At 67.7% G+C, this 57,031-nt stretch carries 58 protein-coding genes (1 of these 58 cut by a window edge); 27 read left to right on the forward strand and 31 right to left on the reverse strand.

Features of this window, described 5'->3' with window-relative positions; translation table 11 throughout:
- Window positions 1-56 precede the first annotated feature (56 nt).
- The 6 genes from EB75_RS19460 to EB75_RS19485 all read left to right on the forward strand — a co-directional run bounded on the left by EB75_RS19460 (window position 57) and on the right by EB75_RS19485 (window position 4,859).
- Window positions 57-1,391, forward strand: coding sequence for a helix-turn-helix transcriptional regulator (locus tag EB75_RS19460; protein WP_073696957.1), 1,335 nt, complete (start codon window positions 57-59; stop codon window positions 1,389-1,391).
- 52 nt (window positions 1,392-1,443) lie between these two features.
- Complete coding sequence (locus EB75_RS19465) at window positions 1,444-2,268, forward strand: alpha/beta fold hydrolase (RefSeq protein ID WP_073696958.1); 825 nt, start codon at window positions 1,444-1,446, stop codon at window positions 2,266-2,268.
- Window positions 2,269-2,334: 66 nt separating this feature from the next.
- Window positions 2,335-3,135: an alpha/beta fold hydrolase gene (locus EB75_RS19470; RefSeq protein ID WP_286150252.1), complete on the forward strand. Its 801-nt coding sequence runs from the start codon at window positions 2,335-2,337 to the stop codon at window positions 3,133-3,135.
- A 14-nt stretch (window positions 3,136-3,149) separates the two neighbouring features.
- Window positions 3,150-3,770 carry a cysteine hydrolase family protein gene (locus EB75_RS19475; protein ID WP_073696960.1) on the forward strand — a complete coding sequence of 207 codons (621 nt, stop codon included), beginning with the start codon at window positions 3,150-3,152 and terminating at the stop codon, window positions 3,768-3,770.
- A gap of 25 nt (window positions 3,771-3,795) precedes the next feature.
- Window positions 3,796-4,338 carry a hypothetical protein gene (locus EB75_RS19480; RefSeq protein WP_217267716.1) on the forward strand — a complete coding sequence of 181 codons (543 nt, stop codon included), beginning with the start codon at window positions 3,796-3,798 and terminating at the stop codon, window positions 4,336-4,338.
- Complete coding sequence (locus EB75_RS19485; RefSeq protein WP_073696961.1) at window positions 4,335-4,859, forward strand: hypothetical protein; 525 nt, start codon at window positions 4,335-4,337, stop codon at window positions 4,857-4,859. Before EB75_RS19480 ends, EB75_RS19485 begins: the two co-directional genes overlap by 4 nt.
- Window positions 4,860-4,877: 18 nt before the next feature.
- On the opposite strand, the gene EB75_RS19490 is transcribed toward EB75_RS19485, so the two are convergent.
- The 6 genes from EB75_RS19490 to EB75_RS19510 form a co-directional block, all read right to left on the reverse strand.
- The gene (locus tag EB75_RS19490; protein ID WP_073696962.1) at window positions 4,878-5,990 is read right to left on the reverse strand and encodes a glutamate--cysteine ligase 2; all 1,113 of its coding nucleotides are present in this window, start codon (window positions 5,988-5,990) and stop codon (window positions 4,878-4,880) included.
- 45 nt (window positions 5,991-6,035) lie between these two features.
- The gene (gene eccB, locus EB75_RS19495; protein ID WP_073697055.1) at window positions 6,036-7,385 is read right to left on the reverse strand and encodes a type VII secretion protein EccB; all 1,350 of its coding nucleotides are present in this window, start codon (window positions 7,383-7,385) and stop codon (window positions 6,036-6,038) included.
- 115 nt (window positions 7,386-7,500) lie between these two features.
- Window positions 7,501-9,018 (reverse strand): glycerol kinase GlpK, encoded by a 1,518-nt coding sequence (gene glpK / locus EB75_RS19500; protein WP_073696963.1) that lies wholly within the window; start codon window positions 9,016-9,018, stop codon window positions 7,501-7,503.
- 31 nt (window positions 9,019-9,049) lie between these two features.
- Window positions 9,050-9,223 carry a hypothetical protein gene (locus EB75_RS30020; protein WP_286150253.1) on the reverse strand — a complete coding sequence of 58 codons (174 nt, stop codon included), beginning with the start codon at window positions 9,221-9,223 and terminating at the stop codon, window positions 9,050-9,052.
- Window positions 9,224-9,272: 49 nt separating this feature from the next.
- Entirely contained in the window at window positions 9,273-10,103 is an 831-nt protein-coding gene (locus tag EB75_RS19505) for a polyprenyl synthetase family protein (RefSeq protein WP_286150254.1), read from the reverse strand.
- On the reverse strand, window positions 10,100-10,765 hold the full coding sequence (locus EB75_RS19510; RefSeq protein WP_142239714.1) for a hypothetical protein: 666 nt from the start codon (window positions 10,763-10,765) through the stop codon (window positions 10,100-10,102). Before EB75_RS19510 ends, EB75_RS19505 begins: the two co-directional genes overlap by 4 nt.
- An 83-nt stretch (window positions 10,766-10,848) precedes the next feature.
- On the opposite strand from EB75_RS19510, the gene EB75_RS19515 reads away from it, so the two are divergent.
- Genes EB75_RS19515 through EB75_RS19530 form a run of 4 tightly spaced genes read left to right on the forward strand, consistent with a single transcriptional unit; the run spans window position 10,849 to window position 18,414 of the window.
- Window positions 10,849-12,525: a hypothetical protein gene (locus EB75_RS19515; RefSeq protein WP_073696964.1), complete on the forward strand. Its 1,677-nt coding sequence runs from the start codon at window positions 10,849-10,851 to the stop codon at window positions 12,523-12,525.
- The gene (locus EB75_RS19520) at window positions 12,525-13,103 is read left to right on the forward strand and encodes a hypothetical protein (RefSeq protein ID WP_073696965.1); all 579 of its coding nucleotides are present in this window, start codon (window positions 12,525-12,527) and stop codon (window positions 13,101-13,103) included. The genes EB75_RS19515 and EB75_RS19520 overlap by 1 nt, the downstream gene beginning before the upstream one ends.
- Window positions 13,100-16,327, forward strand: a complete 3,228-nt coding sequence (locus tag EB75_RS19525) for an adenylate/guanylate cyclase domain-containing protein (RefSeq protein WP_286150255.1) — start codon at window positions 13,100-13,102, stop codon at window positions 16,325-16,327. Before EB75_RS19520 ends, EB75_RS19525 begins: the two co-directional genes overlap by 4 nt.
- Complete coding sequence (locus tag EB75_RS19530; RefSeq protein WP_286150256.1) at window positions 16,324-18,414, forward strand: FAD-dependent oxidoreductase; 2,091 nt, start codon at window positions 16,324-16,326, stop codon at window positions 18,412-18,414. Before EB75_RS19525 ends, EB75_RS19530 begins: the two co-directional genes overlap by 4 nt.
- Before the next feature lie 5 nt (window positions 18,415-18,419).
- On the opposite strand, the gene EB75_RS19535 is transcribed toward EB75_RS19530, so the two are convergent.
- A complete protein-coding gene (locus tag EB75_RS19535; RefSeq protein WP_073696966.1) occupies window positions 18,420-18,968 on the reverse strand; it encodes a CGNR zinc finger domain-containing protein in 549 nt (182 codons plus the stop codon).
- 120 nt (window positions 18,969-19,088) lie between these two features.
- Between EB75_RS19535 and EB75_RS19540 the strand changes: the two genes are divergently transcribed.
- The 5 genes from EB75_RS19540 to EB75_RS19560 all read left to right on the forward strand — a co-directional run bounded on the left by EB75_RS19540 (window position 19,089) and on the right by EB75_RS19560 (window position 22,944).
- Window positions 19,089-20,066, forward strand: a complete 978-nt coding sequence (locus EB75_RS19540) for an EamA family transporter (protein WP_073697060.1) — start codon at window positions 19,089-19,091, stop codon at window positions 20,064-20,066.
- Window positions 20,067-20,081: 15 nt separating this feature from the next.
- Window positions 20,082-20,750 carry a cutinase family protein gene (locus EB75_RS19545; RefSeq protein WP_073697059.1) on the forward strand — a complete coding sequence of 223 codons (669 nt, stop codon included), beginning with the start codon at window positions 20,082-20,084 and terminating at the stop codon, window positions 20,748-20,750.
- 110 nt (window positions 20,751-20,860) lie between these two features.
- A complete protein-coding gene (locus EB75_RS19550) occupies window positions 20,861-21,472 on the forward strand; it encodes a cutinase family protein (RefSeq protein ID WP_286150259.1) in 612 nt (203 codons plus the stop codon).
- Window positions 21,473-21,586: 114 nt separating this feature from the next.
- A complete protein-coding gene (locus EB75_RS19555) occupies window positions 21,587-22,192 on the forward strand; it encodes a cutinase family protein (protein WP_286150260.1) in 606 nt (201 codons plus the stop codon).
- A gap of 26 nt (window positions 22,193-22,218) precedes the next feature.
- Entirely contained in the window at window positions 22,219-22,944 is a 726-nt protein-coding gene (locus EB75_RS19560) for a cutinase family protein (RefSeq protein WP_502689387.1), read from the forward strand.
- 9 nt (window positions 22,945-22,953) lie between these two features.
- On the opposite strand, the gene truA is transcribed toward EB75_RS19560, so the two are convergent.
- The 8 genes from truA to infA all read right to left on the reverse strand — a co-directional run bounded on the left by truA (window position 22,954) and on the right by infA (window position 27,575).
- Window positions 22,954-23,847, reverse strand: a complete 894-nt coding sequence (gene truA, locus EB75_RS19565; RefSeq protein ID WP_073696969.1) for a tRNA pseudouridine(38-40) synthase TruA — start codon at window positions 23,845-23,847, stop codon at window positions 22,954-22,956.
- Window positions 23,831-24,412 (reverse strand): 50S ribosomal protein L17, encoded by a 582-nt coding sequence (rplQ, locus tag EB75_RS19570; RefSeq protein WP_073696970.1) that lies wholly within the window; start codon window positions 24,410-24,412, stop codon window positions 23,831-23,833. Before rplQ ends, truA begins: the two co-directional genes overlap by 17 nt.
- Before the next feature lie 62 nt (window positions 24,413-24,474).
- Entirely contained in the window at window positions 24,475-25,527 is a 1,053-nt protein-coding gene (locus EB75_RS19575; protein ID WP_073696971.1) for a DNA-directed RNA polymerase subunit alpha, read from the reverse strand.
- Window positions 25,528-25,618: 91 nt separating this feature from the next.
- The gene (gene rpsD / locus EB75_RS19580; RefSeq protein WP_060998918.1) at window positions 25,619-26,224 is read right to left on the reverse strand and encodes a 30S ribosomal protein S4; all 606 of its coding nucleotides are present in this window, start codon (window positions 26,222-26,224) and stop codon (window positions 25,619-25,621) included.
- Window positions 26,225-26,238: 14 nt separating this feature from the next.
- On the reverse strand, window positions 26,239-26,655 hold the full coding sequence (gene rpsK / locus EB75_RS19585; RefSeq protein WP_073696972.1) for a 30S ribosomal protein S11: 417 nt from the start codon (window positions 26,653-26,655) through the stop codon (window positions 26,239-26,241).
- A gap of 4 nt (window positions 26,656-26,659) precedes the next feature.
- Complete coding sequence (gene rpsM, locus EB75_RS19590) at window positions 26,660-27,034, reverse strand: 30S ribosomal protein S13 (protein ID WP_073696973.1); 375 nt, start codon at window positions 27,032-27,034, stop codon at window positions 26,660-26,662.
- 158 nt (window positions 27,035-27,192) lie between these two features.
- Window positions 27,193-27,306, reverse strand: coding sequence for a 50S ribosomal protein L36 (rpmJ, locus tag EB75_RS19595; RefSeq protein ID WP_003879483.1), 114 nt, complete (start codon window positions 27,304-27,306; stop codon window positions 27,193-27,195).
- A 47-nt stretch (window positions 27,307-27,353) separates the two neighbouring features.
- A complete protein-coding gene (gene infA, locus EB75_RS19600) occupies window positions 27,354-27,575 on the reverse strand; it encodes a translation initiation factor IF-1 (RefSeq protein WP_003886926.1) in 222 nt (73 codons plus the stop codon).
- 279 nt (window positions 27,576-27,854) lie between these two features.
- On the opposite strand from infA, the gene EB75_RS19605 reads away from it, so the two are divergent.
- From EB75_RS19605 to EB75_RS19620, 4 genes are read left to right on the forward strand one after another with little or no spacing between them, the layout of a single operon-like run.
- Window positions 27,855-29,555, forward strand: a complete 1,701-nt coding sequence (locus EB75_RS19605; protein WP_073696974.1) for an NAD(P)/FAD-dependent oxidoreductase — start codon at window positions 27,855-27,857, stop codon at window positions 29,553-29,555.
- Window positions 29,556-29,567: 12 nt separating this feature from the next.
- A complete protein-coding gene (locus EB75_RS19610) occupies window positions 29,568-31,043 on the forward strand; it encodes an ATP-binding protein (protein WP_060998925.1) in 1,476 nt (491 codons plus the stop codon).
- A gap of 57 nt (window positions 31,044-31,100) precedes the next feature.
- A complete protein-coding gene (locus EB75_RS19615) occupies window positions 31,101-31,931 on the forward strand; it encodes an LLM class F420-dependent oxidoreductase (RefSeq protein WP_064858361.1) in 831 nt (276 codons plus the stop codon).
- Window positions 31,932-31,946: 15 nt separating this feature from the next.
- Window positions 31,947-32,795 (forward strand): LLM class F420-dependent oxidoreductase, encoded by an 849-nt coding sequence (locus EB75_RS19620; protein ID WP_073696975.1) that lies wholly within the window; start codon window positions 31,947-31,949, stop codon window positions 32,793-32,795.
- Between the two features lie 8 nt (window positions 32,796-32,803).
- Here the strand turns inward: EB75_RS19620 and EB75_RS19625 are convergent, their stop codons facing one another.
- The 3 genes from EB75_RS19625 to EB75_RS19635 all read right to left on the reverse strand — a co-directional run bounded on the left by EB75_RS19625 (window position 32,804) and on the right by EB75_RS19635 (window position 35,403).
- On the reverse strand, window positions 32,804-33,382 hold the full coding sequence (locus tag EB75_RS19625) for a hypothetical protein (RefSeq protein WP_073696976.1): 579 nt from the start codon (window positions 33,380-33,382) through the stop codon (window positions 32,804-32,806).
- Window positions 33,383-33,503: 121 nt separating this feature from the next.
- Window positions 33,504-34,958, reverse strand: a complete 1,455-nt coding sequence (locus EB75_RS29735; protein WP_073696977.1) for an RNA polymerase sigma factor — start codon at window positions 34,956-34,958, stop codon at window positions 33,504-33,506.
- A gap of 190 nt (window positions 34,959-35,148) precedes the next feature.
- Window positions 35,149-35,403, reverse strand: coding sequence for a hypothetical protein (locus EB75_RS19635; protein ID WP_073696978.1), 255 nt, complete (start codon window positions 35,401-35,403; stop codon window positions 35,149-35,151).
- A gap of 154 nt (window positions 35,404-35,557) precedes the next feature.
- On the opposite strand from EB75_RS19635, the gene EB75_RS19640 reads away from it, so the two are divergent.
- Entirely contained in the window at window positions 35,558-36,271 is a 714-nt protein-coding gene (locus tag EB75_RS19640) for a hypothetical protein (RefSeq protein WP_073696979.1), read from the forward strand.
- 196 nt (window positions 36,272-36,467) lie between these two features.
- On the opposite strand, the gene EB75_RS29740 is transcribed toward EB75_RS19640, so the two are convergent.
- Entirely contained in the window at window positions 36,468-37,838 is a 1,371-nt protein-coding gene (locus tag EB75_RS29740; RefSeq protein ID WP_073696980.1) for an RNA polymerase sigma factor, read from the reverse strand.
- Between the two features lie 19 nt (window positions 37,839-37,857).
- A complete protein-coding gene (locus tag EB75_RS19650) occupies window positions 37,858-38,088 on the reverse strand; it encodes a hypothetical protein (RefSeq protein WP_142239715.1) in 231 nt (76 codons plus the stop codon).
- Between the two features lie 370 nt (window positions 38,089-38,458).
- On the opposite strand from EB75_RS19650, the gene EB75_RS19655 reads away from it, so the two are divergent.
- The 4 genes from EB75_RS19655 (at window position 38,459) to EB75_RS19670 (ending at window position 43,207) form a co-directional block, all read left to right on the forward strand.
- Window positions 38,459-39,979 carry a CoA-acylating methylmalonate-semialdehyde dehydrogenase gene (locus EB75_RS19655; RefSeq protein WP_061004492.1) on the forward strand — a complete coding sequence of 507 codons (1,521 nt, stop codon included), beginning with the start codon at window positions 38,459-38,461 and terminating at the stop codon, window positions 39,977-39,979.
- 15 nt (window positions 39,980-39,994) lie between these two features.
- Window positions 39,995-41,155 (forward strand): acyl-CoA dehydrogenase family protein, encoded by a 1,161-nt coding sequence (locus EB75_RS19660; protein WP_073697062.1) that lies wholly within the window; start codon window positions 39,995-39,997, stop codon window positions 41,153-41,155.
- A 78-nt stretch (window positions 41,156-41,233) separates the two neighbouring features.
- Complete coding sequence (gene mmsB / locus EB75_RS19665; RefSeq protein WP_073696981.1) at window positions 41,234-42,106, forward strand: 3-hydroxyisobutyrate dehydrogenase; 873 nt, start codon at window positions 41,234-41,236, stop codon at window positions 42,104-42,106.
- Window positions 42,107-42,214: 108 nt separating this feature from the next.
- On the forward strand, window positions 42,215-43,207 hold the full coding sequence (locus tag EB75_RS19670; RefSeq protein WP_142239716.1) for a hypothetical protein: 993 nt from the start codon (window positions 42,215-42,217) through the stop codon (window positions 43,205-43,207).
- Window positions 43,208-43,271: 64 nt separating this feature from the next.
- On the opposite strand, the gene EB75_RS19675 is transcribed toward EB75_RS19670, so the two are convergent.
- Window positions 43,272-44,042: an HAD family hydrolase gene (locus EB75_RS19675; protein ID WP_073696983.1), complete on the reverse strand. Its 771-nt coding sequence runs from the start codon at window positions 44,040-44,042 to the stop codon at window positions 43,272-43,274.
- 176 nt (window positions 44,043-44,218) lie between these two features.
- Between EB75_RS19675 and EB75_RS19680 the strand changes: the two genes are divergently transcribed.
- The 3 genes from EB75_RS19680 to EB75_RS19690 all read left to right on the forward strand — a co-directional run bounded on the left by EB75_RS19680 (window position 44,219) and on the right by EB75_RS19690 (window position 48,531).
- On the forward strand, window positions 44,219-44,899 hold the full coding sequence (locus EB75_RS19680) for a response regulator (RefSeq protein WP_020101448.1): 681 nt from the start codon (window positions 44,219-44,221) through the stop codon (window positions 44,897-44,899).
- Window positions 44,896-46,092, forward strand: coding sequence for a GAF domain-containing sensor histidine kinase (locus EB75_RS19685; RefSeq protein WP_061001779.1), 1,197 nt, complete (start codon window positions 44,896-44,898; stop codon window positions 46,090-46,092). Before EB75_RS19680 ends, EB75_RS19685 begins: the two co-directional genes overlap by 4 nt.
- 114 nt (window positions 46,093-46,206) lie before the next feature.
- Window positions 46,207-48,531 (forward strand): putative bifunctional diguanylate cyclase/phosphodiesterase, encoded by a 2,325-nt coding sequence (locus tag EB75_RS19690; RefSeq protein WP_073696984.1) that lies wholly within the window; start codon window positions 46,207-46,209, stop codon window positions 48,529-48,531.
- A 5-nt stretch (window positions 48,532-48,536) separates the two neighbouring features.
- Here EB75_RS19690 and EB75_RS19695 read toward each other — a convergent pair whose 3' ends face one another.
- The 10 genes from EB75_RS19695 to secY form a co-directional block, all read right to left on the reverse strand.
- A complete protein-coding gene (locus EB75_RS19695; RefSeq protein WP_020101445.1) occupies window positions 48,537-49,025 on the reverse strand; it encodes a MarR family winged helix-turn-helix transcriptional regulator in 489 nt (162 codons plus the stop codon).
- Window positions 49,026-49,064: 39 nt separating this feature from the next.
- The gene (locus tag EB75_RS19700; RefSeq protein ID WP_064858370.1) at window positions 49,065-50,108 is read right to left on the reverse strand and encodes a pyridoxal phosphate-dependent aminotransferase; all 1,044 of its coding nucleotides are present in this window, start codon (window positions 50,106-50,108) and stop codon (window positions 49,065-49,067) included.
- Window positions 50,105-51,124, reverse strand: coding sequence for a 3-oxoacyl-ACP synthase III family protein (locus EB75_RS19705; RefSeq protein ID WP_036427217.1), 1,020 nt, complete (start codon window positions 51,122-51,124; stop codon window positions 50,105-50,107). The genes EB75_RS19700 and EB75_RS19705 overlap by 4 nt, the downstream gene beginning before the upstream one ends.
- Window positions 51,125-51,131: 7 nt before the next feature.
- Window positions 51,132-51,779 carry a DUF8713 domain-containing protein gene (locus EB75_RS19710; RefSeq protein WP_020101442.1) on the reverse strand — a complete coding sequence of 216 codons (648 nt, stop codon included), beginning with the start codon at window positions 51,777-51,779 and terminating at the stop codon, window positions 51,132-51,134.
- On the reverse strand, window positions 51,760-53,475 hold the full coding sequence (locus EB75_RS19715; RefSeq protein WP_073696985.1) for a thiamine pyrophosphate-binding protein: 1,716 nt from the start codon (window positions 53,473-53,475) through the stop codon (window positions 51,760-51,762). The genes EB75_RS19710 and EB75_RS19715 overlap by 20 nt, the downstream gene beginning before the upstream one ends.
- Before the next feature lie 73 nt (window positions 53,476-53,548).
- A complete protein-coding gene (locus tag EB75_RS19720) occupies window positions 53,549-54,277 on the reverse strand; it encodes an anti-sigma factor family protein (RefSeq protein WP_142239717.1) in 729 nt (242 codons plus the stop codon).
- On the reverse strand, window positions 54,274-54,798 hold the full coding sequence (locus EB75_RS19725; RefSeq protein WP_073696986.1) for a sigma-70 family RNA polymerase sigma factor: 525 nt from the start codon (window positions 54,796-54,798) through the stop codon (window positions 54,274-54,276). Before EB75_RS19725 ends, EB75_RS19720 begins: the two co-directional genes overlap by 4 nt.
- A 51-nt stretch (window positions 54,799-54,849) precedes the next feature.
- The gene (gene map / locus EB75_RS19730) at window positions 54,850-55,653 is read right to left on the reverse strand and encodes a type I methionyl aminopeptidase (protein ID WP_073696987.1); all 804 of its coding nucleotides are present in this window, start codon (window positions 55,651-55,653) and stop codon (window positions 54,850-54,852) included.
- Window positions 55,654-55,685: 32 nt separating this feature from the next.
- Window positions 55,686-56,231 carry an adenylate kinase gene (locus EB75_RS19735; RefSeq protein ID WP_073696988.1) on the reverse strand — a complete coding sequence of 182 codons (546 nt, stop codon included), beginning with the start codon at window positions 56,229-56,231 and terminating at the stop codon, window positions 55,686-55,688.
- A protein-coding gene (gene secY, locus EB75_RS19740; RefSeq protein WP_073697064.1) for a preprotein translocase subunit SecY crosses the window boundary here: on the reverse strand, window positions 56,228-57,031 show its 3' portion. It continues 519 nt past the right edge of the window; only the last 804 of its 1,323 coding nucleotides appear in the window; its start codon lies beyond the right edge, outside the window; the stop codon is at window positions 56,228-56,230. The genes EB75_RS19735 and secY overlap by 4 nt, the downstream gene beginning before the upstream one ends.

Below are 57,031 nucleotides of genomic sequence, written 5' to 3' on the forward strand. Positions count from 1 at the left end.
CTGGGGAATTACGTGACAGCAACCCCTGGGGAATTACGTGACCGACGACAGCCGACATGCTGCGGGCCGCAGGGGCTTTCCACGGCCGCGCCCCTGATCTCGAACAACGAGCCCTGTTGCGGGCGTTCGAGTGCATCTTCAACGCCGACCTGCTCATGCAGGGTTCGACGCCGACCGAAATTGGGCATCGGATCGACGCTGCCGCGAAGTCGAACACGGGCACGCTCGGGATCGTGTTGCGCGCGATGGCCGCCCATCTGTTGCAGCCGTACTCGGCGGCCGTACCGCTGATGCGAGAGGCGCTGGAGGTGCTGCTCACACTGTCCGACGAGGAACTCCCCCGGTTCGGCCACGTCGGCATCATTCTGGCGACCGCATTGTTCGACGAGCGAGCCGGTGACCGCTACCTGGACCGGCTGGCTCGGATCGCGCGGGATTCCGGCGCCTTGCGGACGTTGGATTCGGTGCTCTGGGTCCAGTCGCTGTTCACCCTTGACCATGGTGATCCGGCGGCGGGCGGGCTGTACATGAAACAGGTTCGCGAGTTGCGCCAGGCGATCGGTTATGACGCCGAGAACGTCGTCAACGTCGCGTACCTGGCCTGGACCGGTGCGCCTCGCAGCCACGTGGAGATGCTCGCCGAAGCCTCCAAAAGCATGGGCTTCGGTGGTGTATATCGTTCGGCAACAACAGCGTTGGGTATTCGCGATATCGCTGAAGGCCATTACCGCGATGCGCGAACTCGGCTGAAACCGATGATCGAGCCGTCATTCTGGCAGGTCACCTACGTCCGGCTGGCGGACTATGTCGAAGCCACAGTTCGTAGCGGACACCTGCCGGAAGCCGAGGCCACCGCCCACACCCTCGCCGACATGGCTTCGGTCAGTGGGACAGCGTGGCTGCGCGGACTCGATCAACGCTGCCGGGCACTGCTCGCCCCCGATGATGCGGCCGAGGCCCACTATCGCGCAGCGATCGAATTACTCAGTGCCGCAAACGTACCTGTGGACCTGGGACGTGCGCACCTGTTGTACGGCGAATGGCTACGCCGATCGAAACGCCGGCGCGACGCGCGGGAACAGCTGCGCGCGGCAATCGACATCTTCGACCGCACGCAGGCAACCGCATTCGCTGAGCGGGCACGTGCCGAGCACGCCGCCACCGGCGAGAAGATGAACAGCCGCCAGGTGGTCGCCGGTGTGGAGATGTCGGCGCAAGAGGCGGCCATAGCCCGCATGGCCGCCGAAGGCAAAACCAACGCCGAGATCGGCGCGGCTCTGTTCATCAGCACCAACACCGTCGACTACCACTTACGCAAGGTGTTCGGGAAATTCGGTATCTCGTCGCGCCGCCAGCTCGCCAAATACCTACGCGCCGACTCGCGGTCGTGACTACGAGCGATACGTGGTTCGGCGCCGGCTACGAGGCCAGCAGACTTCTCTCATGCCGCACATCAGCTGCGAGGACGGTGCGCAGCTCTTCTACAAGGACTGGGGTACGACGGGGACTCCGGTCATTCTCAGTCACGGCTGGCCGCTGAACGCCGACGCCTGGGACGCCGCTGCGCTCTTCCTGGCCAACAACGGGCACCGCGCGATCGCGCATGACCGCCGCGGCCACGGCCGGTCGTCGCAGACCTGGCACGGCAACGAGATGGACACCTATGCCGACGATCTGGCGACGCTGATCGAGGTACTGGAGCTGACCGATATCACGCTCGTCGGTCATTCCACCGGGGGCGGCGAGATCGTGCGTTATATCGGCCGCCACGGCACCGGGCGGGTAGCCAAACTGGTGCTGGTCGCCGCGGTGCCGCCGCTGATGCTGCGCACCGACGACAACCCGGAAGGTTTGCCGATCGCCACCTTCGACGAAATCCGCTCCGGCGAGCTGACCGACCGTTCGCAGCTCTACCGGGACTTGGCCGACGGCCCGTTCTTCGGCAACAACCGCAACAACGATGTGTCCCAAGGGGTTCGCGACGCCTTCTGGTTACAGAGCATGGCCTGTGGACACCGCGCCGCCTACGAGTGCATCGCCGCATTCTCGGCCACCGACTTCCGCGCCGACCTCGCCAAGGTCGATGTGCCGACACTGGTGATCCACGGCGACGACGATCAGATCGTCCCGTTCGAGGTCGGCGGCAAACGGTCAGCGGAATTGATCTCCGGCGCCACATTGAAGGTTTACTCCGAAAGCCCCCACGGCCTGCCCGACACCGACCGGGATCGGTTGCACGCCGATCTACTCGACTTCATCAACTCCTGAACCGATCCGACAGAAAGCGAGCTGACGATGACTGCTGCCAATCCTGCCTGCGACACAATTGTTCTGGTGCACGGCCTTTGGGTCACACCCCGCAGCTGGGAAGGCTGGAAGGCGCACTACGAAGCCAAGGGCTACCGGGTGCTGGCGCCGGCCTACCCTGGCTTCGAGATCGAGGTCGAGGAACTGCGCAAGAACCCCGACATCATCGCCAAGCTGACCGTGCCCGAGACCGTCGACCACTTCGCGAACGTGATCGAAGAACTCGAGGTACCACCCATCATCATGGGGCACTCCTTCGGAGGCACCCTGACCCAACTGTTGCTCGCCCGCGGTCTGGGTGCAGCCGGCGTGGTCATGGACTCCGCACCGACCGAAGGGGTCCGGGTCGCCCCGCTGTCGCAGGCGAGGTCATTGTTCCCCGCGTTGAAGAACCCGGCCAACATCCACAAGGCAGTCGCTTTCACTCCCGAGGAATTCCACTACGCATTCACCAACACCCTGACGCGCGAGGAGTCGGACAAGGTGTGGGAGCGCTATGCGATTGCGGCGCCGGGCAATTGGGTGTGGGTCTACGGCCTGCTCGCCAATTTCACGCCAGGACATCAGGAAACGTGGGTGGACTACCGCGCCGACCGGGCACCCCTGCTGTTCATCGGTGGCGAGAAAGACCACATCATGCCGCCGACGGTGAACAAGTCCAACGCCAAGCACTACGACAAATCGCCGGCCATCACCGAGTACTACGAATTCGCCGGCCGCGACCACTGGACGTGCGGTGCCCCCGGATGGGAAGCCGTCGCCGATTACGCCCTCGACTGGGCGCTGGCCTACGCCGACACCAAACCCCGCGGCCAGCACACCGCGTAGCCGGAGAAACAGACGTGACAGCGACATACGACCTCAGCAGAACAGCTCTGCTGTTGGTGGACCCCTACAACGATTTCCTCTCCGACGGCGGAAAGCTCTCGCCGCTCCTGCAGACCGTCGCCGACGAGGTGGGCCTACTGGACAACTTGCGCAGCGCCCTCACGGCCGCGCGAAATGCCGGAGTACACGTGCTTTTCGTGCCCCACCGGCGATGGGAAGCAACCAACTACATCGGCTGGGACCACCCAAATCCCAACCAGCAAGGCGTCAACCGCCAGCAGATCTTCGCCCGCGGCAGCTGGGGCGGAGAATTTCATCCTGACTTCCAGCCACGCCCGGACGAATGCGTGGTGGCCGAACACTGGGCGCAGAGCGGCTTCGCCAACACCGATCTGGACGCCCAGCTCACCCAACGCGGCATCACTCACGTCGTCCTGGTCGGCGTGGTCGCCAACACCTGCATCGAATCCACGGGACGCTTCGCGATGGAACTGGGTTACCACGTCACCTTGGTGCGCGATGCAACCGCGGCATTCAGCGCCGAAGCCATGCACGCCGCCCACGAGATCAACGGGCCGACGTACGCCCACGCGATCGTCACCACAACCGAGCTCGTCGGCATCCTCAACCACTGACCACCAGACACCGCAGGAGGGCATCGTGGCATCCACGGTTCTCGCAGACTCCACTTCCACGGCCGTCATCGACGCCCCCATCGACGCGATCGACCTCGCGGACTGGCTCTTCAACCTCGAAGACGCCGAATACCAGCGATGTGCACCCGGTGAGCACATCGCCGCGGGTGCCACCACCACCGACGACGGACGCCCCATGTCGATCAACGTCGAACAGGTAGGTACAGCACTGGCCATCCAGCACTACATCGGCGAGATCGTCACGCCATCGCACTGCAAATTGGTCTCGGTGTCGGATTCCTTCACACCCCTCGGCCGCACCACCCTGAACGTCACGTGGGAACTCACCCTGTCCACCGCCGGAGAACAATCACTACTGACCAACAGGGTCCTCATCCTGCCCACCACCGCGTATCTTGAGTTTCTGCAGCACCACGGCATCCCAGCCGACCAGGCCGCTGCCGAAAGTCAGGCATCGATCACCCGGCACAACACCGTGGAGACACCCCTGTTCGCAAAGAGCATCGAACGTAAGACGCTCGCCACGACCCGACGAGACCGCCAATGACCCAACTGATCGACGCGCATGCCGTCACCGACGACGTGCTGGCCCGCTTTGACACGTTCCTGGGGCCCGACGCGCAACGGTACCGCAACCACGTCTACCGCTGCCTCAACTACCAGCGAATACTGTTGCAGTTGACCGTGATTCCCGACGACGTCGCACTGGCCTGGGCCCTGCACGACATCGGCGTCTGGACCGCCGGCTGGGACTACATCGAGCCGTCACTTCAGTATGTCGATGAGTTGGCATCCGTCTATGGCGTCGACAACGTCGGGCGCGCCAGGCAGATGGTCGAGTGGCATCACAAGCTGCGTCCCTGTTCGGACCGGTGGACCGAAACTTTCCGCGTCGCGGACCGCATCGACGTATCGCGTGGACTCATCCGCAGCGGAGTGGCCCGCGCCGAGATAGCCGATGTCGTGCAAGCATTTCCGTATCTCGGCTTTCAGGCACTGCTGCTTCGAACCGCCGCGAGCTGGACCCTGAAGCACCCGCTGCACCCCATGCCGATGCTGCGCTGGTAGCTCGAAACACGGCGGAATTCACGACGATGGATGATCGAACGTCGTTGTCGCTGCGGCCAATTCGGAGATGACATCGGCGACCTCTTTGCGGCGTCGCCACGCCCGACGCTGCCGCATGGCGCCATTGCCCTGCTCGACGACGCGCGCCAACTCGTCGCGAACCATGTCGTAGTCACCCAGCGCGTCCAGAGCCGGACGGAGGCGCTCGATGAGCCCGGCCAGCAGCACCTGTGCCGGCGCCACCGAACAGCCGTCCGCCAAGTCGATCGCCATGCCGTCGAGCCCGTCGCGCGCCGATTTCCAGTGCGCGGCCCGCAGCGTCCAATCTGCAAGCTGTGGCACCGGTTCCCCATGTCGCCGCGCGTCCAGGGCCATCATCACCGCAGCCCGGATGAGCGTGGCGAGCAAGACCGTTTCGGCGACTGTCGCGGGCACGTCGGCCACCCGCACCTCGACGGTCGGAAAGTGCGCGGACGGCCGCACATCCCAATAGAGCATGCCGTCGTCGAGCACGGCGCCGGCCTGTGACAAGGCATGGGCCACAGCGTCGTAGCACTCGACTGAATCGAAATGCGGCGGCGGCCCGGCACTCGGCCAGCGCGTCCACAACACTTTGCGGAAGCTGGCATAGCCGCTGTCGGTGTTTCGATAGATCGCGGAGTTCGCGCTCAGCGCGAGCAACAGGTGCAGGATCGGCCGGAGCCGGTTGCTGACGTCGACGGCCGACGCACGGTCCGGCACTTCGACGTGCACGTGACACCCGCAGATGCCCTGCTCATGAGCGATCATGCCGAACCGCTCGGCGATGCGGCCATAGCGCGCGGTAGTGGTCACCGGGAAGGCGTGCGGCACGGTTGGCGGCAACGCGACAGCCAGCAGCCGCGCCCGATGAGCCTCGGCCGACTCGGTGGCGATGCGACGCAGCCGCGTCAGTTCGGCACGCAGATCACCACTACTGCTCATCACGGCGGTCGTGGTCTCGACCTGGCAGCGGGTCAACTCGAGCTGCAAGTCGACACCACGTGCGGCCGCATATTCAGCGACCGCCTGATTCCGCGGGGCGGGCTCACCACCACGGTGATCGACAAGGAGAAACTCCTCCTCCACCCCGAAAGTCGGAAGGTCGATCATGGACTCAGGGATGCCCCCGCGCCCGCCAGGGCAAACCTGTGGCCGTCACCCACCGAGCCCGTCGCGCAGGACCTCAGCCGCTGCGACGCTCAGTTCAGGTCCTGCAGGCAGCCGGGCCAGCACCGGCCAGGGCGCGGGCAGCGGCTCACCCTCGATACCGAGATATTTGGCCGCGTCAGCGTCGTGGACGCCGTACCGCACGCCGGTGTCGGCCACGACATACAGCGGGCCGGTTACCGGCCCGCCGGCAACTCCGGTGGCGTGCACGTACACGTACCGTCCCGGCGACATTGCCACCGCATCGACATTCGGGCCGGCGCCGTCATCCTGCGCCAGCGACACCTCGCGCTCGCTCGGTTTCCCTTGCCAGACAACGGTATCTGTGCGCCCCGCATCCGATCGCCATTGCGCGCAAACCGGCACCTCCCTCGGCAAGGGCGCACGAGCCTGCTCCGGGAAGGTCGACACGGCAAGTGCGTGGACAGCCGGAATGGTGGCGATGGCCGCCGGCGGCACCGCCCGGAGCTCGCCGCCCGCCACGCCGTGCGCGAACCGGATGACGTCGGCAGCGACATCGCCGATGCGCTGCAGACCATTCGCGAGCACCACGTGATGTTCCGCGACGTCGGTGCGGCTCACCCGCAGGACCTGGCCGACGACGAAGCCGCCCGGCCCTGTGGTGCCGAGGCCCGGAATCGGCGGCGCCGTGATCGCGGGGAGTTCGGGCAGCAGGTCGAGAAAGGACCGGGACACCGGCCTGGGCGTGACGCCGTCGAGTCGCAGCGCCCGTACCACCGCCAGATCACGCAGGTCGACTTCGGCACGCTTGCCGTCGTACACCAGATACGCCGTGGCGTGGTATTCGCCGGCAGCCGTCGCCAGGATGGGCCGCGCCGATTCGCGCGCTACCGCTTCCTGGCCGGCCACCAGAACCGTGCGGCCACCATCGCACACCTGCCACGACACGGCCGGCAGCGACCGACCCAAATCGGCTGGAGCACCAGGGATTCCGACAAGAGGTCCACGCGGCGCGGCGGCGATCGTGTCCGCGTCGACCGGCACCGGGTTGACGGCCGATCTGGCGACGAGCCGGGCCGACGCGAGGTTCAGGGCGGGGTGCCATGTCGGGCCGATCCGCACGTACAGCGCGCCCGTGTCGCGGGCCATGACCATGGGCGCATCCCCCAGCCCACTTGATGGCGACGCGATCGCGATGACCACGCACACCGCCACCACCAGGAGCGCGGCGAGCCAGCCCACTGCGTACGAAATCGATTGCGCACGAACCGGTTCGTCGACCATCGCGGTGTCACCACGCACCAACGCGTGGATCAACCGGCGCATCTGAAAGCGCCGGCCGCTGGCCTCCAACTGCGCGCCCTGCCCCCGAGCCATGTCCATCCCCCGGCTAGCAGCCTAACCGCGGGCAGATGCGCGCCCCGACGCCAATTCTTGCCCGGGATTCGTGCACGATTTTCCGCGCCGACCGCGGAAAATCGTGCACAAATCCCTACGAGACGTCGACCCAGTCCAGGGTGCGGCCGACGGCCTTCTGCCAGCCGGCATACCCGGCGGCGCGCTGCCCGTCGTCCCACGACGGCGCCCAGCGCTTGTGCTCCAGCCAGTTGTCGCGCAGCTCGTCGGGGTTCGACCAGAAGCCGACGCCCAGTCCGGCGGCATAGGCCGCGCCGAGCGCAGTCGTCTCGGCGACAACGGGTTTCACGACCTCGACGCCCAGCACGTCGGCCTGAATCTGCATGCACAGCTCGTTGGCGGTGATACCGCCGTCGACCTTGAGTACGTCCAACTGGACGCCGGAGTCCGCGGCCATGGCGTCGACCACGTCGCGGCTCTGGTAGCAGATGGCCTCCAGCGTGGCCCGGGCCAGATGCGCGTTGGTGTTGAACCGTGACAGCCCCACGATGGCGCCGCGCGCATCCGAACGCCAGTACGGCGCAAAGAGCCCCGAGAACGCCGGCACGAAATACACGCCGCCGTTGTCCTCGACCTGGCGGGCCAGTGTCTCACTGTCCGAGGCGCCGGCGATGATGCCCAGCTGGTCCCGCAGCCATTGCACGGCCGAACCAGTGACGGCGATGGAACCCTCAAGGGCGTAAACGGGTTTCGCGTCGCCGAACCGGTAGCACACCGTGGTCAGCAGCCCGTGCTCCGAGCGCACGATCTTCTCGCCGGTGTTGAGCAGCAGGAAATTGCCCGTGCCGTACGTGTTCTTCGCCTCGCCCGCCGACAGACACACCTGCCCGACCATGGCGGCCTGCTGGTCGCCCAGGATGCCGGTGACCGGCACCGGCGCGCCGAGCGGACCGTCGGCCGCGGTCAGGCCGTACGGCTCGGACACCGACGACGACGCGATGGTCGGCAGCATCTGGCGGGGAATCCCGAAGAACGACAACAGTTCGTCGTCCCAGTCGAGCGTCTCCAGATTCATCAGCATGGTGCGGCTGGCGTTGGTGACGTCGGTGACGTGCACCCCGCCGCGGGTGCCGCCGGTCAGGTTCCACAGCACCCAGGTGTCGCAGGTGCCGAAGATCGCGTCACCGCGCTCGGCCGCTTCCCGCACGCCGTCGACATTCTCGAGAATCCACTGAATCTTGCCGCCGGAGAAGTACGTCGCGGGTGGTAGGCCGGCCTTCCGGCGGATGACGTCGCCGTGGCCTTCACGTTCCAGCGCCGACGCGATGCGGTCGGTGCGGGTGTCCTGCCAGACGATGGCGTTGTAGTACGGACGGCCGGTGTGCTTGTCCCACACCATGGTCGTCTCGCGCTGGTTGGTGATACCGAGGGCGACCAGATCGGACGCCGACAACCTGGTGTTGTTCAGTGCCGACTGCAGCACCGAACCGGTGCGCTCCCAGATCTCGACGGGATTGTGCTCGACCCAGCCGGCCCGCGGCAGGATCTGCTCGTGCTCGAGCTGGTGACGCCCGACCTCACTACCGGAGTGGTCGAAGATCATCGCCCGGGTGCTGGTGGTGCCCTGGTCGATGGCCGCTACGAATTCAGCCATGTGCCTTACCCTTTCGCCCGCAAGTGGCGCGTCACCGCCAGCGCGCCCACACGTAGGGTACGAGTGAGCGCAGGAAATCCAGGTCAGGACCGGACCGCGCGCCGCTGAACGCCTCCTCGAAGTATTCCTCGGCAACCACCAGGATGCCCTCCGCGTAGTGCTGGGTGAATTCGATGCTGCCGTAGTCGTCCATCAGGGACCGCACCGTCCGCACCATCTCATCGGTGCGCTCGGCCCGGCTCCGGGCCAGGTAGTCACGTAGGAAAACCCGATCCTCGCCGCGCGCGGCATCCCATGAGGTGCACCAGACTCAGCGACCGTTTTCCCTCGTACAGGTCGCCCAGGATTTCCTTGCCGTAGGTCTGCTCGTCGCCGATCAGGTTGAGCAGATCGTCCCGAATCTGGAACGCCGCCCCGAAGTGGAAGCCGAACCGCACCATGGACCCCAGGTCTGCGGTGCCGCCCGAGCCGATCATCGCGCCGACCCGCAGTGGGTGAATCGTGGTGTACCAGCACGTCTTGTGCATGATCAGATTGAGGTAGTCGGCCGGTTTCAGACCCTCGACGTTCTCGCGCTGCCACCCCACCTCGATGGCCTGGCCCTCCAGCGTCCGCAGGGCCATGGTGTCGAACTCGGCCCACACCAGATCAGCCAGATTCCGGTCGAGCCGGCGGGTGGTGCGCCGCAGCACCTGACCGGCGATCACCGCCAGCGCGTCGCCGGCGTTCAAGGCCGCGGCCATGCCGTAGGCACTGGTCAACGTCGGGCGGCCACGCCGCATCTCACTGCAGTCGACGATGTCGTCATGGATGAGAAATGCGTTGTGCAACAGCTCAATTGCCACTGCCAGGCCCCACACGTCGGCCGGGTCGGCACCGAAGACCGCCCCCGCGGACAGACACAGTGCGGGCCGCAGCGCCTTCCCGGGGCGCCCCGGATACTCGCGCAACGGCTCATACAGCCAGCGCGACGGTTCCCCGTCGGGGAGCGCGTCGAGCATCGAACGCCGGATGTGCCGGGCGACGTCGCGTAACCGATCATCGACCGCGGCCACCAGGTCGGCGCGATCGGCTGTGCTGGTCACGGGGCCGGCGGCCGGACGGTCAGGGCCACCGGCAACCACAGGTCCGGCTGGCCCGTCGCCAACAACGTGCCCCGGTAGATGCCCGGCGGGTCGAACGGCGCCAGCTGCACCCGCAGTTGCACACCACGGCTGGTGCGCGCCGGCACCGGCACCGGGTCGGGGTCGCACACCGCAGCGGACGCCGCGATCACGTGTCCGGTGTGCGCCACGAGTGCGGAGCAATGCAACGACACCTCGCCGAAGTCGTTGTGGGTGTTGTTGTGCAGCCACACCTCGGTACTCACCCATCCCGGACCGGTGCCTTCGAGCGTCACCATGCCGCCCGCTGCGCTCTGTCCGAACGTCAACGAGCCGGCCCCACCGGCGCCCGGCAGGCTTCCCGGGGCCGCACCGAGCAGGAATTGTCCGAACATCGCCCACCAGGCGCGGGTCAGGCGTTCCAGATCACTCTGACCGGCACCATTCGGGCCCGGCGGATCACCGGAGGCGGGCTGGGTGTCCCCTACCGTGGCAGCGCGGACGAATCGGTCCACCAACTGGCTGGCGGCGCGGAAACCCTCGGCCTGGATGGCGCCCAGCGCGCGGGCGTTGGCGGTCGGGCTGAATACCGACGCCCACGGCATGTCGGCAACCGCACCGTCGTCCCCGAGACCGCGATCCACCAGCAAGATCCCCCATTTATATGGCGTATTCGGAAAAACCTTGCGGGTATGCTAAGCGCCACTGCCTGCGGTAGGAGGTGTTTATGGCACCCACGCACGATTTACTGGCGTTGTTCGGTGCACTCGATCGCTCCGTCGTCGTCGCCGACGACCCCAAATGGACACAACTGGTCGAAACGTACCTGCCCGGCACCACCGGCCCCGGCCGTCAAGGCTGGTACGACCAGGTCCTCGATCTCATGCGCCTGCTCGCTCCCAACCCGGACGCGGTGCCCAACCCGTCCCTGGACACCGCATTGCAGAATCTCAGCGAACTGGTCCACGACATCAGCCCGCAGGCTCCCCCGGAGCCACTGCCCAGCGATTCCGCGCCGGAGGCCCTGCCGCCCGGCGAGGACGCGGACTGGACTCTGGGAAACGCCGGCGCGCCGAACCTCACCTCGACACAGAAGACCCAATTGTTCTATGCCGCAGCGATATTGGCCGTTCTCGCACCGCAGGCCCCGCCCGCGGCCGAACTGGGCCGTCTCGCCACCAACCTCGGTGTGCTCGACGATTTCTACGGGCTGGCCGGCGATCCGCTGCCGATCGATGAGGCAAGCTCCGCCGATGACCTCGGCAGTGCGCGCAGCAGCCGCATCGGAGTCATCAAGAAGTGGTTGACGCCGGAGAGATTCGCCGGAAACGACGCGTGGCCGCGACTGATCGCCGGTGTCCTCCATGACGATCCGACGGCGATCCGTCCGGAGGTCGCCAACGTCGCGCTGGTGTTCGGCACCGGCAGCATGACGATCCGTTCCGGGTCCGGCGCCATGGCCGCCGACACCGCCGCCGTCGGCTCCGTGACCGAGATCGACGGCAATCTGTGCGCCGTGCTAACCACCGACGCCTCCCGGCCCGACGTGACGATCGGACAGATCAAGGCCATCGTCGACCCACTGAACTGGGACCAGCTCAGCCGGTTCTTCGTCAAGATGCCGAAACTGCCGGCCACCGCCGACGGCTGCAGCCGGGTGCTCGAACACGTCAGCACCCAACCCGACGCGTTCCAGCTGAAGACCGCGCTCAAGTACTGGAAGGCGGACTTCGGAAAACCTGCAGCGGGACAACCGGATCCGGCCGGCATCGTCAATTACGAGCTGACCGAGAACCGCATCGGCACCGGCGACAACGGCCTGGTCCTGGTCGACAACGGCTACATCCGCATGGGCCCCAACGTCCGTGACGGCGTCCTCTCACCCGGCGTGCGCATCACCACCAGCAAGATGGTGGCCATCCAGGGTTGCAGCGTCACAGCTACCGCGATGTTCATCAACATGCTGGGGTGGTCCTCGCTGGGCAACGCGATGCTGTTCGACTCGGCCAAGCGCCCGCCGGGCAGCTACACCCGGCCGCTGCAGCCCTGGCAGCCGTCACCCGAGGCCCCGGCCACCGGCGCCGCTGCCGCTGCCGCTGCGGGACAGGGCAATTCGACCACGGCACCGCCGCCGCCACCGCCATACGGTGCCTACTCCTCGGTGTTCGGCGAATTGGCCAAGGCCTGGGCGCAATCGGTGACCCAGGCCGCGGCCTCGGCGACCACGCTGGCCACCAAATGGTCCAAGAACGGCCTCACCGTGCAGGACCTGATCGACGAGAGCACCAAACTCGGGGGTCAACTCGCCAGCCAGCCGTGGCGCTATCTCGCCACCGCGCAAAAACCTGTCCCCACATCGCCGGGGCCCGGCACCGGCACAGCGACAAGCGGAGGCGGGACCTGATGACCACTGCACCCCCCGACCCTGCGGCCGGGTACGCGACACTGACGCAGTATCTCGCGGACATCGCGGTCCGGACCGCCAACGAGAGCGCGAAGGTACTCACCGCTGCCGCCGCGAAACTGGACTCCGGCAAGCACACCTCCGAAGACTGTTATCAGGCGATGACGGCGCTGGCCGGGGTGTCACTGCTGGGCTGGGTAGAGGCCGCCACATCGATATTGGCCGGCCCGGGCTTCGTCAATCTCGCCCTGATCGCCCACTCCGAGTGGTATCCGGTGCCGGGCAAGCCACCGCAAACGCACACCGTGAAACTCCTTGGCCCGCTGACTCGTTCGGTTTCCCCGGACGTGATCATCCCCGCGGTGGTGGGATTCGAGGCACGTAAGGCCGACGGCACGACGGAGCCGGGTCTCGGCGGGAACCTCCCGGCGGGAGCCACCCACTTCCGGTTGTCGGTCAACAGATTCGGCATGCACAGCGGGTGCTACGTGGGCAAGGCGGCCGTCACACAACTGCCCGACGCCAGCGGTGCCGGCGGCGCGCCCGCCGTCCAGTTGGATGTCGAAATCGACCTGTGAGCGACCGCGATATCCGGTCGCGGGACGGCACCGGACAACCCACCATCGACGAGCTGGTGGACCGCGCGGTCAAGGCCGCCAATCGCGGCGATCGCGCTGCCGCCAGTAGCCTCGCCGAGCAGGTCCTCGCTGTCGACAAGGACAACGCCGACGCCGAGGACCTGCTGGCCGCACCGGCCGACGGCGGCGAACTGCGGCGCCTGACAATCATGTTCGTCGATCTGGTCGATTCGACTGTGCTGTCGACACAGATCGAACCCGAGGTCTATCGCACCGTCGTCGGACATTACCGCGACCGGGTGCAGCAAGGCGTCGAACGCTACGACGGCCACATCGCATCGACCAAGGGTGACGGCCTGCTGGCGGTCTTCGGTCATCCCCACGCCCACGAGGACGACGCGCGGCGTGCGGTGCAGGCCGGGCTCGACATCTCCCGCGCGGTGGCGCGGCTCAGCCAACGGGTACGCAAACAGTTCGGCTTCGACATCGCGGCCCGCGTCGGCATCCACCACGGCCTGGTGTATCTCGACATCGTGCAGGACGACGTCTACGGACTGGCGGCCAACCTGACCGCACGTGTCTCGAGCCTGGCGCCCGCGGGTTCGGTGGTGGTGTCCAACGCGATCGAGCGGCTGGTTCGTCAGTCCTTCGACCTCGAACCGCTACCGGCACAACATGTCAAGGGCATCGAGAACCCAGTCGAACACCACCTCGTGGTGGGTGAGAGTGCCCCGTCATCACGGCTGGCCACCCGGCCCATCGTGGGCCGCGCGGCCGAACTGGCCTACCTGCAGTCCATCTGGGACGACGCGCAGCACGCCCGCCTCGCCGTCAACGGGGTCGGATTCACCGGCGAACCCGGCATCGGCAAGAGCCGACTTGCCACGGCCGCAGCCGATTTCGCCGTCGCCGCGGGCGCCCCGGTGCTCGCGCTGCTCGGTTCCCCGTTCCACTCCGATTCAGGTCTGCATCCCGTGCGCGCACTGCTCGAAGATCGCTGCGGCATCACCCGGGAAACACCCGAGGCGGATCGTCTGGCGCTGCTCGGCGAGGAGATCGCCGCGCGGGCAATGGATGTCGCACGGTACCTCCCGCTGTTCGCGCCGGTGCTGGGCATCCCGGAAACGACTCCCGGCTACCAGCCGGCATCCACCGACGCCCGCACCCTGTACAGCCGAATCCGGCGTGGACTGTGCGACTATCTGCTGGCCTGTCTCGGTGACGGCCCGGGCGTCGTCCTCGCGGAGGACATGCACTGGTTCGACGAATCGACGACGGATCTGGTGCGGTCCCTGCTCGACGCCGGATGCGGGCGCCTCGTGGTGGTGTTGACCGCACGCCATGAAAGCCAACTGACGCCCTTGGCGGATGCCGGCAAGGCACGGGTCTTCGCGCTGACCCCATTGACCGCGGCCGAGGCCGACGAACTGATGTCGGCCCTGGACGGCTCACTGTCACAGGAACAACGCGCGGAGATCGGTCGCCGATGCGACGGCGTCCCGCTGTACATCGAGGAAGTGGTCGCCAAACACGCTCAGCGACTGATCGATTCGTCGCAGTGGACTCGGGTGCCCGACGTACTGTACGAACCGTTGTTCGCCCGGCTGCAGGCCGACGAGAACGTGCTGCCGCTGCTCGCCGCGGCGGCAGCGATCGGCCGCGACGTCACCCACAGCCTACTGTCCCGTGTCGCGGACCTGCCCGCCGACCAATTCGCCACGGCGCTGGGCGAACTCACCGCGGCACGGGTACTGATCAACACCGCGTCGGACCGCTGGCGGTTCCGCCACGAGTTGTTGCGTGAGGTCGCCGCAGAACTCGCTCCCCCCAGCCAACGGCGCCGGTTGCACGGCCGGATCGCCGATGCCCTGATGGATGTCGGCACCGCGCAGCCGGATTGGAATGCCGTCGGGGTGCATTGCGAGCTCGCCGAGCGGTTCGCCCAGGCGGCCGACGCCTTCCGCCGTGCAGCCCACGACGCGCGCGCACGAGGCGCGACCGTCGAGGCCCACGGCCAACTCACCCGGGCACTGACCAACATCGAGAGGTTGCCGGCCGGCGATGCCCGCGCGAAACAGGAAGCCGGCGTACGCCTGCGCCGGGGATTCCTGATGTCGGCCATCGCGGGGCCGACCAGCTCCGAGGCCGCCGCCGACTTCGAACGGTGCCTGGAACTCGGCGGTTCCTCACTGACCATCGAATCCCAGGCGACACTGCAGGCGCTCGTCGGCTACTTCCTGTCCCGAGGAGACATGCGGCGCTCGGCGTTGCTGTTGGAGACCGGCCGGGTGCTCTCCGCCGACGCGCCCGAGTGGATGCGCGAGGCCAATACCGCCGGCTTCGCCACAATGTCCTGGTACCGAGGGGATTTCAGCACTGCGCGCAGCGAGTTGGAGCGGTTGACCGCAGCTCACAATGACGTCGACAGCGCCCGCATCGAGACCGCGTGGTTCATTCCGCATGAACCGGTCGCATCACTGCACACCCTGCTGTCGATGGCCCGCTTCGTCCAGGGCGATCTGCTGGGAATGCAAGCGGCACTTGATGACACGGAGGCGCGCTGCGCGAAGCTCGGCTTCCCGCACGGTCCGTTCAGCCTGGCCTACGCCCGCTCGATCGAGATGTGGATGCGTTACGAATGCGGCCAGCAGGCACGGTCGGTGCAGTGCGTGGACGAACTGGCAGGACTGGCAAGACGGCACGGATTCGACTCGTGGCAGCTGCTCGCGGGTGCCGAACGCGCCTTGATCGATGCAGTCCTCGCACTGGCCGACGATCAGGCGGCCCCGCAGACCATCGACGCGCAGATCACCGGCCTGGACAACTGGATTCAGGCCCAGGCGGCACTGGAGATCAAGCCTTTCCTGTGCGTCTACTCCGCCACATTGGCCCGACTGCTGATGAGAGCGGGCCGCACGGCAGAGGCGCGGGAACGGTTGGATGCGGCGCTCGGGTTGACCGCTGAGCTCGAAGCTCGTTTCTACGACGCGGAACTGCTGCGGCTGCGGGCGCTGACCAGCGACGGCCGGGACCGCCGCGACGACCTGACGGCGGCCCACCGGACGGCCGTCGAACAAGGCGCGACCGTGTTCCGCCTGCGCGCCGCGATCGATCTGTTCGAGCTGGACCCCGATACCCGGCAGGAGCTCCTGGACGCCGTGGCACTGCTGCCGCACGGCAGCCACTGGCCCGAAATCGACCGCGCCCGAGCGTTGCTCGGGTGACCGAAGGACCGGGTGGGCGCCGGGAGAAAATCGTCATCCTCGGCGGTGGGATGGCCGGACTCAGCGCGGCATGGCGGCTCTCCGAGCCCGGTTGGCAGGACCGCTATGAGTCCATCACCGTCTATCAACGCGGCTGGCGGTTGGGCGGCAAAGGTGCGTCGAGCCGCGGATCGCACGGGCGCATCGAGGAACACGGACTGCACGTGTGGCTGGGCTGCTACGACAACGCGTTCACCGTACTGCGCGAGTGTTACGGGGAAATCGACAGGGCCGCAACCGATCCCGCGTGCCCGGTGCTCGACTGGACAGATGCGCTGATTCCCGCCGACACCATCGGTCTGACCGAGCAATGGGGCGACGACTGGCTGGTGTGGCTGGGCAGATTCACCCGCAACGACGAGTTGCCCGGGGAGCCCGACCTGACCGGTCGCGAGATGACCGTCCCGGGCTTTCTCCACCGCGCCATCCGGATGCTGCTCGACTTCGCCGACTCGATCAGCGGCGATGGACCGGTCGGCCTGGTGCTGTCGACGTCACCGGACGCCAAGGCCGGAACCAATTGGGGGCAGGTCCTGCGCGCCGGTCTCACCGCAGCGCTGCTCGCGTTGTTCGAACCGCAGGTCACAAACGAGTCCCCCACCGAACTTCTCGACAAGGTGCTCGAAAACCTCAGGGAGACACTCGATTACGACGGCCGTGCCGATCACCACCGGGCCTGGCTCCTGGTGTCGATGGTGACAGCCACCATCCGCGGGATGTTCGTCGACAAGGTCGCCACCGATCCCCGCGGTTTCAAGTCCCTCAACGACGAGGACTTCACCGACTGGATCATGCGGCACGGCGCACATCCGGACGTGCTCGGTTTCCCGCTGCTGCGCGGCCTGTACGACTTTGTGTTCGGTCACGTGGAGGGCGATCATGACCGGCCCCAGATGGGCGCCGGCACAGCGGTTTTCCTCATCGGCCTGGCCCTGTTCCAGTACCGCGGATCGATCTTCTGGAAGATGACGGCCGGGATGGGCGACGTCATCATCGCGCCCATGTATCAGGCACTGCGCCGTCGCGGTGTGACGTTCGAGTTCTTTCACCGCGTCGACGGTCTGCATCTCGATGAGCGGCGCCAGGTGATCGACTCCATCACCATGGGCCGCCAGCTCCGGCTGGCCGACGAACGGGCTCAGTACGAGCCGCTGGTCGCCGTCGGCGGTCTGCCGGTGTTCCCGAACGCCCCCGATGTCCGGCAGCTGGCCGAAGCCGACCGGGCCCGGATCACCGACTGGCATCTGCTCGAAACCCATTGGGGCCAGGAGACCGACGCCGAACCGCGCCGGCTGCGGCGCGGCGTCGACTTCGACCGGGTGGTCGTCGCAACGTCCGTCGGCATGCTGCCGTACATCGCCGGCGAACTGATCGACGACCAGCAGGCGTGGCGGGACATGACATCCCGGATCCGCACCGTCGCCACCCAGTCGTTCCAGCTCTGGCTGCGGCCCGATGAACACACCCTCGGCTGGACCGAACCGGGCATCACCACCAGCGGCTACATCCCGCCGTTCGAGACCTGGGCGTCCATGGGCCAGACCCTGTGGGCCGAGCAGTGGCCCGCCGACGACGCACCACGATCCGTCGCCTACTTCTGCGGCACGCTCGCTGCCGAACCTCCACCGCAGCAATACGACCCCGACTACCTGCCCCGCCACCGGGCCCGGGTACTCGCCGACGCCGTCCGGCATCTCGACCGCAACGTCGCCATCTACCTGCCCGGCGCCGTCACCGACGACGGCTTCGATTGGCACCTGCTGTGCGGGGTGAACGGCGCCACCGGAGCCGCCGCGCTGGCCACCCAGCACGTCAGCGTCAATGTCGATCCGTCAGATCGGTACGTGCAGTCGGTGCCCGGCAGCGACCGGTACCGGCTGCGGCCCGACGAGAGCGGCTACGACAACGTCGTGTTGTGCGGGGACTGGACCGACTGCGGCTGGAACGCCGGCTGCATCGAAGCAGCCGTGATCTCCGGCCTGCAGGCGGCCAACGCCCTGCGCGGCCGCGGCCGCTTCCACCGGATCAGGGGTTGGCACCTGCCGTAGCCGGATCAGTGCCGTCGACGCTCGCGGTAGGCCGCGACGTGCTGGCGGTTACCGCAGTTCCCGGTGTCGCAGAAGATGCGGGACCGGTTGCGCGACAGGTCGATCAGCACGGCGGTGCAGTCCGACGCCGCGCACGTCTTGAGCCGGCGCAGTTCACCCGCGCGGATCAGGTCGGCAAGGGCCATCGCCATCTCCGCGCCCATCCGCTGGGCCAGCGGATCCTGGTCGGCCGCCAGGTGCAGATGCCATTCCGGCATCTCCGGGTGCCGCGTCAGCCAGGGGTTGGCGCGGGTGTCGCTGAGCAGGGCGTTGACCTGACCGACCACCGCCTCCTCGTCGTCTACCGTGGCCCACAACGCACCGAGGCGCTCCCGGAGTGCCTGTACCGCCAGCAGCTCGGCGGCGTCGCGGTCGCGCCGGCCGGTCCAGCCGAACTCGTCCAGGTACACATCGAGGGACGGGAGGTCCGCGAGCTGATCGCCGTCGACGCGGTCGCTGTTGATCAACACACACGCCGCACGCAGCGTGAGCTCCGTGTCATGACTGAAATTCATTTGACTCGTTACACCCACCCTCCGTAGCGTCATGACCAATCTCAACTTCACTCATTACATCATCGGAGGTGGCCCGTGACTGCGTCGAACGGCACCGCGGCCGGCCACTTCCGGGCCGGCATGATCTTCGCCGTCACGTCGGCCTTCACCTTCGGGATGGCAGGCGCCCTGGGCAAATCGCTGATCGAGGCCGGCTGGAGCCCCACGGCGGCGGTGGTCGCCCGACTGACCGGCGGCGCGCTGGTCATGGCCGTCGTCGCGACGCTCCTGCATCGGGGCTGGGTACGCGAGGCCCTGAGCCACAAAGGGACGGTCATCGCGTATGGCGCCATCCCGATCGCCGGTGCCCAACTCTGCTACTTCAACGCCGTCACCTATCTGCCGGTCGGCGTGGCGCTGCTGCTCGAATACGCCGCACCCCTGCTGGTGGTCGGCTGGGTGTGGGCCACGACCCGTCGCCGGCCCAGCACCCTCACGCTGGCCGGTGTCGCGATCGCCATCGCCGGCATCACCCTGGTGCTCGGTCTGGTCGGGCCCGGCAGCAAGACCGGAGCCCACATCAGCCTGGCCGGAATCGCGTGGGGCATGGGCGCGGCCATCTGCGCCGCCTGTTACTTCGTCATGTCCGACAAGGCCAGCGCCGACGGCAGCGGTCTGCACTCCCTCACGCTGGCCACCGGCGGCCTGATGGTCGGCGCCGCGGCCGTCGCCCTGCTGGGCCTCTCCGGCGTCATGCCGCTCGTGTTCACCAGCCAGGAGACCACGCTGGCGGGGTTGACGACGTCCTGGCTGATCCCCGTGGTGGCGCTCGCCATCGTGCCGACCGCGATGGCGTACACCTTCGGCATCATGGGCATCGCCCGCCTGCAGCCCCGGTTCGCTTCGCTGGTCGGCCTGTCCGAGGTCATGTTCGCCGTGCTGGCGGCCTGGGCGCTGCTGGGCGAAGCCGTCACCGGGATCCAATTGCTGGGCGGCGCCGTGGTGCTCGTCGGACTGGCGCTGGCCCGGCAGGGTGACCGCGGCGAGGCCACCTGGCACGACGACTGGCCGGACAGCCCGGAAGGTTTGCCAGCAGGTCAAACAATTGGCCGTAGCTGAGCACGGTATGTGAAGATGGCCCGCGTGACCTTGCTCAGCACGGCGGTCCGAGTGGCCGCAATCGCCGCCACCGTCATCTCCGGAACCGCGCTGCTGCCGTCGGCACCCGCCCAGGCGGACCCCTGCCCGAACATCGAGGTGATCTTCGCCCGCGGCACGCACGACGACCCCGGCATGGGCCGCGTCGGCTCGGTCCTCGTCGACGCACTGCAGCCCCTGGTCGGGAGCCGCACCGTCACCGGCTACGCCGTCGACTACCCGGCGTCCTACGACTTCCTCACCGCACAGGACGGCGCGACGGACGCGCAGAACCGCATCGCCCTGATGGCGCAGCAGTGCCCCAGCACCAAGATCGTGCTCGGTGGGTACTCGCAGGGCGCCGCGGTGGTCGACATGCTGGCCGGCATTCCTCCGCTGGGCGACCGCATCGGCGATGTCGGCTCGGCACCGCCGCTGCCCCCTGAACTCGCGAACCGGGTGGCCGCCGCGGCTGTATTCGGTAACCCTTCGGCCAAGTTCAGCCATCCGCTGAATTCCATGGGGCTCTTCGCCAATCGCTCGGTCGACCTGTGCCTGTGGGGCGATCCGATCTGCTCGCGCGGTCGTAACCCGTTCGCGCACAGCCGCTATGAGTCATCCGACTTCGTGGGGCAGGCCGCGCAGTTCATCGCCTCCCGCGTCTGACCGGCCGCTGAGCGGCTGTCGCGGAGGCACATCCGGAGCCACAGTTAGGATTCGGTGTGATCATCAGTGCACTGCGCCGGGCCTTCGCCGGCACCGCAACCACCGTAGTCATCGCCGGCATCACCGTCCTGACGCCGCCGTCCCTGGGTGCCGTCGGCACCGCCACCGCTGCGAACTGCCCCGACATCGAGGTGACGTTCGCCCGCGGTACGTCTGAAGACCCCGGCCTGGGCCGGGTCGGCGGGGCGTTCGTCAACCAGCTGCGCAACAAGGTCGGCGGTCGCTCGGTGGGGGCGTACGCCGTCGTCTACCCCGCGTCGTATGACTTCCTGGCCGCCGCCGACGGCGCCAACGATGCCAGCGCCCACATCCAGTGGATGGCCGAGAACTGCCCGGGTACCCGGCAGGTGCTGGGCGGCTACTCGCAGGGCGCGGCAGTGATGGACGTCATCGGCGCCATCCCGGTCCCCGGCATCGGCTTCAACAACCCGCTGCCTCCCGAGGCGGCCGGCCATGTCGCGGCCATCGCGGTGTTCGGCAATCCGTCGGCCAAGCTGGGCCTGCCGTTGACGGCCAGCCCGGTGTGGGGCGGAAAGGTCATCGACCTGTGCAACCCGGGTGACCCGATCTGCCAGACCGACGGGGACAGCGTGCCCGCGCACAAGTCGTACGCCGGCGGCCCGACCAACGAAGCGGCCAACTTCGTAGCCGGATTGTTGTAGGGCTGGCATCTTTTCTCGACGAGACCGTCAATTCGCCGGGATACCATCGGATTTGTGATCGGCCGCCGTACGTCTGCTGTGCTGATCACCATTCTGACTGTCGCCGCCGCACCAATGTCCGTGGTGCTCACGGATATTGGCGTGGCGAGCGCCGCCGCCAACTGCGCACCTGCGGAAGTGGTGTTCGCGCGCGGCCGGATGGAGCCGCCCGGCCCTGGACAGGTCGGCGCGGCCTTCGTCACGGCGCTACGCCAGCTGCGTGGGCCGAATATCACTCTGTACCCGGTGAATTACCCCGCGGACACCCAGGTCGACATGGCCGCCAATGACATGAGCCGGCGCGTGCAGTGGCTCGCCCGCAACTGCCCCGCGACCAAGATTGTGCTGGGCGGTTACTCATTGGGCGCGGCCGCCACCGATCTGGTTCTCGCGGTGCCCATTTCGGCGTTCACCTTCAACAGCCCGTTGCCCAAGGGCGTCGACCAGCACATCGCGGCCGTGGCGCTGTTCGGCAACGGCGCCAACTGGGCCGTGCCCATCACGGCGTTGAGCCCGACGTACCAGAACCGCACCATCGACCTCTGTCATTCGGACGACCCGGTCTGCAATCCGAGCAGCCCCTACAAATGGCGCGCCGAGTGGCAGGACCACCTGGCGCCGGGCTACATCAAGTCCGGCATGGTGAACCAGGCCGCGAAATACGTGGCGGCCCGGCTGTGACCTGCGGCTAGACTCCAGCCATGGCCATTCGCTCCGTCCTGACGTCCGCTCGATCTGCCGTCGCCACGGCCAGCGCGGCAGCAGCCGTCGCCACTGGACTGTTGGTGTCGACGACGACGGCTCCCGCGGGAATCGTGGGCGCCGCATCGGCAGACCCGTGCCCCGCCGCGGAAGTGATCTTCGCCCGCGGCCGCTGGGAACCACGGGGCATCGGACGGGTGGGCACGGCGTTCGTCGACTCGTTGCGCGCCAAGACCCCTCAGAGCGTCGGCGTCTACGCGGTGAACTATCCCGCCAACATCGAAATCCCGCAGGGCGCCAACGACATCAGCTCACGCGTTCAGGACATGGCGGCGAGGTGTCCCGACACCAAGCTGGTGATCGGCGGCTACTCGCTGGGCGCGGCTTCCACCGCCATGGCGCTGTCGTCCACCGAGAAGGGGCTCGGATTCAACCGGCCGCTGCCGGCCGGCATGGACTCCCACATCGCCGCAGTCGTGATGTTCGGCAACGTCACCCGCCGCATGGGTGGCTCCAACATCAGTGCGCTCTACCACGATCGAACCATCGACCAGTGCAACGGCGCCGATCCGATCTGTATGGACGGACTGCCACAGACCATCAGTCAGCTGCAGGGCGATTGGTCGAACCACCTGCAGGACGGTTACATCGGGTCGGGCATGGTCGATCAGGCCGCCGACTTCGTCGCCGCCCGATTGGCGCCAGCGCCGGCATCGGCACCGGCGCCGTAAGCGCTGCGGTCAGAGCGTGCGCAGGTCGCGGGTGACGGTGATCCGCGACGCCAGCTGGTCGTCCGGCGGGTAGTCCACCGACACCAGCGTCAGGCCCCGTGCCGGAGCGGCGGCGTACTCGCTGGACCGGCTGTCGGCCGCCAAAAGGCCTGCGATCCAACCGGGTTCACGACGGCCCTCCCCCACGGCGAGCAAGGCACCGACCAACGAGCGCACCATGCTCCAGCAGAAGGCGTCAGCCGTCACGTTGGCGGTGACCAGATCACCCGAGCGCCGCCAGTCCAGCCGCTGCAGATCCCGGATGGTCGTCGCACCCTCCCGGAATCGGCAGAACGCGGCAAAATCCTGCAGCCCCAACAACTCCTGCGAAGCGGCGTTCATCGCGTCCAGATCCAGCGGCCGCGGCCACGGTGTGATGAACCGGGCCTGTTGCGGCTCAACGCCATACGGCGCCAACGACAACCGGTATTCGTAGTGCCGCCGCAACGCCGAGAAGCGGGCATCGAAACCCGGTGCGGCACGGACGATGTCACGCACCCGGACATCCGCGGGCAGGAACCGCGCGAGCCGACGCACCAACGGCAGAAACTCCGGATCACCGGGCCGCGGTGTGCGCGGATACGCGAAAGCCAGTGCGGCAGAAGGCACATCGACGTGCGCGACCTGCCCGGTGGCATGGACGCCGGTATCGGTCCGGCCGGCGGTGACCAGGCGCACCGGCTCGCGGAACACCGTCGACAGCGTCTCCTCGATGACGCCGGCGACCGTGCGCTGCCCGGCCTGCGGTGCCCAACCGGCGAATTCGGTGCCGTCGTACGAGATATCCAGCCGTAAACGAACGTGCCCGCCATCGGATTCGATGGCGGGCACGTCGTTCACAGCGTGATTAGGACTTGGCGTCATCCTCGGTCGCCTCAGCCTCAGCGGTCTGAGCGTCGGCGATGCCGGCGTCCTCAGCCTCTGCCGCGTCAGCCGGAGCCTCTTCGGCGATTGCGGCGTCATCGGCGGCCACAACCTCGGCCTCGGTCTCGTCGGCCGGAGCCGCGGCCTCGGCAGCCTTGGCCTGAGCGGCGGCCGCGCGACGGGCGCGGTCGGCCTCGGAGACGACGGTCTTCTCCCGGACCAGCTCGATCACGGCCATGGGGGCGTTGTCGCCCTTGCGGTTCTCGACCTTGATGATGCGGGTGTAGCCGCCCTCGCGGTCCGCGAAGTGCGGTGCGATCTCGGCGAACAGCGTGTGCACCACGTCCTTGTCGCGGATCTTCTTCATCACCTCGCGCCGGTTGTGCAGCGCGCCCTTCTTGGCGTGGGTGATGAGCTTCTCGGCGTACGGACGCAACGCCCGGGCCTTGGCATCGGTGGTCTTGATGCGGCCGTGCTCGAACAGCGAGGTGGCCAGGTTGGCCAGGATCGCCTTCTGGTGCGACGACGACCCGCCGAGGCGAGCACCCTTGGTGGGTTTGGGCATTGCAACTTCTCCTAATTGGGGCCGGCCCCCGTATCAGGTAGGGCCGGGACGGAATCTCTTGTTTAGAGCTGTTCGGTTTCGGCGTAGTCCTGGTCAGCGTCCAGGTCATAGCTGGCGTCGCTGCTCCAGGTGCCGGTGGCCACGTCGTAGCCGGCGACCTGCGACGGGTCGAACGTGGCGGGGCTGTCCTTGAGCGACAGACCCAGCTGGTGCAGCTTGATCTTGACCTCGTCGATGGACTTCTGGCCGAAGTTACGGATGTCCAGCAGGTCCGACTCGGTACGCGAGACCAGCTCGCCGACGGTGTGCACACCCTCACGCTTGAGGCAGTTGTACGACCGCACGGTCAGCTCCAGGTCGTCGATCGGCAGCGCGAACGAGGCGATGTGGTCTGCCTCGGCCGGCGACGGGCCGATCTCGATGCCTTCGGCCTCGACGTTGAGCTCCCGGGCCAGACCGAACAGCTCGACCAGCGTCTTGCCGGCCGAAGCCAGGGCGTCACGCGGGGCGATCGAGTTCTTGGTCTCGACATCCAGGATCAGCTTGTCGAAGTCGGTGCGCTGCTCGACGCGGGTGGCCTCCACCTTGTAGGTGACCTTCAGCACCGGCGAGTAGATCGAGTCGACCGGGATACGGCCGATCTCGGCACCCGAGGCCTTGTTCTGCACGGCGGGGACGTAGCCGCGGCCACGCTCGACGACGAGCTCGACCTCCAGCTTGCCCTTGTCGTTCAGGGTGGCGATGTGCATGTCCGGGTTGTGGACCGTCACACCGGCCGGGGGCACGATGTCACCGGCGGTGACGGCACCCGGGCCCTGCTTGCGCAGGTACATGGTGACCGGCTCGTCCTCTTCCGAGGACACGACCAGGCCCTTGAGGTTCAGGATGATGTCGGTGACGTCTTCCTTGACCCCGGGGACCGTGGTGAACTCGTGCAGGACACCGTCGATGCGGATGCTGGTGACCGCTGCGCCCGGGATGGACGACAGCAGCGTGCGCCGCAGCGAGTTGCCCAGGGTGTAACCGAAGCCCGGCTCCAGCGGCTCGATGGTGAACCGCGACCGGTTCTCGGCCAGCACGTCCTCGGACAGGGTGGGTCGCTGAGAGATCAGCATTTTTCTATCTCCTTCTCGGCACCCGCTATTTGATGCCGGTTTGGGCGGTCCCGCCCGGCCCAGGATTAGGCCGAGCGGGCATCCATCAAAACTACTTCGAGTAGAACTCGACGATCAGCTGCTCGGTGAGCGGCACGACGATCTGGGCGCGCTCGGGCAGCTGGTGCACGAGGATGCGCTGACGCTCGCCGACAACCTGCAGCCACGACGGCACCGGACGCTCGCCGGCGACCTCACGAGCGATCTGGAACGGCAGGGTGTTCAGCGACTTCGGCTTGATGTCGATGATGTCGTACTGCGACACCCGGTAGCTCGGGATGTTCACCTTGACACCGTTGACGGTGAAGTGACCGTGGCTGACCAGCTGACGGGCCATACGGCGGGTACGGGCCAGGCCGGCGCGGTACACGACGTTGTCCAGACGGCTTTCGAGGATCTGCAGCAGGTTCTCACCGGTCTTGCCGGCCTTGCGGTTGGCTTCCTCGTAGTACTTGCGGAACTGCTTCTCCATGACGCCGTAGGTGAAGCGAGCCTTCTGCTTCTCCTGCAGCTGGGTGCGGTATTCGCTCTCCTTGATCCGCGCGCGGCCGTGCTGGCCGGGCGGGTAGGGGCGCTTTTCGAACGACTGATCGTCACCGACGAGGTCGACGCCGAGACGGCGCGACTTGCGGGTGGCGGGTCCGGTATAACGTGCCATTTTTCAGATTCTCCCTAGACCCGGCGCCGCTTGGGCGGACGGCAGCCGTTGTGCGGCTGCGGCGTGACGTCGGAAATCGCGCCAACCTCGAGGCCGGCTGCCTGCAGCGAACGGATCGCGGTCTCGCGGCCCGAGCCCGGGCCCTTCACGAAGACGTCGACCTTCTTGACACCGTGCTCCTGCGCCTTGCGGGCAGCGTTCTCGGCGGCGAGCTGCGCGGCGAACGGGGTGCTCTTGCGCGAACCCTTGAAGCCGACGTGACCCGACGAGGCCCAGGCGATGACGTTGCCCTGGGGATCGGTGATCGAGACGATGGTGTTGTTGAACGTGCTCTTGATGTGAGCGGCGCCGTGCGGGACGTTCTTCTTTTCCCGGCGACGAGTGGGCTTGCCGCGCTTGGCCGCAGCGCCGGCTTTCTTGGTGGGTGCCATTTACTTACCTGGCCTTCTTCTTGCCGGCGATGGTGCGCTTCGGGCCCTTGCGGGTACGCGCGTTGGTCTTGGTGCGCTGGCCGCGCACGGGCAGGCCACGACGGTGGCGCAGGCCCTGGTAGCAACCGATCTCGATCTTGCGACGGATGTCGGCCTGCACCTCGCGGCGCAGGTCACCCTCGACCTTGAGGTTGCCTTCGATGTAGTCGCGCAGCTGGGTCACCTGGTCATCGGTGAGTTCCTTGGTGCGCAGGTCCCGGTCGATGCCGGTGGCGGCCAGGATCTCCTGGCTGCGGGTACGGCCGATGCCGTAGATGTAGGTCAGCGCGATCTCCATGCGCTTGTCGCGCGGAAGATCAACGCCCATGAGGCGTGCCATCAGGCAGTGTTCCTTTTCGTAGCGGAGGTCTGATCCCAGTCCGTTCCCCGTCTTATCGGGGTCCGGCCTCCGTGCCGGACGTGGTTGAGGGCCGGATGCCCTCAGTGGTACTGGGAGGTCTGCATTCAGTTATGGGTGGTGACTCAGTAAGTACTGAGTTAGCCCTGCCGCTGCTTGTGCCGCGGATCAGAGCAGATCACCATGACCCGGCCGTGGCGGCGGATCACCCTGCACTTGTCGCAGATCGGCTTGACGCTCGGGTTCACCTTCACGACTTAGCGATCCTTTTCTCGGTTCTGAATTGGTGGTGCTGCGGGCGTTACTTGTAGCGGTACACGATGCGGCCACGGGACAGGTCGTACGGAGACAGCTCCACCACGACACGGTCCTCCGGCAGGATGCGGATGTAGTGCTGCCGCATCTTGCCGCTGATATGGGCGAGCACCTTGTGACCGTTCTCCAGCTCAATGCGGAACATCGCATTGGGTAGGGGCTCGATCACGCGACCCTCGACCTCGATGGCGCCGTCTTTCTTGGCCATACTCTTTGGTAATCCTCTGGTTCTTCGGTTTCGTATCTCATACGCCCGTGCTTGGCGCAGAGCCCACCCCGGCTACAAGAACGTGGACTTAATGCCTGGAAATTCCGAGGGGCAATTCCCGGGGAACTTCAGAACAGAGCACGCAAAGAGCCGGCGCAGAAGCTGCACCGTTGGTCCACGATACCCGCTCGGACCCCAGGTACCAAAATCCGTGAACGACCCCGGCCAACCTCAGGTGGCTCCATCATCGTCGCAAGTCAGGGCGCATGATGAACAGCGATGACTGGACCCGCTTCCCCGGCCCGCAATCCGGTGATTCTCACCGTCGACGACGATCCCGCTGTGTCCCGGGCTGTTGCCCGCGACCTGCGTAAACACTATGGCGAGCGCTATCGGATCGTGCGCGCCGAATCCGGCCAGGACGCGCTGGTCGCCATCAACGAGCTACAGCTGCGGGGCGACACCGTGGCGTTGTTCATCGCCGACTACCAGATGCCGGAGATGAACGGCATCGACTTCCTGGAACTGGCCATGGACGTGTTCCCGCTGGCCCGGCGCGTGCTGCTGACCGCGTACGCGGACACCCACGCCGCGATCAACGCCATCAACCTGGTCGACCTGGACCACTATCTGCTCAAGCCGTGGGACCCGCCCGAAGAGAAGCTGTACCCGATCATCGACGGCCTCCTGGAAGCCTGGCATGAGGTCGGCGACCGCGCCGTCCCCCACACCAAGGTGATCGGCCACCGGTGGAATCCCCGCTCGTGGGAGGTCCGCCAGTTCCTGGCCCGCAACCAGCACTACTACCGCGCGTACGCGTCGGACGAGCCCAAGGGCAAGCAGCTGCTGACCGCCGCCGGCCTGGACGGGCTGGAGCTGCCGGTGGTGATCTCCGAGCAGGGCGAGACGCTGGTCCAGCCGACGGACGCGCAGCTGGCCGGAATGCTCGGCCTGTCGACCACACCGTCGTTGGAGATGTACGACCTGGCCGTCATCGGCGGCGGACCGGCCGGCCTGGCGGCCGCGGTGTACGGCGCGTCCGAGGGGCTGCGCACGGTCCTGATCGAGCGCACCACCACCGGCGGGCAGGCGGGCCGCAGCTCGCGCATCGAGAACTATTTGGGCTTCGAGACCGGCATCTCGGGCGCCGAGCTGACGACCTCGGCGCGGCGGCAGGCCGAGCGCTTCGCCGCCGAGGTCATCACCACCCGTGAGGTCGTCGGGCTGGACGTCTCGTCGCTGGCCAGCAAGACGCTGACCTTCGACGACGGCCGGAGTATCACCGCGCGGTCGGTCATCCTGGCCACCGGCGTCGACTACCGGCATCTGCAGGTCGCCGGGTGCTGGGAGGACCCCGACAGCGTCGGCAACAGCTATGTCGGCAACGGCGTCTTCTACGGCGCCTCGGTGTCGCAGGCCTCCGAATGCGCCGGCGAGGACGTCTACATCGTCGGCGGCGCGAACTCCGCCGGCCAGGCCGCGATGTTCATGTCGCAGCAGGCCAAGTCGGTGACGCTGCTGGTACGCGGCAAGTCGCTCGAGGCGTCGATGTCCTACTACCTGATCCAGCAGATCGAGAACACCCCGAACATCAGCGTCCGGACCTGCACCGAGGTGGTCGACACCTGCGGCGAGGACGGGCACCTGACCGGGCTGTGGCTGGTCAACAACGCCACCTGCGAGCGCGAGCACGTCGAGTCGACGCGCCTGTGCTGTTTCATCGGCGCCACCCCGCGCACCCAGTGGCTGGAGAACGCCGGCATCGCCCGCGACGACCACGGCTTCATCCTCACCGGCCCGGATCTCAAGGACGTCTGCGGCTGGAACCTGGACCGGCCGCCGCACCACTTGGAAACAAGTGTGCCCGGTGTGTTTGTTGCAGGAGATGTCCGCGCTGAATCGGCCAAACGGGTCGCAGCCGCGGTTGGCGAAGGCTCGATGGCAGTGATGCTGGTGCACCGGTATCTGGCCGAGACGTAGGAGGAGACCGGTATGGGCGAAACGTGCGCGCGAAGTGAACTGAAAACGCTGTTCCTTTTCGAGGCGTTGACCGACGAGCAGCTGGACACGCTGTGCGCCAACGGTCACATCGCGACGTTCGAGCCCGGCCCCGTCTGCACCGAAGGCGAACCGGCCACCTGCTTCTACGTCATGCTCGACGGCGAGCTGGTGATGTCGATGAAGTCGGGCGGCATCGACATCGAGACCAACCGCACCTCGATGCGCGGCGTGTACTGCGGCGCCTGGTCCGCGTACATCCCCGACGAGCAGCCGGTCTACGAGGCGTCGGTGCGGGTGACCAAGCCGTCGCGGTTCTTCGTCCTGGACGCCAACGCCTACGCCGACTTCATGCGCAAGGAATTCCCGATGGCGGTGCACCTGCTGGAGGGCCACAAGGTCGGCGGCCGCCGCGGGCGGCAGATCGTCGGCCAGCGCGAGAAGCTCCTCGCGCTCGGCCAGCTCTCGGCAGGGCTGACCCACCAGCTCAACAACCCGGCTGCCGCGACCGCCCGCGCCGTCGCCGACCTGCACGACCGGATCGGCAAGATGCGCCACAAGCTCGCCATGCTGGCCGACGGCCAGGTCAGCCCGCAGTCGCTGCGGGTGCTGGTCGGCATCCAGGAGGGCATCGCCGAGCAGGTGGCCAAGGCCAGGACCCAGGAACTGTCGGCCATCGAGGCGTCCGACCGTGAAGACCAGATCGGCGAATGGCTGGAGGACCACGACATCGCGTCCGCGTGGGACTACGCCCCCACCTTCGTCGACGCCGGCCTGGATGTCGCTTGGCTGGAAGGCATTTCGTCATCCATCGGGAGCGCCGACTCGTCCGCGACGTTGCAGGGCGCGCTGGGCTGGCTGAAGTACACCATCGACACCGAGCTGCTGATGTGTGAGATTTCCGAAGCGAGCAAGCGGATTTCGACGCTGCTGGCCGGTGCCAAGCAGTACTCCCAGATGGACCGGGCCCCCTATCAGAACGCCAACGTGCACGACCTCCTGCGCAGCACGCTGATGATGTTCGGTGACCGCATCGGCAAGGACGGCACCACCTGCGTCAAGGTCGTCAAGGAGTACGACCCGGCGCTGCCCGAATTGCAGTGCTACCCAGCAGATCTGAACCAGGTGTGGACGAACATCATCGACAACGCACTGCAGGCCATGAAGGGCTGTGGAGTGCTGACGATCCGCACCAAGCGCGCCGGCGACGACACCGTCCGGATCGAGATCAACGACAACGGCCCGGGCATTCCGCCCGACGTCATCGAGCGCATCTTCACCCCGTTCTTCACGACCAAGCCGTTCGGCGAGGGCACCGGCCTGGGGCTCGATCTGGCGTGGCGCATCATCTGCGAGAAGCACCACGGCAACATCTACGTCGAATCCAAGCCGGGCGACACCACGTTCATCGTCACGCTGCCCGTGCACGCACCCGCGCCAGAAGAAATTCTGGCTGGGACAACGGGATAGTTCGAATCACCGCGCGCCGAACGGAATAGCCGCCCGCGCCCCATAGTTGCCGCAAAGGTGACCAAACCAGACCTTGGGCGCTACGGCGTATTCGGGCGCGGCGCGACGCCGCAACAGGCAGCAGAAATCGAAGCGCTGGGCTACGGCGCGATCTGGGTCGGGGGATCCCCGCCCGCGGAACTCGACTGGGTCGAGCCACTGCTCGGCGCGACGGAGCGGCTGAAGGTCGCGACCGGCATCGTCAACATCTGGACGGCGGCAGCGGGACCGGTGGCCGAGTCGTTCCACCGCATAAACACTGCGTATCCGGGCCGGTTCCTGCTGGGCATCGGCGTCGGGCACCCGGAGGCCATCACCGAGTACAAGAAGCCGATCGATGCGCTGAACGAGTATCTCGACAAACTCGACGAGTACGGCGTCCCGAAGGAACACCGCGTCGTGGCCGCGCTCGGCCCGCAGGTGCTCAAGCTCTCGGCCCGCCGCAGCGCCGGCGCACACCCGTATCTGACCACCCCGGAGCACACCGCCGAGGCGCGTGAATTGATCGGGCCGGACGCGTTCCTCGCGCCCGAGCACAAGGCGATCCTCACGACCGATGCGGAGAAGGCTCGCGCGGTCGGACGCCAGGCCCTGGAGATTTACCTCAATCTGAACAATTACCTCAACAGCTGGAAACGGTTGGGGTTCACTGACTCTGACGTCGCCAAGCCCGGCGGTGACGGGCTCGTCGACGCGGTGGTCGCGTACGGCACCGTCGATGCGATCGCCGCCCGGCTCAAGCAGCACCTCGACGCCGGCGCCGACCACGTACCAGTTCAGGTGCTGACGTCGCCGGAGAAACTGGTGCCCGCACTGACCGAACTCGCCGGCCCGCTGGGCCTGCGGTAACTGAAGGGATCACGCATGAGCAAGCTGGATCTGGGTCGCGTCGGGGTGTGGACGTTCGGCGCCCCGACGCCCGAGCAGGCCGCGGAGATCGAGAAGCTGGGATACGGCGCGGTGTGGCCGGGCGGCTCCCCCGCCGGCGACCTGGCGTTCGTCGAGCCGATCCTGGCCGCGACGGAGAAATTGCAGGTGGCCACCGGCATCGTCAACGTGTGGACGGCCCCTGCCGGGCAGGTCGCCGAGTCGTACCACCGGATCGAGGCGGCCTACCCGGGACGATTCGTGCTGGGCGTCGGCATCGGCCACCCCGAGCACACCAAGGAGTACCGCAAGCCCTACGACGTCCTCGTCGAGTACCTGGACGAGCTGGACGCCGCGGGCGTTCCGGTCGCGCGCCGGGTGGTCGCGGCCCTCGGCCCGAAGGTGTTGCGGCTGGCGGCCGATCGCAGCGCCGGTGCGCACCCGTACCTCACCACTCCCGAGCACACGGCCGAGGCGCGACAGCTCATCGGGCCGGACGCGTTCCTGGCACCCGAGCACAAGGTCGTGCTGACCGACGGATCGGCCGAGGCCACCGCGGAGGCACGGGCCATCGGCCGGCAGACCGTCGACTTCTACCTGAATCTCAGTAACTACCTGAACAATTGGCGCCGGCTCGGCTTCTCCGAAGACGACATCGCCAAGCCGGGCAGCGACGCGTTGATCGACGCGGTGGTCGCGCACGGAACACCCGATGCCATCGCCGCACGGCTCACCGAGCATCTCGACGCCGGCGCCGATCACGTGACCGTCCAGGTGCTGGGCGGCTGGGACAAGCTGGTGCCGACGCTGACGGCGCTGGCGGGTCCGCTCGGCTTGGGCGGATAGCCTGGCGCTCAGCGCTTTTGGCCTTGACCGTCCTGCTGGTCGTGGTGCTGCCAGATGCGGCGCAGCCAGTCCCAGTGCGGCCGGCGCTGCGTCGGCTTCGGGGCCTCGGCGATGGGCGGCGCGGCAACCGGCTGCGGCGGCACGACGGCCTTCGGCGGGACGACGACGGGCGCGCTCACCACGCCGGCCACCGGCGCCGGTGCCGGACCTGCCACATGATTGGCGGTCGGCATCGGGGCCGCGGCCGGCGCGACGTACGGAGTCGACCGCGTGTGGTCGACGACGGCCAGCGGAGTCGACGGCTCATCGCTGCCGCCGAGGAGGATCGCGCCGAGCGCGGCAGCGACGGTGACCCCGCCGAACACCACCGCGACGAGCGCGCTCCGTGTGCTTTTCGGTGGCCGCGTCGACGCGAGCGGTGCGGCGGGAATCAGGTTCGGCGCCAAAGGTTCTTCGGCGTCTCCCGACTCGGCCAGCGACCAGGCCAGCGCCCCGAACGGCATCGTCGGGAGCCCGTGGAGGCTTCCACTGGCCGGGTCGGATGAGTACTCCAGGTTCGGCAGTGTGGCGGTCATGGCAGTGGACATGGCGTGCTCCTGTGTCGTTCTCGCGGTCCCGGATGGGCGGCTCTCACAGGTAGGAGTCGCGCGGCACCCACGACGGGACAACTTTTGGCGGGCTTTGCTTCTCGGCTCGACATCGGCCGGGCTAATAGATGATTGGTCCCTGCGTCGTCGTCACCGGTGCCGGCTCAACGGGCCCGATCGGGCCCGTGGGCAACGGCCGCGGGCGGGGCGGCTTGGGCGTGCCGGTCGGTGTCGTCGGAGTTGGCGATGGCAGCGGCTCGGTGATGATGGGCGGCGTCTGGCTGGGCGACGGCTGCTCGGAGACGACGGGCGGCCGCGGATGGTGCGTCGGCAACGGCCGCGGCGACGGCGGCGGCGTCACGACCGGCGCGGCCGGCGGCAGCGGCACCGGCGACTGCTGCGGCGGCGGGACCGCCCGTGGCGGAAGGACCGTCGTCGGCTCGATAGGCGCGGTGACGACGGCGGTCGGGCTGGGAGGAGGTGCGACGGTCGTGGTCAACGGGTTCTCCGGCGTCGTGCTCGGTGGCGGGGTGACGGAGGTGGTGACGCCTTTCGGGGCGACCGGGGCGTTGGTTTCGTACCGCCAGGCGATGGTCAGCGCCAGCACGATCAGCGGAATGCCGATCAGCAGCGACATCGTCAGCATCACGCGGCCATTCGGCTGCCTGGCGGCCGGTTCCGCGGCGAGCCCGTCGGCCGCGGCGAACTGCTCGGTCGGCGCATCCGGCAGCGCACTATGTGCCGCGGTGGGTGCGCTGTCCAGATCGGCCGACGCCGAGGTCAGCTGAATCCGATTCAGTGTGCGGTCGCGCAGCCAGGTCGGCGCGGGGATGAACAGCGGCGTGCCGCCGAGCAGCGCGACCGGGTTGACCATCCGGCGACGGTCCTGATCGCACGTCGGGCAACTTTCGATGTGACGGGCGATCCGCTTGCGCATCAGGATGGTGAAAGTCCCGTCCCACCCGGCGAGGATCGCGCCCAACTCCGCACAGCTGTTACCACTCTGTCCGCGTCGGGCGACCAACAGCGCGCCCAGCGAGCGTTCCATGGTGTCGCGCAACCGCTGCATGATCTTCTTGGCGCTGGCGGTACTGACGCCGAGGGCCTCGGCAAGTTCAGGCCCCTCCAGTCCGTGGCGGTAGCCCAGCTCCAGCACCGCGCGGTCGCGGTCGGACAACCCGCCGGCCGCTTCGGCGACCAGTTTGGCCAGTTCGTTGCGGGCTGCCAGCGTGTCGGGCCCGGCGTCCCCGGACGCCTCGTCGGGCAGTTCTTCTGACGGTTCTTCGCGGCGCCGCTGCCGGATCCGGCGCAGCGCCTCGTTCCTGGCGATCGCGTACAGCCAGGGGCGCAGCTTGTCGGGCTCCCGCAACTTGTCCAAAGCTGTTGCGGCAGTGCAGAACACGTCCTGGACGCAGTCCGCGGCAGCATCGCGGTCCCGGACCATGCCGACGCAGAAGTCGTGGAGCCGGTCGGCATAGCGGTCATAAATACCGGCAAATGCCATGCGGTCTCCGGAGAGCGCGGCGCCGACCAAGTCGGCGTCGCTGACAATGTCCCAATCTGGCACTGCGGTCATGAGACGGGCTCCCGTACCGGATCGATCGCCGGTATGCACTGATGCTAATCCGGCGAAGGCGAGATGGTTTGCCGAATCAACGAGCATCGGCGTTGGCTTCATTGAGGAGAACGAGAGCAGCCCGGACCCGGTTCAACACCGGACCCGGCTGCGTCTCGAATCCGCGCAGGCGGGGTGCCATCACGGCCAGTCAGTGCTTCTTGTGGTCGGAGTGCTTCCAGTCCCAGTCGTACCAGTGCCAGTAGTAGTGGCAGTGCTCCCAGTCCCACCGGGCCCACGAGCAGTAGTCGTGGCCCCAGGTCTGCGGAGCAGGGATGGACGGCTGGGCTTGTGCGGTGCCCGCCGTCAGGCCCATGCCGGCCAGGGCCATGCTGCCGGACAGCAGCGCTGCCGCGGCAGCCCGCTTCGCAAGAGACTGCCGCTTGGCAGGGGTGTTGTTGGTCATTTCGCGCTCCTTGTTCGGTGTTGCAGACGCCCCGTGCGGGCTCTGTCATAGGTAGGAGCGCGACCCCCGGACGCCGGGGACACTTTTTTCGGAAGAATCCGAATTGCCACGAAAAAACTTGTCAGACTCTGCTGCCGGCAGTGCTCATACCAGCATGAGCAACCATTCACCGACCCCGTGGAACCCCGACACCGACAACACCATCGCGGCTGACGCCATAGACGCCGGCCCGCGTTCGGCGACCTTCTCCCGGCTCGCGTACAGCGACCAACTCGACATACCCGATGCGCCGGAGGACGAACTCACCGTCGCCGTCGGCACCGACGACGGCCGCTGGGCCCGGCGCCGCGTGGCGCTTGCCCTGGGCGGTGCGGCCAGTGTGATCGTGGCGTCGGCCGCCGTGGCGTTCACCGCGATCAGTTCACTCGACGCGGGGACCTCTGTGGCGGCCGCCGGCGGCTCGACTGCCGTTCCCGCGGCCGCGCCCACCGTTCTGGTGCAGCCGCCGGCGGCACTTCCGGCGCCCTCTGCCCCGCAGGCAGCACCGGCCGTTCCGGTAGTTCCCGACCACGTGCCGGCGGCCGCGCCTCAGCGACCGGCCGCACCGGTCGTCACCGCGGCACCCGCGGCCGCACCCGCCCCGGAAGTCGCACCACCGGCTCCCGCCCCCGAGGTGGTCCCGGCACCGCCGCTACAACCACTGCCCACGTTCCCGCCCATCGTCATCAACCTGCCGGCGCCGCCGGTCGCGCCGCCCAAGGAACCGCCCACCAAGCCTGAACCGCCGGCGCTGAAGGGCCCGCTCGCCATTCCGAGCCCCGGAAAGACCCCGCCCGTCAACCCGAATCTGCCTCTGGATGCCGGCTGACATCACCAGACCCACAAGCCCGCCACGGTGGTTACCGTGGCGGGCTTTTCATTGACCCTGTACCCAGGGCGCAGTTGTCCGAGAGGCACACGCCCCCACGTCAGGATCAACGGCCCAACGCACCCAAGCCGCGTCGACCCTGCAACCAAGGCGCACTTCTGCGAGAGGCACACGCCCTCACGTCAGAGTCAACGGCTCAACGCCGGCCGCCGGAACCCGCATCGCCGGTGGGAGGCGGCGGCGCTTCGAACGACGGCGGCGCAACCGACATCGGTGGACGCGTCACCGGGCCGGGCCTGCCGGCCGTGTGATCCGGTGGCGACGGCTGCGGTGCCGGCATCGGTTCGGCAGCCGGGGAATCCTGCTGGGGCTGCGGTTGCTGACTCGGCACCACCACCACCGGCGGTGCGACCGATTTGGTCGAAATCCCAGGCACCAGCATCCCTGGCGCGCTGGGCGGCGCGCTCCGCGGGGTGCTCGGCGGCGCGGAAAGCGGCGTCGTCGCGGGTGTATCCAAGGGCGCCGTGATGCCGCTGTCGACCGGTTCCCGGCCGTGGCGGGCCGGCCCGGTCAGCGTCCAGACCAGACCCGCAACCAGCAGCAGCGCGCAGGCGGCCAGGCTGATCGGCAGAGCCAGCCGGCGGCGTCGTTCCTCCGCGGGCGCGGTACCGACGCCGGGGTCGGCGCCGGCACCGGGGTCGGCGCCTGTACCAGCGTCGACGCCCGACCCGGCGTCGGTCTCGTCGATCAAATCGGTTGTCCAACAGACCAACTGAATGTCCGCAAGCGTGGTGTCCCGGAGCTCCGTCGGGGCCGGGATGAAGGGCATGGCGCCCAGTAGCGCTGCCGGACTCACCCGGCGGCCCCGTTCGGATTCGCACTCGGGACACGATTCGATGTGCCGGGCGACGCGTTTGCGCATCAACACCGTCATCGTGCCGTCCCAACCATCGAGCACCGCGGCAAGACCCGGGCATCGTGCCGGGTCCTGCTGGGTCTGCCGGGCCACCAGCAACGCACCGAGCGAGCGGCCGACCATCTCCCGGGCGCGATGGGTCAGGGTGTTGGCGGTGGCCGGGCTGACGCCGAGTGCCTTGCCGAGTTCCGGTCCGTCGAGCCCGTGGCGGTAGCTCAGTTCGATGACCTCGCGGTCACGGTCCGAGAGGCCACCGCAGGCCTCGCGGATCAGCTGGGCCAGGTCGACCTGCTCGGCCAGGGCGTCCGGACCGGCCTCGGCCGACGCGCCGTCGAGGTATTCGTCGTCGGCCGGCTGTTCGAGCTTGCGGCGCTGAATGTGCCGCAAGGCCTGGGAGCGCGACACCGCGTACAACCACGGCCGCAGCTTCTCGGGCTGGCGGAGCTTCGACAGCCCGGTCGCCGCGGTACAGAACGCCTCATGGACGCAGTCGGCAGCGGCGTCGCTGTCCCGGACCATGCGCACGACGAAGTCGTTGAGCCGGTCCGCGTAGCGGTCATAGATCGCGGCGAACGCCGCGCGGTCGCCCGAGGCGGCCGCGCGGGCGAGTTCCTCGTCGGGTGCTTCGTCCCAATCGATAAGCGCGCTCATCGGCGGGGTTCTCCCCCCATCAGTAGTAGTAGGCCGGGTAGAAGCCGGTGTCGCCGTTGTCGCAGTTGACGTTGATGTCCCAGAACCGGTTGAGCGGAATGCCCGGCACGAAGAAGCCCGCCTCTCCGGCGGAGTTCTGGTAGGCCCGCGTGGTGAACCAGTCGGAGGTGTAGGTGCACCAGGTGCCCCCGCTGCCGCCGCTCCAACCGATCCAGATGCCGCCGTAGTGCGGCACCGGATTCACTCCCAATGGGTTCGCGTGCGCGGTTCCAGCGCCCGCCAGAGCTACCGGTACTGCCGCTGCCGCAGCAATTCCAGCAACGAACTTTTCAGCTTGGTAGCCATTGTGCTCCGCCTCTCCTTCGCTCGGCCCGGTTGGCCTCGCTTGTATGTAGGAGCATCTCGCCGTATCAATCCTGACAAGTTTTTCCGAATTTGGTCAGGCATCCGCAAAGAAGTCTCAGACCGCGCAGATACCCGGGAGCAACCACAGCGGGTCAGGGCCGCAGGTGCCATGCCGGCAACCCCTTGCCAACACCGGGCCGCAATTACTAGGATATGCAAGTATCCCGGCGCGTGAGCCGAGAATCCCGAACTCTCCATAACTTTGGACGGACGTCATGACCACCCAGATTCCGCACTTCATCAACGGCCGGCGCACCACCGGCGAATCGACCCGCACCGCCGACGTGCTCAACCCCAGCACCGGCCAGACCCAGGCCCAGGTGCTCCTGGCGTCGGCCACCGACGTCGACGCCGCGGTGGCGGGTGCCGTTGTCGCACAACAGGAATGGGCGTCGTGGAACCCGCAGCGCCGGTCGCGCGTGCTGATGAAGTTCATCGATCTGGTGAACCAGAACAAGGACGAGTTGGCCCGCCTGCTCTCACTGGAACACGGCAAGACGTTCGAGGACTCGCTCGGCGACATCCAGCGCGGCGTCGAGGTCATCGAGTTCGCCGTCGGCATCCCGCACCTGATGAAGGGTGAGTTCACCGAGGGCGCCGGATCCGGCATCGACGTCTACTCGATGCGGCAGCCCCTGGGCGTCGTCGCCGGCATCACGCCGTTCAACTTCCCCGCGATGATCCCGCTGTGGAAGGCCGGACCCGCGCTGGCCTGTGGCAACGCCATCATCATCAAGCCGTCCGAGCGCGACCCCTCGGTGCCGCTGCGCCTCGCCGAGCTGTTCATCGAGGCCGGTCTGCCGGCCGGTGTCCTGCAGGTGGTCAACGGTGACAAGGAGGCCGTCGACGCCATCCTGGCGCACCCCGACATCAAGGCCGTCGGCTTCGTCGGCAGCACCGACATCGCGCAGTACATCTACTCGAACGCCGCCGCCAACGGCAAGCGTGCGCAGTGCTTCGGCGGCGCCAAGAACCACATGATCGTGATGCCCGACGCCGACCTGGATCAGGCCGTCGACGCCCTGATCGGTGCCGGCTACGGCAGCGCCGGCGAGCGGTGCATGGCCATCAGCGTCGCCGTCCCCGTCGGCGAGGAGACCGCAAACCGCTTGCGCAACAAGCTCGTCGAGCGCGTCAACCAACTGCGGGTGGGCCACAGCCTGGACCCGAAGGCCGACTACGGCCCCCTGGTCACCGGCGCGGCGCTGGAGCGCGTGCGGGGCTACATCGCCCAGGGCGTGGACGCCGGCGCCGAGCTCGTGGTCGACGGCCGCGAACGCGCCAGCGACGACCTCACGTTCGACGATGCCGACCTGTCCGGTGGCTTCTTCCTCGGCCCCACCCTGTTCGACCACGTCACCCCGGACATGTCGATCTACACCGACGAGATCTTCGGCCCGGTCCTGGTGATCGTCCGCGCCCACGACTACGAGGAGGCGCTGCGCCTGCCGTCGGAGCACGAGTACGGCAACGGCGTCGCGGTGTTCACCCGCGACGGCGACACCGCCCGTGACTTCGTCTCGCGCGTACAGGTCGGCATGGTCGGCGTCAACGTGCCGATCCCGGTTCCGGTGTCCTACCACAGCTTTGGCGGCTGGAAGCGGTCCGGCTTCGGCGACCTCAACCAGTACGGGACGGCGTCGATCCAGTTCTACACCAAGGTCAAGACCGTCACCGAGCGCTGGCCGTCGGGCATCAAGGACGGGGCCGAGTTCTCGATCCCGACCTTCAAGTAAGGGCCTGCGTTGAGCATCGACCTCTTCGGACTCGACGACGACGAACGCGTGATCGCCGAAACAGCGGCCGCGTTCGCCGAAAAGCGGCTGGCGCCAAACGCTTTGGCGTGGGATGCCGACGAGCACTTCCCCACCGACGTCCTGCGGGAAGCCGCCGAACTGGGCATGGCGGCGATCTACTGCAATGACGACGTGGGCGGCAGCGGGCTGCGCCGGTTGGACGGCGTGCGCATCTTCGAGCAGCTCGCCGCCGCTGATCCGACCATCGCGGCGTTCCTGTCGATCCACAACATGTGCGCGTGGATGGTGGACAGCTTCGGCACCCCGGAGCAGCGCAAGACGTGGCTGCCGAAGCTGGCCTCGATGGAGGCCATCGCGAGCTACTGTCTCACCGAACCGGGCGCCGGCAGCGACGCGGCGGCCTTGCGCACCAAGGCCGTTCGCGACGGTGACCACTACGTGCTCGACGGGGTCAAGCAGTTCATCTCGGGCGCGGGCGTCTCGGACGTCTACGTCGTGATGGCCCGCACCGGGGCCGACGGACCACGCGGCATCTCGGCCTTCATCGTCGAAAAGGACACGCCCGGAATGAGTTTCGGCGCCAACGAGGAGAAGATGGGCTGGCACGCCCAGCCGACCGCCCAGGTGATCCTGGAAGGTGTGCGGGTGCCCGCCGAGGCCATGCTCGGCGGCTCGGACGGCGAGGGCACCGGTTTCTCCATCGCGATGAACGGCCTCAACGGTGGCCGCATCAACATCGCCGCCTGCTCCCTGGGCGGCGCGCAGGCCGCCTACGACAAGGCGCTCGGCTATCTGGCGTCGCGTGAGGCCTTCGGCGGGGCCCTGATCGACGAGCCGACCATCCGGTTCGCCCTCGCGGACATGGCGACCGCCTTGGAGACCTCGCGAAACATGTTGTGGCGGGCGGCAACCGCACTCGACACCAACAATCCGCGCAAGGTCGAACTGTGCGCCATGGCCAAGCTCCACGTGACCGAGGCCTGCTACACGGTGGCCGACCAGGCATTGCAGCTGCACGGCGGCTATGGCTACCTGCGCGAGTACGGGCTGGAAAAATTCGTCCGCGATCTCCGGGTGCACCGCATCCTGGAGGGGACGAACGAGATCATGCGCGTGGTCATCGGTCGGGCGGCCTCGACCGCCGCACGCAACTGAGCGATTTGTGCACGAAAATCCGCGGCGAGCGCGGGAAATCGTGCACAAATCGCCGAGAACTCTAGGGAGGACACACTGATGGCGACGATCGCATTCCTCGGGCTGGGCCACATGGGTGGCCCGATGGCGGCCAACCTCATCGCGGCCGGGCACACCGTGCACGGCTTCGACCCGGTCCCGGCCGCCGCGCAGGCCGCACGAGAGCACGGCGCGACGACCTTCGACAGCGGCCCCGAGGCGGTGGCCGGCGCCGACGTCGTCATCACCATGCTGCCCAACGGCGATCTGGTGAAGCGCTGCTACGCCGACGTCCTGCCGGCCGCGGCACCCGGCACGCTGTTCATCGATTCGTCCACCATCTCGGTCGACGACGCCCGCGAGGTGCACCGTCTGGCCGGCGAGCACGGCTTCGCCCAACTGGACGCGCCGGTGTCGGGCGGCGTGAAAGGGGCGACGGCCGGCACGCTGGCGTTCATGGTCGGCGGCGAGGCCGAGGCCTTCGAACGCGGCCGCACGGTGCTCGAGCCGATGGCCGGCAAGATCATCCACTGCGGCGACTCGGGGGCGGGCCAGGCCGCCAAGGTGTGCAACAACATGGTGCTCGCCGTCCAGCAGATCGCGATCGGTGAGGCATTCGTCCTCGCCGAGCACCTCGGCCTGGACAAGCAGTCGCTGTTCGACGTGATCACCGGCGCGACCGGCAACTGCTGGGCCGTGCAGGTGAACTGCCCCGTCCCGGGTCCGGTCCCCACGTCTCCGGCCAACAACGAATTCCAGCCCGGTTTCGCCACCGCCCTGATGAACAAGGACCTCGGTCTGGCGATGGCTGCGGTGCGCTCGACGGGGTCGTCGGCACCCCTCGGCAGCCATGCCGCGGACATCTACGCGAAGTTTGCCGCCGAGCATCCCGATCTCGACTTCAGCGCGGTAATCAATCTGCTGCGTCAATGACGTCGCATCATCATCACCGCACGTCACAGTGGTATTCGTTAGTTAACTGTGACATCGCGCGCATTAGGGCATAGGATGCGTGGGTCGCACAGGGAGGATTCGCGCCGCATGACTTTCAAATTTTCCGCCAAGGGGGCAACGGCCTCGGCTACCGCGATTGCTGTGGCGTTTTTCGGGGCGGGCATCGCCTTCGCGTCGCCCGGCCCGTCGACCCCCGGGAACCCGGGCAACCCGGGCACCGACCCGGCACAGCCGACGCAGACGCAGCAGGCCAGCAAGAACAACGAGTCGGCCACGACTCCGTCGGGTGACCTCGGCACGGCCAGCAGCAAGACCGTCTCGAGCTCGACCTCGAGCTCGTCGGCCGGCCACACCGGCAAGACGGCGCGCAACAACGACAACGGCCTCGACTGGGGTGACGACTGGAGCCTGGGTGGCTTCCCGCCGATCAACCTGTCGAGCATGCAGCCGCCGGAGGCCACCGTCGCCGTGCCGCTGTCCCTCGGCCTGCCCGGCCTGAGCCTGCCCAGCCTGGTGCTGGACGCCGGTCTGGGCGGTCTGATCACCGGGCTCGGCGGTCTTCTGCTGAACAGCGCGGCAGCCGCAGTGCCCGCGGGCGCGACGCTGGCAGCCCCCGCTGCCGCCGCCGCGGCCCCGGCCGCGACCGCCGCCACCTTCGGCACCCTGTCCGCCGTCGGCGACATCGCGAAGGTCTCCTCCGCGGCTGCCGCCCCGGCCATCGCTGCTCCTGCTCTCGCGGCACCGGCCGCGGCTGCCGCTCCGAGCCTCGGCGGTCTGCCGGCGATCGGTGCACCGGCGATCGGTTCGCTCAGCGCGCTGGCCGCACCGAAGCTGCCGGGCATCGGCCTGCCGAAGATGCCGTCTGCCGGCCTGCCGGAGCTGCCGGACTTCACCAAGCTGGGCGCCCCCAAGCTGCCCAAGCCCGAAGACCTGCCGCACCCGGAGGTCGGTCTGCCGAAGGCCCCCAAGATCGGCCTGCCGGACATGTCGGACATCCCGCACCCGCAGATCGGCTTCCCGCCGCACCCGCGGATCTTCCCGAAGATCGGGCTGCCGAAGATCAGCCTTCCGTGGTTCTGAGCCGCTGAAAGAGGCGGGGCAACCGCCCCGCCTCGACAATTGAAAAGATGTGAAGAACTGGTGGTCAGCCCTGGGCTGACCACCAGTTCTTGTGTAGGCGCTCGCATCCGGCGGCCAGCAGGCCGTCGTACTCTGCGCGCACCTGGACCGCCCCGGGGAATTCGTGGCCGGCCGAGTAGCCGGTGGTGACCACCAGCGTCGCCAGCTTGGCGGCCCGTGCCGCGCGGAAACCGCGGGCACCGCCCGCCACCGCCAGCGCGCTCTCCGGTCCCAGCCCCAACTCCCACAGGGCGTGGCCGTGCAGATCCGGTTCCCGGGTCGGACGCGGCAGATCATCGGGCGTCACGATGGTCTCGGCGATGCCGTCGCCCAGCAGCTGACGGACCAGCGGCTCGACCCAGGACCGGCTCCCGGTGCTGACGACAGCCACCGCCACCCCGGCGCCGAACAAGCCGGCCGCCAGGTCGGCGAGGCCGTCGCGCGGGCTGACGTCACCGTCGAGGACCGACGTCTCGAAAAGGTCAGTCTTGGTGCGGTACACGTGGGCGGCGATCTCGTTGCTGACCCGTCCGTATCCGCGCCGGCGCAGTGCCGAGGCGACGCGACGCTGTTCGTCGGCGATGCGGACCAGCCGGCCATATTCGGCCACCGACCAGGAGATATCCAGCCCGTGCTCGGCGAAGGCGGCGTTGAACGCCACGCGGTGTGCGTCGCGCTCGACGTCGGCCAGCGCACCGTCCAGGTCGAAGATCACCGCGCGCAGCGGGTCGATCACGGCATGGGCCGGGCGTGCCACATCCCACCAGAACGTGCGCTCCACACAACTCACCGACATGAGTACAAGGGTGTCCCACGTCACATGTGCGGGGCCTCCCCCCAACGGGGGATTGGACGGGCGAGATTCGGGATGAACATTCCCGATGGTCCACAGCCGGTCCTCCCGACCAGCGCGGAATCGCCGCTCTAAGGTGATGCCATGAGCACCAGCGAGAAGCCGAAGGCGGATCGCGCATGACCGCCGAGCCCGAAGCCGGCGCCGCTGCGCCGGTACGGCTGATCCTGGTCGACGACCACGAAATGGTCATCGAGGGACTCAAGGCCATGCTGGCCGCGTTCAGCGACCGGGTGCGGGTGGTCGGCCAGGCCGTCGGGGCCGAACGCGCCGCCGCGGTGGTCGACGAGCTGCAGCCCGACATCGTTCTGTGCGACGTGCGGATGCAGGGCGCCAGCGGCCTGGACCTGTGCCGTGAACTGCGCGAACGTGCCCCGGACCGCAAGGTGGTCATGCTGTCGGTGTACGACGACGAGCAGTACCTGTACCAGGCGCTGCGGGTCGGGGCGGCGGGCTATCTGCTCAAGAGCATCAGCAGCGACGACCTGGTCCGTCAGCTCGAGTTGGTGCACGGCGGGGCGACGGCCATCGACCCGAGTATGGCCGCCCGGGCCGCCGATACCGCCGCCCGCATGCAGCGCGACGAGTTCTGGCCCGGCGCCCGGCAGGGCCTGACGCAGCGCGAGAGCGAAATCCTGTCGTTCGTCGTCGACGGACTGTCCAACCGCGGTATCGCGACCCGGCTGGTGATCGGCGAGGAGACCGTCAAGAGTCACCTGCGGTCCATCTACCGCAAGCTCGACGTCAGTGACCGGGCCGGCGCCGTGGCCACCGCGCTGCGGGAGGGCATCTACCGATGACGCCGCGCAATGAGGTGCTGACCGCCGACCGCGAGCTGGCCCTGCTGCGCGAGCTGATTCAGGCCGCCTCGAGCGGACCCGGCGTCGAGCCGCTGGCCGCGGCGGCCGCCCGGATGATCACCGCGGCCACCGGCACCGACGTCTGCTTCGTCCACGTGCTCGACGACACCGAACGCTCGCTGACATTGACGGGCGCCACCCCGCCGTTCGACCAGGAGGTCGGCAAAATCCGGCTGCCGCTGGGCGAGGGCGTCTCCGGGTGGGTGGCCAGCAATCGCGAGCCCGTCGTGATCCGCCACGACAAGGAATCCGATCCGCGCTACCGGCCGTTCGAATCGCTGCGCGGCAGTGACTTCGCGTCCATGGTGTCGGTGCCGATGGAGACCGACCCGGGCGGACTGGTCGGCGTGCTCAACGTGCACACCGTCGAGCGCCGGGAATTCACCGCCCGCGACGTGGAGCTGCTGCTGGTCATCGGCCGGCTGATCGCCGGGGCCATGCACCAGGCCCGGTTGCACCGCCAGCTCGTCGCCCGCGAACGTGCCCATGAGAACTTCGTCGAGCAGGTCATCGAGGCCCAGGAGATCGAGCGCCGCCGGCTGGCCGGCGATATCCACGACGGTATCTCGCAGCGGCTGGTGACGCTGTCGTACCGGCTCGACGCGGCGAGCCGGGCGGTCGGGACCGACACCGCCGTCGCGGCCGAGCAGCTGACGCTGGCCCGGGAGCTGGTGGACCTGACGCTCGGCGAGGCCCGCGCCGCCATCGGGAACCTGCGCCCGCCGGTCCTCGACGATCTGGGGCTGGCCGGCGGGCTGGCCAGCCTCGCGCGCTCCATCGGTCAGCTCGACGTCGACGTGGAGCTGACCGACGTCCGCTTGCCCGACCACATCGAGCTGGCGCTGTACCGCATCGCGCAGGAGTGCCTGCAGAACGTCGTGAAGCACGCCCACGCCAGCAATGCGCTGCTGAAGTTCACGGCCGACGCGGAGCACGCCCGGCTCGAGATCATCGACAACGGCATCGGTTTCGACACGTTCGAGCGCCCGCTGGGCGCCGACGAGACGGGTGGCTACGGGTTGTTGTCGATGGCCGAGCGCGCCGAGATCGTCGGCGGCCGGCTGAATATCCGGTCCCGGCCCGGCTCGGGCACCATCGTCACCGCCACCATCCCGCTGCCATCGACGACTTGATGACAACGGCCTGACGTTGCTAGAAATCATCCGTCATGTATCTCGCGGCTGATTTGGCAAATTTTGACAATGCCCGAGGAATACCGAACCATCGTGGTTGACATGGGAGTGTAGGTGCGCACAGGCAACACAAATGCGGTCATCGGTGCTGCTGCAGTCATCTTCGCTGCATTCGCCTATCTGGTGATCTTCGGTGACCATGGCACGTTGGCGGCACGTCTCACCAACGACATCGGGCTGACGGTCTTCAGCAGCCTTGCCTGCCTCGCCGCGGTGGCCGCCTACCGGGCCAACCGAGGCCGGCGACAGCGCGCCTGGCTGGCACTCGCGATCGGGATGGCGGGCTGGGTCGCCGGCAACCTGATCCTGCTCTATCACCACGCCGTGCTCGGTTCGCCGCCCGCGTTTCCGTCGGTGGCCGATGCCGCGTTCCTGCTGCTGCCCTGCTCTGTGGTGGTCGCGTCCGCCGGGAAGGTTCGGCCCGACCGCATGTCGGCACTGCGCCCCGTGCTGGACGGCGTCATCATCGCCTCCGCGCTGTTCCTCGTGTGCTGGGTGCTGATCCTGGAGGAGCTGTTCGCATCCACGCATTCCAGCTGGCTGGCGACCGCGGTGTCGGTCGCGTTCCCGATCTCGGACGTCGTCATGATCACGCTGGCGGTGTTGACGGTCAGTTCGACGGTACCGGGCAAACGCCAGGCCATCGTCCTGGTGTGCACGGGGCTGATCATCGTCGCAGTGGCCGATAGCATCTGGATATACGTTCTGGCCCAATCGAATTCGACCAGTCCGGTGGCTGTCGTCGGCTGGGCCGCGGGCTTGGTGTTGTTCAGTGCCGGCGGGCTGATCGATGCGCGCAAACCGCCGTCGGCGACGGGGCGGAAACGGCAGGCCCCGGCCGATCCATTGCTCTGGCTCCCCTATTCGCCGATGGTGGCCGCAGTGGTCGTCGGGCTCATCGACCTCTGGCCGGTGACCAACGACAAGCCGGTACTGATCGCCGCGTCGGTACTCGTGATGACGGCACTGGTCCGGCAGCTGATCGTGCTGATCCAGAATCGGCGGCTGTTGTTCGACCTCGCCGACCAGACCCGGCGCGATCCGTTGACGGGGCTGGGCAACCGGCTGATGTTCAACGACCACCTCGATGCGGCCATCCGGTCACGTGGAGACGACCGGGTTCCCATCGCCGTGCTCGCACTCGACCTCGACGACTTCAAGATGGTGAACGACAACCTCGGGCACCCGAGCGGCGACGAGCTGTTGATCGACGTCGCGAGTCGGCTCAAGAACACGGTGCCGGCCGAGCACACCGTGGCCCGGCTCGGCGGCGACGAATTCGCCGTTCTCATCCGGTCGGCACCGAATGCGGCAACCACCATCGCCGAGCGGATCATCGAGGCCTTCGACGCACCGTTCTCGCTCAACAGCGAGAAGGTCTTCATCCACCCGAGTGTCGGGTTGGCGATCACCCCCGCCGACGAACCAGACGTCACCGCTGACGATCTGATGCAGCAGGCCGACATCGCGCTGTACGCCGCCAAGCGGACCGGCATCGGCGGCGTACAGACCTTCTCCGCGGACATGCGCCAGGTCTCGCGGCTGGACCTGCCGCAGCGGTGGAGCGACAGCGGTCGGATCCAGCCGCCCGCCCAAGCCGGTGTGCAACTGCTCGGGCAACTGCGCCGTGCCATCGGCGACTCCGAGTTGAAGTTGGTGTATCAGCCCAAAGTGCTGCTGGCCACCGGCGAAATCGTCGGTGTGGAGGCGTTGCTCCGCTGGCCCCATCCCGAGCTCGGCCTGCTGACCCCGTCCGAGTTTCTGCCGTTGATCCGGCGTAACGGCCTGATCGGCTCGGTTACCGACACGGTGCTCAAGCAAGCGGTCCTGGACGCCTCGACCTGGTTCGGGACGGGATATCGCAATGTGCCGGTCGCCATCAACCTCTTCGCGCAGTCGCTGACCGACGTCGATCTGGCCGATCGCATAGGGACCATCCTCGCCGAGCACTCACTGCCACCGAGCGCCCTCACCGTGGAGATCACCGAGCAGATGCTGCTGTCGAACATGAGCCGGACGGAGGTGGTCATCGATCGGCTCCGGAAGTCGGGTCTGCGGGTGTCGATCGACGACTTCGGGTCCGGCTACTCGACCACGAGTTACCTGCGCGACCTGCCGGTCGATGAACTCAAACTCGACCGCGAGTTCGTGCTGCCGATGACGCACAATCCCCGCGCCGCCGCCATCGTTCGATCGGTGATCAACCTGACCCACGCCCTGAACATCGCGAGCGTCGCCGAAGGAGTCGAAGACGCCGCGACCGCCGAGCAGCTCTCGGCGTACGGGTGCGATATCGGCCAGGGCTACTACTTCGCCAAACCGATGTTCGCCGAATCGCTGCGGCCCCTGATCGAATCGCGGAATCCGCTGCGGCGCTGAGCCGGTCAGAAGTCGCCGGCGGTGCGGCGCAGGGTCTCGATCGCATCGACCAGCGCCGCGGACTGTTCGTCGGACATCCCGACGTCAGCGAACACCTCCTTGTTGAGGGTCACCGTGGCGTCCTCGACCGTCGAGCGGCCCACCTCGGTCAACCGCACCAGGGTGGTCCGCCCGTCGGTGGGGTGCGGCACCCGCTCGACGAGACCATCGGCCTCGAGCCGCCGGATGGCATGGGTGACGCTCGTGACGTGCACCTGCAGCCGGTCGGACGCCTTGGTGATCGGCAGCGCGCCACTACCGCTGAACGCCAGCAGCCGCAGCAATTCGTAGCGGGAAAAGCTCAGGTCATAGGGCCGCAGCGCAGTCTCCACGCGCGCCAGCAGAATCTGGTGGGCCCGCATCACCGACGTCACCGCGACCATGCCGTCGGCGACGTCGCCCCAGCCGGCCCGCTCCCAGTTGGCCCGGGCCCGGGCGATGGGGTCACTGCTCACCGCTCATTCATACCGCACCGGACCCCTCGGCCGATGCAGTCAGGCCCCGACGCCCGTCCCGTCCACCGCCTTACGGATGGCCGCCAGCACCGCGCGCGACGACCTGCGGTCCCCGACGGTGATCCGGACGCCGCCGTCGGCGTAGCTGCGCACCCGCGGGCCGTCGTCGCCGAACTCCCAGGCCCGCGCCCCGCTCGGCAGATAGACGAAGTTGGCGTGACTGTCGGTGCAGTACACGCCCATCGAGCGCAGCCGTGCCCGCAGAAACGCCCCTTCCGAGGCGATCATCCGGATACGTTGCCGCAGTTGATCTTCCGCATCGTAGGACGCGGCGACGGCCACCAGGCCGGTGATCCCGATCCCGAACGGCAGCTGCATACCCCACAGGTCGCGGGCGAGCGACGGCGCACACACGCCGTAGCCGATGCGCAGGCCGGCCAGTCCGTAGGCCTTCGAAAAGGTGCGCACCACAACCAGATTGGGATACCGCACCACGAGCGACGGGATGTCCAGGCACAGCTCGGGGGCCAGGAATTCGACGTACGCCTCGTCCAGCAGGACGACGGTGCCCGACGGCACCCGGTCCAGGAACCGGTACAGGTCGGCGGCCGACTCGACCGTCCCGGTCGGGTTGTGCGGACGGCAGATCACCACCACGCGGGCCCGCGCCGCGGCCGCCGCCATGGCGTCGAGGTCATGGTGACCGTGCCGGTCCAGCGGCACGGTCACCGACCGCAGTCGCGCCATCTGCGCGAAGATCGGGTAGCCGTCGAAGGTCGGTGACGCCGTCACCAGCACATCGCCGGGGTGCGTGACGGCCTGCAGCACCTGCAGGATGACGCCCGTGGCGCCCGCACCGACGAGCACCTGGTCATCGGCGACGCCGACGTGTCCGGCGATCAGCGACCGCAGCCGCTGCGGCAGGAACTCCGGATACCGGTTCACCACACCGATCGACGCGGTGAGCGCGGCCCGCACCGCAGGCAGTGGCGGGAACGGATTCTCGTTGAGCGCCAACGCCAGCGGGTCGTCCGCGGCGGGTAGCGAACCGACCGCATCGGCCAACGCGCACGTGGGCGTCATCGCTGTCCGCCCCAGCGCACGGCGGCCGCACCGGCGAAGTCACCGGCGTGCGCGAAGGCCGCCATCATCACGACGTCACCCTCGCCGACCTGTCCGTCGGTGATCGCCCGGTCCAGGTTGACGGGCACGCCGGCGGCGAACAGGTTGCCGCACTCGTCGAACGTGTCGCGGTGCTTCGACTCGGGCAGTTCCAGGGCCTCGCGCCAGTTCCGCAGGAACACGCGGTTCGGCTGATTGGTGACCAGCAGGCCGATGTCCTTGGGCGCCAGCCCGATCCGGTCGCACACCGCGTACGCCACCTCGGGCACCTGACGGTTGCCCCGGGCCAGCACTTTGGTGATCTTGCTCTCGGTGAAGCCGATGCAGCCCTCGCCGGGCCCGGCCTGCCACCATTTGCGCGGCGGGTCGACCGACATCGTCATGTCACCGGCGTATTCGCCGTAGGTGCGGCATTCGACGTCGAGGATCGGCGAAACATCAGAGGCCGCAACGAGTCCCACCGCGGCACCGTCACCGGGTACCGACGCCTGCGCCTTGGGTCGAATGGTGACCTGGTCGAAGACCTGGCCCGCCGCGTTCTGCGCCACCGCCACCAACGCGGTACGCCCCTCCCCGGAGGCGATCAACTGCTTGGCCAGCTTGAGGCCCAGGATGAAGGCCGCGCACCCGCCGTTGTGCAGGTCGATCACCCAGTTCGGCTTCATGCCAAGCCGATTGGCCATACCGCCACCGCCGCCGTAGAACGGCATGTCGGGCAACTGGGTGTGGGTGATCAGGATGTCGACGTCGGCGAGGGCGTCGGAGCCGTGCCGGTCGACGAGGCCCGCCGCCGCCCGCTCGACCATGTCGATGGCCGTCTCGTCGGGTGCCACGTGGTGGCGGAACTTCGGCGCCCGGAACATCAGGTTGTCCCGCAGGTCGTCGGAATCGGCGAACTGCGCGTAGTAGTCGGCGCTGATCGGCTCGCCCGGAAGATAGGTCGAAACGTCGAGCAGGCTCACAACTGGTTGGCTCATGCGTGACTCACTTCATCCAGGCCGGGGTGATCGGCAGACCGTTGCGGTGCCGGTATTCGGCAATCGCCTTGAGGTTGTCCAGTTCCAGGCGGTGGCCCGCCCCGAACATGTCCCAGAAGTCCCCGACCCACACGGGTCGCTGTGCGGGCGCGGTCTCCGGGTAGGGGTTGTTGTCGTAGAACGGGTGGTGGCAGTTGGTCCACAGCACCACCGAACCCGGCTTGTTGAGCACGACCTGGGCGTCGACGACGCGCATCAGGTAGATCATCCAGAGGTGCCGGCCCTGGTCCCAGGCACAGTGGTAGTCGACGGTCATCGCCTCGCGGTTCGCCACTGTGCGCGTGTAGATTTCGGTCTCCGAGCCCAGCCGGTCGTAGGCCAGCCAGAGGCCCGGTTCCTCGGTCTCGGTGAATCCGCGCAGACTGTAGGTCCACTCCTCGAGGCTGCGGGTGTCCGCCAGGTACTCGAACAGTTCCTCCGGCGGGCAGTCGATGTAGTCGTTGACGGTGCAGTAGTCACCGAAGACGACGTCGTGCGGGTATACCGACCGCATCATCTCCATGATGATGGGTGTGGCCTTCTCCCGCGGCGCGTTCTCGATGCGGGTCACGCCGTCGATGGGTAGGGCGATGTCTTCAAGCGCGGGCAGCGACATGCTGGGAGCTCTCTTTCTGCGTCTGTTGTGTGGCGGTATCGAGAAATGGTGCGAACGTGGGGATTTCGTCGGCGGAGCATTCGACGCTGACGACCGATGGCCCGTGCCGGCTGAGCGCTTCGCTCAGCGCGCCGGCCAGCTGCGGCAGCTCGGTGACGTCCGTCGCGTGCAGGCCGGGGAACATCGCGGCGAGGCCTGCGCCCAGCCGGGCCGGGGTGAAGCGGTTGTAGCTGTAGCGGTCGCCGTAGAACAACTGCTCGCGGGTGACGCACATGGCGTGGGCGTTGTTGTTGAACAACACGAAGGTGATCGGGAGCCGGTACTCCAACGCCGTGTGCAGCTCCATGCCGTGCATGAAGAACGAGCCGTCGCCGGCCACCACCACGGTCCGGTATTGCGGCCCAGCGGCTTTCGCGCGGGCGAAGCACATGCCGATGCCGGCGCCGAAGCTGTACCCCATGCCGCCCATCCCGAGCGCCACCACGAAGCGGCCGGCCCGGCGCACCGGCAGCCCGTGCACCGTCGAGGCACCGGTGTTGCCGGCGTCGACGACGATGTCGGCGCCGTCGGGCAGCAGTTCGTCGAGCAGCGCGACGGTGTCGCGGTACCGGATGCCGGGGCCGTCGTGCGGCGGCGGCTGAAGTTCGGTGTGCGGCAGCGGGTCGAGGACCCGTAGCCCGTGGGGCCGGCCGGCTCCGGTCAACGATCGGGTCAGCGCAGTCAGCGATGCCCGCAGGTTGGTCGAATTCACGTGCGTGCTCGGCACATACGGACGTTCCGCGCCGAGCGAGACCGTCTGCACCCCGGCCAGCGCGCCGTCGAGACCGGCGCGCGCCGTCACCGACAGCCGCGTCCCGACCACCAGGCACACCGCGCTGCGGGAGACTGCGTCCACCACCCGCGGATGACCCATCACACCGGTGACGCCCAGCCATGACGACTGTCCCAATCCCGGTGAGCCGCTGACGTCCTTCGCATCGGGCACCGTGGCGACCCAGGCCCGCAGCACCGAGCGCAATTCCTCGAGCTCACGGCGGGCGTCATCGCGGGCCACCTGCTCTCCGGCGATGATCGTGACCGGACCCAGCGCCCGGCGTAACACCTCGGCAATGGGACCCGGGTCTGCCAGCAACGAATCCTGCACCGCAGCAACGGGATTGACCGCATCGATCGTCGCCTGCTGGATATCCTTCGGCAGCAGCAGCACTGCGGGGCCGCCGCTGTCGGCCGCGGCCAGCGCCTCGGCGAGCGCCGGCACGATGTCCTGCGGTTCCGTCACGCGACGGCAGTACACCGACACCGCCGAGAACAACGCCACCGCATCCAGCGAACCGGAACGTCCACTCGTGTCCTGGAAGCTCCCGCGGCCGTCCATGCCGGTCGGCGCCTGCCCGACAAGGGCCAGTACCGGCACTCGACTGGCCAGTGATTCGCCCAGTCCCGCAACGAGATTCAGCGACCCTCCGCCCGATGTCGCAGCCACCACGCCGATGCGGGACACCGCGCGGCTGTAGCCGTCGGCCATGGTGGCGGCGGAGAACTCGTGCTTGGCCAGTATCGCGGTGATGTCATCGCTCACGAACGCCGCGTCGTACAGGTCCTCGATGTTGGCCCCGTCGACACCGAAGATGTATTCGATGCCTGACGCCGCAAGTTGCGCGATGATGTGATCCACCACCCGATGCCTGCTGACCATCTGCCACCTGCTTCCGCTCGTCTACCCAAGACACGAGGCGGAGCGGCGGATGGTTCAACGCCGCCGGGAAAATCTACAGATTGCGCTCCAGCAGCACCTTGCCGTTGTCGGCGGAAACCAGTTGTACCGCAGCAATTTCCGAAACCTGCATCGGCGTGTTACCGCTCGGCAACGCGGTGGCACCCGACATGCCGAACCACGTGGCGATCTGGTTGCGACTGCCGTCGCGGCCCACCACGACCATGCCCAGATTGGTCGGCGGTGCGGCAGGTCCGCTGGACCAGTCGCCGTAGCTGCAGGCCATGTCGATCCGCGTACCCCAGCCGAAGCTGCTCAACGCGATGGTGGCGTTGAACGGTGTGGGCGCCACGTGCTGCATGGGCAGCTGCTCCGCCTGCTGCTGGGTCTGACCACCGCCGAAGAACCCGGGCGAAACCACGGCCACCGCACCGACTGCCAGTACCGCCGCGGCCAGGCCGGCCACCGCCGTCGTCACCCAGCGGGTCCGGCGCCGGCGCCACCGCACCTTGGCCAGCACCGAATCGAGCACCTCGGCCCGCAGCGGCGGTTCGGGCTGCTCCGCACCGATCTCTTGTACGTCCGCCAAATTCAGCAGACCCAACAGAGCCGGCATGCCACTGAGCTCGGCGACTGCTTCCCGGCACCGGGAGCAGGTCTGTAGGTGCGCCTCGTATTCGCGGCGTTCCGCACTGGACAGCGAGCCCAGCACGTAGGCGGCGTCCCAGGTCGCGTATCGGTCGCCGTCAAAGGGTCCGACGGACTCGACAATGTGAATGCTCACCGAGTCACCCCCATTTCCTGCAGATTCAGGCGCAGCGCCCGGACCGCATAATGCAGCCTCGATTTCACAGTGCCCTCGGCGATCTGAAGTTCCGCCGCGATCTGCGCGACGCTCAACTGCCGGTAATACGCCCGCTCGATCACGGCGCGATGATCCACGGAGAGCTGGCTCAGGGCGCCCCCGAGCAGCATCCGATCCAAGGTGATGTCCACTTCATCGGTAGCCTTCGGATCCGTCCGGTCCTCGGCCTCCACCACCTCTGAAGAGGTGGTTTCGTGCCGACGCCGGGCGCTGCGCTGCTCATCGATGATCAGATTGCGGGCGACGGTGTAGAGCCACGCCCGCGGGGACTGGTCGGTACCGGATACGACGTCCGGATGCCGCCACGCCCGCAGCAGGGTTTCCTGCACGACGTCCTCGGCACGCGCCGAGTCCTGGGTCAGGCGCAGGGCATAGCGCCACAGTGCGCCAGCGTGCTCGTCATAAAGCACCCGCATCATGGCGGCCTCCGGATCGCTCATGCACCAACCTCCGTCATTGACACGAGATCAGGGGCGATCCGGTTCACCGGATCAGTCGCGCAGCAGGGTGAGGATTCGTGGCCCGTCTTCTGTGACAGCAACGGTGTGTTCCCAGTGTGCGGCACGGGAGCCGTCCTTGGTAACTACCGTCCACTCATCTTCGAGAATTACCGTCTTCGAGGTACCCAACGTCAGCATCGGCTCGATTGCCAGCACCGAACCCGGTTCGAGGAATGGGCCCCGACCGGGCGACCCCTCGTTGGGCAGGAACGGGTCCATGTGCATCTCTTGACCGATGCCGTGCCCGCCGTAGCCTGCGACGATGCCGAACTTGCGGTCGTAGCGGGCGGACGCCGCGTGGGTCCCCCGCTCGATGGCATACGAGACGTCGGTCAGCCGGTTACCGGGGACCATGGCGGCGATGCCGGCCTCCATGGACTCACGGGTGGCGTCGGACAGCTTCTGGTCGGCGTCGATCAGCGGGCCGACACCGAACGTCACGGCCGAGTCGCCGTGCCAGTTGTCCAGGATGGCGCCGCAATCGATCGAGACCAGGTCACCGCTGACGAGCACCTCGTCGGCGGTCGGAATGCCGTGCACCACGCGGTCGTTGACCGACGCGCAGATGGTCGCCGGGAAGCCGTGATAGCCCAGGAACGACGGGATGCCGCCACCATCGCGGATGACGGACTCGGCGATCTGGTCCAGCTCGAGAGTGGACATCCCGGGCACGGCCGCTTCACGGACCGCCTTCAGCGCCGCCGCCACCAGCGAGCCGGCAGCCGCCATGGCGTCCAGTTCGCCGGGTGTCCGCTGCGGGACGACCTTACGGCCGCGTCGGGGTAGACCAATCATCGAAAGCTACTGACTTCAGCCGGAGTGGCGGCTCAGCCGCCGAGCGCCTGGAGGGCGCGGGCGAAGACCTCGTCGAGGCCGCCGACCGCGTCGACCGACACCAGTTCGTCCTGGTAGTAGTCGAGCAGCGGGGCGGTCTCGTCCCGGTACACCTTCATGCGGTTGAGGATGACCTCTTCGGTGTCGTCGGCGCGGCCGCGGCTCTTGAGCCGGGTCAGCAGCTCGGACTCCGACACGCGGAACTCCAGCACGGCGTCCAGCTTCAGGCTGCGCTTGGCCAGCATCTCGCGCAGCGCGACAGCCTGCTCGACCGAGCGGGGGAAGCCGTCGAGGATGAATCCGGCGGCGGTGTCGTCGGCGTCGAGACGATCGTCGACCAGCGCGTTGGTCAGCTCGGCCGGGACCAGGTCGCCGGCGTCGAGGTACTTCTTGGCCTCGACACCCAGCGGGGTGCCCTTGCTGATGTTGCTACGGAACAGATCACCCGTGGAGATCTGCGGGATGCCGAACTTCTCGGCGAGCTTCTCGGCCTGGGTGCCCTTGCCTGCTCCCGGCGGTCCCAGCAGAACCATTCTCATTTGAGGAACCCTTCGTAGTTGCGCTGCATGAGCTGGCTCTCGATCTGCTTCACCGTGTCCAGACCCACGCCGATCATGATCAGCACGGCTGTACCGCCGAACGGCAGGTTCTGTGCACTGCTGCCGCCGCTCTGCAGGAACAGATTAGGCAGCACGGCGATCAAACCGAGGTAAATCGAGCCGGGCAACGTGATTCGGCCGAGCACGTAGCGGAGGTAGTCGGCGGTCGGCTTCCCGGGGCGGATGCCGGGGATGAAACCACCGAACTTCTTCATCTCGTCCGCCCGCTCGTCGGGGTTGAACGTGATGGACACGTAGAAGTAGGTGAAGAAGACGATCAGGCCGAAGTAGATCGCGATGTAGACCGGGTCGGCCGGGTTGGTCAGGTACTTGGCGACGGCCTTGGACCACCAGCCGTTGGACGCGTTCGGATCGCCGGCGGTGACCAGCTGGGTGACCAGGTGCGGGATGTAGATCAGCGACGAGGCGAAGATGACGGGGATGACGCCGGCCTGGTTGACCTTAAGCGGCAGGTAGGTCGAGGTGCCGCCGTACATCCGGCGGCCCACCATGCGCTTGGCGTACTGCACCGGGATACGGCGCTGGCCCTGCTCGACGAAGACGACGCCGACGATGATGACCAGGGCCGAGATGACGACCGCGGTGAACACGACGCCGCCGCGGCTCTCCAGGATGGACTGTCCTTCGGACGGGATACGCGCGGCGATACCGGCGAAGATCATCAGCGACATGCCGTTGCCGATGCCACGCTCGGTGACCAGCTCACCCATCCACATGAC

Source organism: Mycobacterium sp. ST-F2, assembly GCF_001905655.1.
In the GTDB taxonomy this organism is placed as follows: Bacteria; Actinomycetota; Actinomycetes; order Mycobacteriales; family Mycobacteriaceae; genus Mycobacterium.

Coding starts and splice junctions, on each gene's coding strand:
- EB75_RS29740 (WP_073696980.1), bottom strand. CDS start 37,838: ATGAGCGCGCTTATCGATTGGGACGAAGCACCCGACGAGGAACTCGCC.
- EB75_RS19680 (WP_020101448.1), top strand. CDS start 44,219: ATGACCGCCGAGCCCGAAGCCGGCGCCGCTGCGCCGGTACGGCTGATC.
- EB75_RS19620 (WP_073696975.1), top strand. CDS start 31,947: ATGAGCAAGCTGGATCTGGGTCGCGTCGGGGTGTGGACGTTCGGCGCC.
- EB75_RS29735 (WP_073696977.1), bottom strand. CDS start 34,958: ATGACCGCAGTGCCAGATTGGGACATTGTCAGCGACGCCGACTTGGTC.
- infA (WP_003886926.1), bottom strand. CDS start 27,575: ATGGCCAAGAAAGACGGCGCCATCGAGGTCGAGGGTCGCGTGATCGAG.
- EB75_RS19625 (WP_073696976.1), bottom strand. CDS start 33,382: ATGTCCACTGCCATGACCGCCACACTGCCGAACCTGGAGTACTCATCC.
- rpsK (WP_073696972.1), bottom strand. CDS start 26,655: ATGGCACCCACCAAGAAAGCCGGCGCTGCGGCCAAGCGCGGCAAGCCC.
- EB75_RS19605 (WP_073696974.1), top strand. CDS start 27,855: ATGACTGGACCCGCTTCCCCGGCCCGCAATCCGGTGATTCTCACCGTC.
- EB75_RS19635 (WP_073696978.1), bottom strand. CDS start 35,403: ATGACCAACAACACCCCTGCCAAGCGGCAGTCTCTTGCGAAGCGGGCT.
- EB75_RS19575 (WP_073696971.1), bottom strand. CDS start 25,527: ATGCTGATCTCTCAGCGACCCACCCTGTCCGAGGACGTGCTGGCCGAG.
- rpsM (WP_073696973.1), bottom strand. CDS start 27,034: ATGGCACGCCTCATGGGCGTTGATCTTCCGCGCGACAAGCGCATGGAG.
- EB75_RS19655 (WP_061004492.1), top strand. CDS start 38,459: ATGACCACCCAGATTCCGCACTTCATCAACGGCCGGCGCACCACCGGC.
- mmsB (WP_073696981.1), top strand. CDS start 41,234: ATGGCGACGATCGCATTCCTCGGGCTGGGCCACATGGGTGGCCCGATG.
- EB75_RS19540 (WP_073697060.1), top strand. CDS start 19,089: ATGATCTTCGCCGTCACGTCGGCCTTCACCTTCGGGATGGCAGGCGCC.
- EB75_RS19490 (WP_073696962.1), bottom strand. CDS start 5,990: ATGATCGACCTTCCGACTTTCGGGGTGGAGGAGGAGTTTCTCCTTGTC.
- EB75_RS19485 (WP_073696961.1), top strand. CDS start 4,335: ATGACCCAACTGATCGACGCGCATGCCGTCACCGACGACGTGCTGGCC.
- EB75_RS19465 (WP_073696958.1), top strand. CDS start 1,444: ATGCCGCACATCAGCTGCGAGGACGGTGCGCAGCTCTTCTACAAGGAC.
- EB75_RS19670 (WP_142239716.1), top strand. CDS start 42,215: ATGACTTTCAAATTTTCCGCCAAGGGGGCAACGGCCTCGGCTACCGCG.
- EB75_RS19515 (WP_073696964.1), top strand. CDS start 10,849: ATGGCACCCACGCACGATTTACTGGCGTTGTTCGGTGCACTCGATCGC.
- truA (WP_073696969.1), bottom strand. CDS start 23,847: ATGACGCCAAGTCCTAATCACGCTGTGAACGACGTGCCCGCCATCGAA.
- EB75_RS19735 (WP_073696988.1), bottom strand. CDS start 56,231: ATGAGAATGGTTCTGCTGGGACCGCCGGGAGCAGGCAAGGGCACCCAG.
- EB75_RS19545 (WP_073697059.1), top strand. CDS start 20,082: ATGGCCCGCGTGACCTTGCTCAGCACGGCGGTCCGAGTGGCCGCAATC.
- EB75_RS19685 (WP_061001779.1), top strand. CDS start 44,896: ATGACGCCGCGCAATGAGGTGCTGACCGCCGACCGCGAGCTGGCCCTG.
- rpsD (WP_060998918.1), bottom strand. CDS start 26,224: ATGGCACGTTATACCGGACCCGCCACCCGCAAGTCGCGCCGTCTCGGC.
- map (WP_073696987.1), bottom strand. CDS start 55,653: ATGATTGGTCTACCCCGACGCGGCCGTAAGGTCGTCCCGCAGCGGACA.
- EB75_RS19640 (WP_073696979.1), top strand. CDS start 35,558: ATGAGCAACCATTCACCGACCCCGTGGAACCCCGACACCGACAACACC.
- EB75_RS19700 (WP_064858370.1), bottom strand. CDS start 50,108: ATGACGCCCACGTGCGCGTTGGCCGATGCGGTCGGTTCGCTACCCGCC.
- EB75_RS19705 (WP_036427217.1), bottom strand. CDS start 51,124: ATGAGCCAACCAGTTGTGAGCCTGCTCGACGTTTCGACCTATCTTCCG.
- EB75_RS19710 (WP_020101442.1), bottom strand. CDS start 51,779: ATGTCGCTGCCCGCGCTTGAAGACATCGCCCTACCCATCGACGGCGTG.
- EB75_RS19610 (WP_060998925.1), top strand. CDS start 29,568: ATGGGCGAAACGTGCGCGCGAAGTGAACTGAAAACGCTGTTCCTTTTC.
- rplQ (WP_073696970.1), bottom strand. CDS start 24,412: ATGCCCAAACCCACCAAGGGTGCTCGCCTCGGCGGGTCGTCGTCGCAC.
- glpK (WP_073696963.1), bottom strand. CDS start 9,018: ATGGCTGAATTCGTAGCGGCCATCGACCAGGGCACCACCAGCACCCGG.
- EB75_RS19535 (WP_073696966.1), bottom strand. CDS start 18,968: ATGAATTTCAGTCATGACACGGAGCTCACGCTGCGTGCGGCGTGTGTG.
- EB75_RS19555 (WP_286150260.1), top strand. CDS start 21,587: ATGTCCGTGGTGCTCACGGATATTGGCGTGGCGAGCGCCGCCGCCAAC.
- EB75_RS19675 (WP_073696983.1), bottom strand. CDS start 44,042: ATGTCGGTGAGTTGTGTGGAGCGCACGTTCTGGTGGGATGTGGCACGC.
- EB75_RS19715 (WP_073696985.1), bottom strand. CDS start 53,475: ATGGTCAGCAGGCATCGGGTGGTGGATCACATCATCGCGCAACTTGCG.
- EB75_RS19460 (WP_073696957.1), top strand. CDS start 57: ATGCTGCGGGCCGCAGGGGCTTTCCACGGCCGCGCCCCTGATCTCGAA.
- EB75_RS19520 (WP_073696965.1), top strand. CDS start 12,525: ATGACCACTGCACCCCCCGACCCTGCGGCCGGGTACGCGACACTGACG.
- EB75_RS19725 (WP_073696986.1), bottom strand. CDS start 54,798: ATGAGCGATCCGGAGGCCGCCATGATGCGGGTGCTTTATGACGAGCAC.
- eccB (WP_073697055.1), bottom strand. CDS start 7,385: ATGGCTCGGGGGCAGGGCGCGCAGTTGGAGGCCAGCGGCCGGCGCTTT.